The organism is Epilithonimonas sp. JDS (assembly GCF_021261315.1).
Lineage (GTDB): Bacteria > Bacteroidota > Bacteroidia > Flavobacteriales > Weeksellaceae > Epilithonimonas.
This window is the reverse complement of sequence record NZ_JAJSAX010000006.1, coordinates 1-56,977: the sequence shown is the minus strand read 5'-3', so window position 1 is coordinate 56,977 and position 56,977 is coordinate 1. Positions and strand designations below refer to the sequence as shown.

At 37.8% G+C, this 56,977-nt stretch carries 60 protein-coding genes and 1 other RNA gene (1 of these 61 cut by a window edge); 25 read left to right on the top strand and 36 right to left on the bottom strand.

The genetic code is table 11. The features are described 5' to 3' along the window. Positions 1-540: the 5' portion of a UDP-2,3-diacylglucosamine diphosphatase gene (locus tag LUD75_RS15240; protein ID WP_232706693.1), read on the bottom strand. Its footprint begins 285 nt before the window's first position; the window shows 540 of its 825 coding nt (coding positions 1-540); its start codon is at positions 538-540; the stop codon falls past the left edge of the window. 484 nt (positions 541-1,024) lie between these two features. On the opposite strand from LUD75_RS15240, the gene LUD75_RS15235 reads away from it, so the two are divergent. The 5 genes from LUD75_RS15235 (at position 1,025) to LUD75_RS15215 (ending at position 6,394) form a co-directional block, all read left to right on the top strand. Then, positions 1,025-2,260 (top strand): cation:dicarboxylase symporter family transporter, encoded by a 1,236-nt coding sequence (locus LUD75_RS15235; protein WP_232706692.1) that lies wholly within the window; start codon positions 1,025-1,027, stop codon positions 2,258-2,260. Between the two features lie 252 nt (positions 2,261-2,512). Continuing rightward, complete coding sequence (locus LUD75_RS15230) at positions 2,513-2,932, top strand: hypothetical protein (RefSeq protein WP_232706691.1); 420 nt, start codon at positions 2,513-2,515, stop codon at positions 2,930-2,932. A gap of 92 nt (positions 2,933-3,024) precedes the next feature. Further along, positions 3,025-4,476, top strand: a complete 1,452-nt coding sequence (locus LUD75_RS15225) for a serine hydrolase (protein ID WP_232706690.1) — start codon at positions 3,025-3,027, stop codon at positions 4,474-4,476. A gap of 485 nt (positions 4,477-4,961) precedes the next feature. Continuing rightward, a complete protein-coding gene (locus LUD75_RS15220; protein ID WP_232706689.1) occupies positions 4,962-6,068 on the top strand; it encodes an Mrp/NBP35 family ATP-binding protein in 1,107 nt (368 codons plus the stop codon). 74 nt (positions 6,069-6,142) lie between these two features. Then, complete coding sequence (locus LUD75_RS15215; RefSeq protein ID WP_034969612.1) at positions 6,143-6,394, top strand: NifU family protein; 252 nt, start codon at positions 6,143-6,145, stop codon at positions 6,392-6,394. Between the two features lie 38 nt (positions 6,395-6,432). Here the strand turns inward: LUD75_RS15215 and LUD75_RS15210 are convergent, their stop codons facing one another. Further along, complete coding sequence (locus LUD75_RS15210) at positions 6,433-6,774, bottom strand: YkvA family protein (RefSeq protein ID WP_232706688.1); 342 nt, start codon at positions 6,772-6,774, stop codon at positions 6,433-6,435. A gap of 94 nt (positions 6,775-6,868) precedes the next feature. Continuing rightward, complete coding sequence (locus tag LUD75_RS15205; RefSeq protein WP_232706687.1) at positions 6,869-7,885, bottom strand: NAD(P)H-dependent glycerol-3-phosphate dehydrogenase; 1,017 nt, start codon at positions 7,883-7,885, stop codon at positions 6,869-6,871. Between the two features lie 209 nt (positions 7,886-8,094). On the opposite strand from LUD75_RS15205, the gene LUD75_RS15200 reads away from it, so the two are divergent. Both LUD75_RS15200 and LUD75_RS15195 read left to right on the top strand, forming a co-directional pair. Continuing rightward, a complete protein-coding gene (locus LUD75_RS15200; RefSeq protein WP_232706686.1) occupies positions 8,095-8,979 on the top strand; it encodes a M23 family metallopeptidase in 885 nt (294 codons plus the stop codon). Between the two features lie 81 nt (positions 8,980-9,060). Further along, the gene (locus LUD75_RS15195) at positions 9,061-9,582 is read left to right on the top strand and encodes a DUF4269 domain-containing protein (RefSeq protein WP_232706685.1); all 522 of its coding nucleotides are present in this window, start codon (positions 9,061-9,063) and stop codon (positions 9,580-9,582) included. A gap of 48 nt (positions 9,583-9,630) precedes the next feature. Here the strand turns inward: LUD75_RS15195 and LUD75_RS15190 are convergent, their stop codons facing one another. The 7 genes from LUD75_RS15190 to LUD75_RS15160 form a co-directional block, all read right to left on the bottom strand. Further along, positions 9,631-10,965: a trigger factor gene (locus LUD75_RS15190; RefSeq protein WP_232706684.1), complete on the bottom strand. Its 1,335-nt coding sequence runs from the start codon at positions 10,963-10,965 to the stop codon at positions 9,631-9,633. Between the two features lie 107 nt (positions 10,966-11,072). Then, complete coding sequence (locus LUD75_RS15185; RefSeq protein WP_232706683.1) at positions 11,073-11,585, bottom strand: hypothetical protein; 513 nt, start codon at positions 11,583-11,585, stop codon at positions 11,073-11,075. A gap of 25 nt (positions 11,586-11,610) precedes the next feature. Then, the gene (locus tag LUD75_RS15180) at positions 11,611-13,365 is read right to left on the bottom strand and encodes a hypothetical protein (RefSeq protein ID WP_232706682.1); all 1,755 of its coding nucleotides are present in this window, start codon (positions 13,363-13,365) and stop codon (positions 11,611-11,613) included. 223 nt (positions 13,366-13,588) lie between these two features. Next, positions 13,589-14,149, bottom strand: coding sequence for a hypothetical protein (locus LUD75_RS15175; RefSeq protein WP_232706681.1), 561 nt, complete (start codon positions 14,147-14,149; stop codon positions 13,589-13,591). 24 nt (positions 14,150-14,173) lie between these two features. After that, the gene (locus LUD75_RS15170) at positions 14,174-16,558 is read right to left on the bottom strand and encodes a TonB-dependent receptor (protein WP_232706680.1); all 2,385 of its coding nucleotides are present in this window, start codon (positions 16,556-16,558) and stop codon (positions 14,174-14,176) included. A 230-nt stretch (positions 16,559-16,788) separates the two neighbouring features. After that, positions 16,789-17,148 (bottom strand): hypothetical protein, encoded by a 360-nt coding sequence (locus LUD75_RS15165; RefSeq protein WP_232706679.1) that lies wholly within the window; start codon positions 17,146-17,148, stop codon positions 16,789-16,791. A gap of 51 nt (positions 17,149-17,199) precedes the next feature. Beyond that, positions 17,200-18,228, bottom strand: coding sequence for a nucleoid-associated protein (locus tag LUD75_RS15160; protein ID WP_034977733.1), 1,029 nt, complete (start codon positions 18,226-18,228; stop codon positions 17,200-17,202). A gap of 104 nt (positions 18,229-18,332) precedes the next feature. Between LUD75_RS15160 and LUD75_RS15155 the strand changes: the two genes are divergently transcribed. Together LUD75_RS15155 and LUD75_RS15150 are read left to right on the top strand one after the other, a co-directional pair. Beyond that, entirely contained in the window at positions 18,333-18,530 is a 198-nt protein-coding gene (locus LUD75_RS15155; RefSeq protein ID WP_232706678.1) for a hypothetical protein, read from the top strand. Further along, on the top strand, positions 18,518-18,841 hold the full coding sequence (locus tag LUD75_RS15150) for a hypothetical protein (RefSeq protein WP_232706677.1): 324 nt from the start codon (positions 18,518-18,520) through the stop codon (positions 18,839-18,841). The genes LUD75_RS15155 and LUD75_RS15150 overlap by 13 nt, the downstream gene beginning before the upstream one ends. 39 nt (positions 18,842-18,880) lie before the next feature. On the opposite strand, the gene LUD75_RS15145 is transcribed toward LUD75_RS15150, so the two are convergent. Then, positions 18,881-19,360: a cupin domain-containing protein gene (locus LUD75_RS15145; RefSeq protein ID WP_232706676.1), complete on the bottom strand. Its 480-nt coding sequence runs from the start codon at positions 19,358-19,360 to the stop codon at positions 18,881-18,883. 169 nt (positions 19,361-19,529) lie between these two features. On the opposite strand from LUD75_RS15145, the gene LUD75_RS15140 reads away from it, so the two are divergent. Then, positions 19,530-19,799 carry a hypothetical protein gene (locus LUD75_RS15140; RefSeq protein WP_232706675.1) on the top strand — a complete coding sequence of 90 codons (270 nt, stop codon included), beginning with the start codon at positions 19,530-19,532 and terminating at the stop codon, positions 19,797-19,799. 29 nt (positions 19,800-19,828) lie between these two features. On the opposite strand, the gene LUD75_RS15135 is transcribed toward LUD75_RS15140, so the two are convergent. From LUD75_RS15135 to dnaK, 4 genes are all read right to left on the bottom strand, one after another. Beyond that, a complete protein-coding gene (locus LUD75_RS15135; RefSeq protein WP_232706674.1) occupies positions 19,829-20,332 on the bottom strand; it encodes an SgcJ/EcaC family oxidoreductase in 504 nt (167 codons plus the stop codon). A 94-nt stretch (positions 20,333-20,426) separates the two neighbouring features. Continuing rightward, positions 20,427-20,942, bottom strand: a complete 516-nt coding sequence (locus tag LUD75_RS15130) for a thioredoxin family protein (protein ID WP_232706673.1) — start codon at positions 20,940-20,942, stop codon at positions 20,427-20,429. 92 nt (positions 20,943-21,034) lie between these two features. Next, a complete protein-coding gene (locus LUD75_RS15125) occupies positions 21,035-21,577 on the bottom strand; it encodes a hypothetical protein (RefSeq protein ID WP_232706672.1) in 543 nt (180 codons plus the stop codon). Between the two features lie 258 nt (positions 21,578-21,835). Next, on the bottom strand, positions 21,836-23,725 hold the full coding sequence (dnaK, locus tag LUD75_RS15120; protein ID WP_232706671.1) for a molecular chaperone DnaK: 1,890 nt from the start codon (positions 23,723-23,725) through the stop codon (positions 21,836-21,838). Positions 23,726-23,938: 213 nt separating this feature from the next. Here dnaK and ppk1 point away from each other — a divergent pair, with 213 nt between their 5' ends. From ppk1 to LUD75_RS15100, 4 genes are all read left to right on the top strand, one after another. Then, positions 23,939-26,008: a polyphosphate kinase 1 gene (ppk1, locus tag LUD75_RS15115; protein WP_232706844.1), complete on the top strand. Its 2,070-nt coding sequence runs from the start codon at positions 23,939-23,941 to the stop codon at positions 26,006-26,008. 39 nt (positions 26,009-26,047) lie between these two features. After that, positions 26,048-26,932, top strand: a complete 885-nt coding sequence (locus tag LUD75_RS15110; RefSeq protein WP_232706670.1) for an exopolyphosphatase — start codon at positions 26,048-26,050, stop codon at positions 26,930-26,932. 190 nt (positions 26,933-27,122) lie between these two features. Beyond that, the gene (locus LUD75_RS15105) at positions 27,123-30,203 is read left to right on the top strand and encodes a choice-of-anchor I family protein (RefSeq protein ID WP_232706669.1); all 3,081 of its coding nucleotides are present in this window, start codon (positions 27,123-27,125) and stop codon (positions 30,201-30,203) included. 151 nt (positions 30,204-30,354) lie between these two features. After that, entirely contained in the window at positions 30,355-31,374 is a 1,020-nt protein-coding gene (locus tag LUD75_RS15100) for an LLM class flavin-dependent oxidoreductase (protein ID WP_232706668.1), read from the top strand. A 117-nt stretch (positions 31,375-31,491) separates the two neighbouring features. Here the strand turns inward: LUD75_RS15100 and LUD75_RS15095 are convergent, their stop codons facing one another. The 13 genes from LUD75_RS15095 to LUD75_RS15035 all read right to left on the bottom strand — a co-directional run bounded on the left by LUD75_RS15095 (position 31,492) and on the right by LUD75_RS15035 (position 41,931). Beyond that, entirely contained in the window at positions 31,492-32,187 is a 696-nt protein-coding gene (locus LUD75_RS15095; RefSeq protein WP_232706667.1) for a VIT family protein, read from the bottom strand. A 17-nt stretch (positions 32,188-32,204) separates the two neighbouring features. Beyond that, positions 32,205-33,380 carry a DUF3570 domain-containing protein gene (locus LUD75_RS15090; protein WP_232706666.1) on the bottom strand — a complete coding sequence of 392 codons (1,176 nt, stop codon included), beginning with the start codon at positions 33,378-33,380 and terminating at the stop codon, positions 32,205-32,207. A 33-nt stretch (positions 33,381-33,413) separates the two neighbouring features. Beyond that, positions 33,414-33,644 carry a DUF4266 domain-containing protein gene (locus LUD75_RS15085; protein WP_232706665.1) on the bottom strand — a complete coding sequence of 77 codons (231 nt, stop codon included), beginning with the start codon at positions 33,642-33,644 and terminating at the stop codon, positions 33,414-33,416. Between the two features lie 46 nt (positions 33,645-33,690). Then, on the bottom strand, positions 33,691-34,617 hold the full coding sequence (locus tag LUD75_RS15080) for an FAD:protein FMN transferase (RefSeq protein WP_232706664.1): 927 nt from the start codon (positions 34,615-34,617) through the stop codon (positions 33,691-33,693). 4 nt (positions 34,618-34,621) lie between these two features. Beyond that, positions 34,622-35,062, bottom strand: a complete 441-nt coding sequence (locus tag LUD75_RS15075) for a thioredoxin family protein (protein ID WP_232706663.1) — start codon at positions 35,060-35,062, stop codon at positions 34,622-34,624. Between the two features lie 111 nt (positions 35,063-35,173). Further along, positions 35,174-35,554: a hypothetical protein gene (locus LUD75_RS15070; protein WP_232706662.1), complete on the bottom strand. Its 381-nt coding sequence runs from the start codon at positions 35,552-35,554 to the stop codon at positions 35,174-35,176. 181 nt (positions 35,555-35,735) lie between these two features. Continuing rightward, the gene (locus LUD75_RS15065) at positions 35,736-37,289 is read right to left on the bottom strand and encodes a flotillin family protein (protein WP_232706661.1); all 1,554 of its coding nucleotides are present in this window, start codon (positions 37,287-37,289) and stop codon (positions 35,736-35,738) included. 8 nt (positions 37,290-37,297) lie between these two features. Next, complete coding sequence (locus LUD75_RS15060; RefSeq protein WP_232706660.1) at positions 37,298-37,864, bottom strand: NfeD family protein; 567 nt, start codon at positions 37,862-37,864, stop codon at positions 37,298-37,300. A 72-nt stretch (positions 37,865-37,936) separates the two neighbouring features. Continuing rightward, positions 37,937-39,658 (bottom strand): ComEC/Rec2 family competence protein, encoded by a 1,722-nt coding sequence (locus tag LUD75_RS15055; protein WP_232706659.1) that lies wholly within the window; start codon positions 39,656-39,658, stop codon positions 37,937-37,939. Between the two features lie 164 nt (positions 39,659-39,822). After that, a complete protein-coding gene (locus LUD75_RS15050; protein WP_232706658.1) occupies positions 39,823-40,278 on the bottom strand; it encodes a DUF1569 domain-containing protein in 456 nt (151 codons plus the stop codon). After that, complete coding sequence (lpxB, locus tag LUD75_RS15045; protein WP_232706657.1) at positions 40,278-41,384, bottom strand: lipid-A-disaccharide synthase; 1,107 nt, start codon at positions 41,382-41,384, stop codon at positions 40,278-40,280. The genes LUD75_RS15050 and lpxB overlap by 1 nt, the downstream gene beginning before the upstream one ends. 38 nt (positions 41,385-41,422) lie before the next feature. Continuing rightward, the gene (locus LUD75_RS15040; protein ID WP_232706656.1) at positions 41,423-41,725 is read right to left on the bottom strand and encodes a type II toxin-antitoxin system RelE/ParE family toxin; all 303 of its coding nucleotides are present in this window, start codon (positions 41,723-41,725) and stop codon (positions 41,423-41,425) included. Then, a complete protein-coding gene (locus LUD75_RS15035; RefSeq protein ID WP_232706655.1) occupies positions 41,701-41,931 on the bottom strand; it encodes a hypothetical protein in 231 nt (76 codons plus the stop codon). Before LUD75_RS15035 ends, LUD75_RS15040 begins: the two co-directional genes overlap by 25 nt. Positions 41,932-41,985: 54 nt before the next feature. Between LUD75_RS15035 and LUD75_RS15030 the strand changes: the two genes are divergently transcribed. Then, positions 41,986-42,495 (top strand): DUF2480 family protein, encoded by a 510-nt coding sequence (locus tag LUD75_RS15030; RefSeq protein ID WP_232706654.1) that lies wholly within the window; start codon positions 41,986-41,988, stop codon positions 42,493-42,495. Between the two features lie 62 nt (positions 42,496-42,557). Beyond that, positions 42,558-43,211, top strand: a complete 654-nt coding sequence (locus LUD75_RS15025; protein ID WP_232706653.1) for a DUF937 domain-containing protein — start codon at positions 42,558-42,560, stop codon at positions 43,209-43,211. Between the two features lie 54 nt (positions 43,212-43,265). On the opposite strand, the gene LUD75_RS19185 is transcribed toward LUD75_RS15025, so the two are convergent. Continuing rightward, the gene (locus LUD75_RS19185) at positions 43,266-43,451 is read right to left on the bottom strand and encodes a 30S ribosomal protein THX (RefSeq protein WP_317207327.1); all 186 of its coding nucleotides are present in this window, start codon (positions 43,449-43,451) and stop codon (positions 43,266-43,268) included. A gap of 379 nt (positions 43,452-43,830) precedes the next feature. Between LUD75_RS19185 and aspS the strand changes: the two genes are divergently transcribed. The 5 genes from aspS to LUD75_RS14995 all read left to right on the top strand — a co-directional run bounded on the left by aspS (position 43,831) and on the right by LUD75_RS14995 (position 49,163). Further along, positions 43,831-45,585: an aspartate--tRNA ligase gene (gene aspS / locus LUD75_RS15015; protein WP_232706652.1), complete on the top strand. Its 1,755-nt coding sequence runs from the start codon at positions 43,831-43,833 to the stop codon at positions 45,583-45,585. A 126-nt stretch (positions 45,586-45,711) separates the two neighbouring features. Continuing rightward, positions 45,712-45,960 carry a type II toxin-antitoxin system ParD family antitoxin gene (locus LUD75_RS15010; protein WP_232706651.1) on the top strand — a complete coding sequence of 83 codons (249 nt, stop codon included), beginning with the start codon at positions 45,712-45,714 and terminating at the stop codon, positions 45,958-45,960. Next, positions 45,960-46,253, top strand: a complete 294-nt coding sequence (locus LUD75_RS15005) for a type II toxin-antitoxin system RelE/ParE family toxin (RefSeq protein WP_232706649.1) — start codon at positions 45,960-45,962, stop codon at positions 46,251-46,253. Before LUD75_RS15010 ends, LUD75_RS15005 begins: the two co-directional genes overlap by 1 nt. Positions 46,254-46,430: 177 nt before the next feature. Continuing rightward, positions 46,431-48,605, top strand: a complete 2,175-nt coding sequence (gene recQ, locus LUD75_RS15000; RefSeq protein WP_232706647.1) for a DNA helicase RecQ — start codon at positions 46,431-46,433, stop codon at positions 48,603-48,605. 75 nt (positions 48,606-48,680) lie between these two features. After that, the gene (locus LUD75_RS14995; RefSeq protein WP_232706646.1) at positions 48,681-49,163 is read left to right on the top strand and encodes a hypothetical protein; all 483 of its coding nucleotides are present in this window, start codon (positions 48,681-48,683) and stop codon (positions 49,161-49,163) included. Positions 49,164-49,226: 63 nt separating this feature from the next. On the opposite strand, the gene LUD75_RS14990 is transcribed toward LUD75_RS14995, so the two are convergent. Together LUD75_RS14990 and LUD75_RS14985 are read right to left on the bottom strand one after the other, a co-directional pair. After that, a complete protein-coding gene (locus LUD75_RS14990) occupies positions 49,227-50,138 on the bottom strand; it encodes a cupin-like domain-containing protein (RefSeq protein WP_232706645.1) in 912 nt (303 codons plus the stop codon). Between the two features lie 74 nt (positions 50,139-50,212). Then, positions 50,213-50,941 carry an SDR family NAD(P)-dependent oxidoreductase gene (locus LUD75_RS14985; protein ID WP_232706644.1) on the bottom strand — a complete coding sequence of 243 codons (729 nt, stop codon included), beginning with the start codon at positions 50,939-50,941 and terminating at the stop codon, positions 50,213-50,215. Positions 50,942-51,090: 149 nt separating this feature from the next. Here LUD75_RS14985 and aroC point away from each other — a divergent pair, with 149 nt between their 5' ends. From aroC to LUD75_RS14970, 3 genes are all read left to right on the top strand, one after another. After that, positions 51,091-52,152 (top strand): chorismate synthase, encoded by a 1,062-nt coding sequence (gene aroC, locus LUD75_RS14980; protein WP_232706643.1) that lies wholly within the window; start codon positions 51,091-51,093, stop codon positions 52,150-52,152. Next, on the top strand, positions 52,152-52,718 hold the full coding sequence (locus LUD75_RS14975) for a thioredoxin family protein (RefSeq protein WP_232706642.1): 567 nt from the start codon (positions 52,152-52,154) through the stop codon (positions 52,716-52,718). The genes aroC and LUD75_RS14975 overlap by 1 nt, the downstream gene beginning before the upstream one ends. Positions 52,719-52,873: 155 nt before the next feature. Beyond that, the gene (locus tag LUD75_RS14970) at positions 52,874-53,431 is read left to right on the top strand and encodes a TlpA disulfide reductase family protein (protein WP_232706641.1); all 558 of its coding nucleotides are present in this window, start codon (positions 52,874-52,876) and stop codon (positions 53,429-53,431) included. 95 nt (positions 53,432-53,526) lie between these two features. Here LUD75_RS14970 and yajC read toward each other — a convergent pair whose 3' ends face one another. The 5 genes from yajC to LUD75_RS14945 form a co-directional block, all read right to left on the bottom strand. Then, positions 53,527-53,856, bottom strand: a complete 330-nt coding sequence (gene yajC, locus LUD75_RS14965; RefSeq protein WP_232706640.1) for a preprotein translocase subunit YajC — start codon at positions 53,854-53,856, stop codon at positions 53,527-53,529. An 8-nt stretch (positions 53,857-53,864) separates the two neighbouring features. Beyond that, entirely contained in the window at positions 53,865-54,368 is a 504-nt protein-coding gene (locus LUD75_RS14960) for a DUF1573 domain-containing protein (RefSeq protein WP_232706639.1), read from the bottom strand. 23 nt (positions 54,369-54,391) lie between these two features. Next, on the bottom strand, positions 54,392-55,297 hold the full coding sequence (locus tag LUD75_RS14955; RefSeq protein ID WP_232706638.1) for a transcription antitermination protein NusB: 906 nt from the start codon (positions 55,295-55,297) through the stop codon (positions 54,392-54,394). Between the two features lie 83 nt (positions 55,298-55,380). Continuing rightward, entirely contained in the window at positions 55,381-56,064 is a 684-nt protein-coding gene (locus LUD75_RS14950) for a beta-carotene 15,15'-monooxygenase (RefSeq protein ID WP_232706636.1), read from the bottom strand. Next, on the bottom strand, positions 56,057-56,551 hold the full coding sequence (locus tag LUD75_RS14945; protein ID WP_034979829.1) for a sigma-70 family RNA polymerase sigma factor: 495 nt from the start codon (positions 56,549-56,551) through the stop codon (positions 56,057-56,059). Before LUD75_RS14945 ends, LUD75_RS14950 begins: the two co-directional genes overlap by 8 nt. Positions 56,552-56,786: 235 nt before the next feature. Between LUD75_RS14945 and rnpB the strand changes: the two genes are divergently transcribed. Further along, positions 56,787-56,977: RNase P RNA component class A (rnpB, locus tag LUD75_RS14940), an RNA gene on the top strand; the annotation flags it as partial.

Genomic DNA, 56,977 nt, shown 5'->3' with positions numbered 1-56,977 from the left:
AAAATCGCCGATATATTTCACCGCTTTTTTGACATTATTCTTTATCTTTTTTGAGAATGAATATTTCTCCTTTCCCATTTTCTCCAGAAACCAATTCACGAGATTGTTGAACGCAATCAACAAATCATAACCTTGTCCGCCCAATTTCGCAATCCATTTAGAATGCTGAACCGAAGCATCGAAAACATCGCCGTGAAAAATCCACGCCTTTTTGTCTCCAAGTTTCAAAACGTGTTTATTGCACAATTTCAATTTTCCCAATTCAAAATCTGTAAAGTTCCGAAAAGCCTCATCGTGATTGCCTGTGATGTAGAAAACTTCTGATTCTTTGGTTGCAAATGAGATTAATTTCTTGACTACTTTCAAATGAGATTTCGGGAAATAGGATTTCTTGAACTGCCAAATATCAATGATGTCGCCATTCAGAATCAAAGTTTTCGGACGAATGGAATTGAGATAACGCAACAATTCCTTCGCCTTGCAACCGTAAGTTCCAAGATGCACATCAGAAATAATGACAATTTCGACATCTCTTTTCATATTTGGATTAAGGGCGATTTCATTCACAATCAGATTTATACAAAGAACGATTTCTAATTTGAACTGTGCGTGAATCGTATTTTATATTTATTGATACGAAACGGATGAATTTCCTGATTGTCTTAATATTAATTTAAAAAATAAGTGGATATTCTCTCAAAAATATTAGTTTTGTTCAGTTACAATTTACATTGAGTCTTGCGGTGCTGAGATTTGAACACAAAGCACACAAGGATTTTTTGAAATTGAAACTGCTTTAGGGTCACAAAGTCGCTTCGCTTAAGATTGTTTGGTTGAAATCTTGGTGATTTTAAACGCAAAGGTTTTCGATTGCTGAAAAAATTTTTAGGAAGCAAAGATTTTGCTAAAGCAAATAATGAAGCGAGCGCTTAGAAAACGGATTTATTCGGTTCTTTGCTCTCTAAATCTTTAAGTTGAAAAAATAATCTTTGCGTTTAAGAAATTAAAATTTATAATAAAAGTTATGAAAGGTCAGAATAAACTGTTTATCGCAATTATCATCGGATTGGTTTTGGGCGTTATTTTAGGAGGAATTGTCCACACCAGTTACCTCGAATCGAAAGAGGAATTCGCTAAGAATATCAAATTGCTGGGAACGGTTTTTATCCGATTGATTCAGATGATTATTGCGCCATTGGTTTTCTCGACCTTGGTTGTGGGAATTGCAAAAATGGGCGACATCAAAATGGTGGGTCGTGTTGGGACGAAGGCGATGCTTTGGTTTATCTCGGCGTCTTTGGTCTCGTTATCGATTGGTTTGGTTTTGGTGAATTGGCTGGAGCCTGGACACGTGACGCAACTTCCGATTCAGGATGTTTCGTCCGCTTCTGACATTGTGAGCAACAGCAAAGGTTTTTCTATGGAAGACTTTGTGACGCACATCATTCCGAAAAGTTTGTTCGAAGCATTTGCGACCAATGAGGTTCTTCAAATCGTGGTTTTTTCCGTAATGTTCGGGATTGCCCTTTCTGCGATGGGTGAAGAATATACGAAACCCGTCATCAAAGGTCTGGACGTGATTGCCCACGCGATTTTGAAAATGGTAGGTTACATTATGTGGGTGGCGCCTTTGGGTGTTTTCGGAGCGATTTCTGCGGTAGTGGCGACGAATGGTTTTGAGATTTTCAAAGTTTACGCCATCTATTTGCGTGATTTTTTCTTTGCACTCGGCATTCTTTGGTTGGTGCTTTTGTTGGTTGGATATATGATTCTCGGCAACCGACTTTTCGAATTGTTGAGAAGAATCAAAGAACCTTTGTTGATTGCATTTTCCACCACAAGTTCTGAAGCTGTTTTTCCGAAGTTGGTAGAGGAATTGGAAAGATTTGGTTGCAATAGTAGGATTGTTTCGTTCATTTTGCCATTGGGATATTCCTTCAATCTGGACGGAAGTATGATGTATATGACATTTGCCTCGATTTTCATTGCTCAGATTTACGGCATCGATATGCCACTTGGACAACAAATCATAATGCTTTTGGTTTTGATGTTGACAAGTAAAGGAATTGCCGGCGTTCCGAGAGCGAGTCTGGTAATTATTGTCGCCGCGTGTGGAATGTTTGATATTCCGGTGGAAGGCATTGCGTTGATTTTACCAATCGACCACTTCTGCGATATGGGAAGAAGTATGACGAATGTTTTGGGTAATGCTTTGGCGACGTCTGCGGTGAGTAAGTGGGAAGGGCAATTGGAGAGTTAGGAAATATTTTCGATAATTTTTAGTACAATTACATAAACAAATCAATTGAAATTCAATTCATTATATTTTGGAATAACATTAATTATTTTAAGCTTCATTGGAACCTTATATTCTATTTATTATTTTGTTTTTACAATTCCCATATTCATTTTAGGTTGTATAATTATTATATTTTCTAAAATTAAAATAATATACAAGATACTAATTATATTACTGCCACTACTTTTATTTTCCCCTGTTAATTCTTTAAAATTGGAATTATATTCACACTTAACACGTAAAGAATTTATAATTTCTAAAAATTATTCTGGTCCAGTAAGGATTGTTTTTGAAGAAAAGTGTGGACAGAATATTGATAACAAAACGTATCAAATTCCAAATGATGGCGTTTTGATATTATCTGTGAAAGATGATGGAGCAATAAACCATCATTACTTTTACCTTGATAAAGATGGAAAAAAAATAATAATTCCTGAAGCAGAAATTATTAGTAGCAGAAAACCTGTTCCAAGTCTTTTGTCGCTCGGTTATGGTTATACTGAGATGACAGATATAAAATATTACGATTTTTATATCTATAATGGAGATTCCATTAGGTATAATTTCTTTGCAAGTAATCCTAAACTTGATAGCATAACAAGAGAAAGTCTAATTCGTTGTAGAAAAAAATAACAGTTTAGATTCTTTCAGAATGACAAAATTGTGTTTAAACGATGTAACAAATCAAAGCTCAGAATTGTCTTGATGTCGTAAACCGATAACTAATGAAACAAGCCTTCTTAATTTTATTCTTTTTAAATCTTTCATTTTTAGAACTTTGTCAAAAAACAGAGCAGACAAAATCCATCGACAATTACCTGACCGAAGTGATGAAAACTTATGAGATTCCCGGTTTGGCAGTTGGTGTTGTGAAAAATGATAAAATTATTTTTCAAAAATATTACGGCAGAGAAAATTTGGAGTCTGATAAAAAAGTGGATTCAAATTCTCTTTTCAGGGTTTATTCGACGACGAAACTGATTACCAATGTTGCTGTTTTCCAGTTGATTGAAAAAGGGAACCTTTCGCTTGAAGATAAAATATCGAAGTATGTTGACCATCTTCCAAAAGAATGGCAGGATGTGAAAGTCAAAAATCTGTTGTCGCATTCATCTGGCATTCCGGATTTTGCCAGATATGAGGATATTTCTGCCGATGCTTCCAACGCTGAAGTTTTTGCAAGATTGGCAAAGGAAAAAATGGAATTCGAGACTGGAAATCAATTCAGTTACAACCAGACGAATTTTATGCTTTTGGCGATGATTATCGAAAAAATTACGGGACAAAAATTTGAAGATTATGTTTTGAAAAATCAATTTTCTGATGCTAAAAACAAAGTGATATTCTCTTCCAATTCTCTAGAGGAAATCCCGCATCGCGTTCAAAAATATGTGTTTAATGATTCTCTCAAACAGTACAAAAAATCGACGCACGTTGGCGGTGTGAGGGCGCATCCTGGCAACGGATTGGCGATTTCGCTTCCAGATTTTCTGCAATGGAGCCTTCATCTGGCTAAAAACAAATTCCTGAAGAACGAGACGAAAAAGCTGATGTGGCAACCGTTTGATTACACCAACAAGCAAGATGTTTTTGCACACGGCTGGGAAATTACCAAAACTGGAAACGTTACATCTTACGGTTTTTCTGGCGGAAATGTGAGTGCATACAGTCTATTTCCGGAGAATAATTTGTCTATCATTTTTATGTCAAATGGTTACAAATACAATGCTTTTCCGCCTTTATATTTTATAGTCAACCATATTGCAGGATTGATGGATAAACAATTAGCCAATCCGTATTTATCCAGAGAAGAATCTGTTATTTTTGATTTAATTAATAAACCTGATGTCAAAAAGGAAATCTATGGTTATCGGATTGAGAATGATAACGTGATTTTCATTTACAAAATTCCTAAAGACTTAAATGTAAAAGCGATAACGAAGATGGCTGTTGCAGGTTCATTCAATGATTGGAATCCTGGGAATACGGCTTATCAAATGGTTTTAAAGGACAACAATACATTTGAGTTGGCGTTGCCGAAATCTCAATTCGAGAAAGGGAAAACGTATGAGTTCCGATTTGTGATGAACAAAAATGGCTGGCTCTCCACACCTTACAGCACACTCAATACCAATGGGAATCCTAATGATAATAATTTGACTTTGACGGTTGATTAAACATTTCGCCCCTTCAGGGCTTATTAATCGTGGCTTCTAATTGACATCGGGCTTCACCCGATGCTATTGATATTGAGCCACTTCGTGGCTTTTTAAATGAAACTTTTTTTGAGAACAATAGAAAACAGAAATATGTTTTTAATTGACAAAACGTGATTTGGAGACAAAATCCCTAGCCCTGATGGGAACGGCATCCTTTTGTGGCATTGCGGGAAAAAACTTCAATCAAGATGCTGCACGCCAATCGCAATGACAAAAAAGATATAGTGGACAGCAGGTTCCCGGCTCCTAATGAGTTGGAGTGTGGGAGAGTTTGAGAGTTGATGAGTTTTTACGTTACGCTTATCTCTCGAACACTAAAACACTCCAACCCTCCCACCCAACACGTCTGCCAAAAATCATTAACATAGACAAAATCACAAATCGTATTGATTCTAAATTAATTTTAAAATCCGTAAATTTGCAGGATTAAGAATCAAATTTTTATGCTGACGAAATCAAAGGTTCAGGATTTCCTGAAAGAGATAGAAGTGGAAGACCTGGTAAGTAATTTTCAGGTGATGGGAGACGATATTTATATTGATATGACGGCCCACTCTCCGGCAATGCACGAGAAAAAGAAACTGGAAGTGGCTATGAAGCAGGCTTTTGCTTCTGAATTTGGAGAGCACGTGAATCTTAAATTGAAAATCACGTCTCCGGAATTACCAGCAACGCCGGTGACCAACGAAATCAAAGGAAAGCAAATCGCTGGAATTCAAAATATCATTGCCATCGCTTCCGGAAAAGGTGGCGTTGGAAAATCTACGGTTGCGGCGAACCTTGCGGTGACGTTGGCAAAAATGGGCTTCAAAGTTGGATTGCTGGATGCGGATATCTACGGACCATCTGTCCCGACAATGCTTGATACAGAAGGTCAAAAACCAATTTCTGTGGAAGTAAACGGCAGAAACCTGATGAAGCCAATTGAAAATTACGGCGTGAAAATGCTGTCCATCGGATATTTCTCAGGTGCCAACCAAGCGGTTGTCTGGAGAGGACCAATGGCTTCCAAAGCGTTGAATCAAATGATTCGTGATGCGGATTGGGGCGAATTGGATTTCTTGTTGATTGACCTTCCTCCGGGAACTGGCGACATTCATCTATCTATCATTCAGGAAGTTCCGGTGACTGGTGCGGTGATTGTGAGTACGCCTCAACACGTTGCTTTGGCGGATGTGAGAAAGGGAATCGCGATGTTCAATATGGAAAGTATCAACATTCCGGTTTTGGGATTGATAGAAAATATGGCTTATTTCACGCCGGAAGAGTTACCTGAGAATAAATATTATATCTTTGGCAAACAAGGTGCTCAGTTTATGGCCGAGGATTTGGGAATTCCGGTTTTGGGAGAGATTCCATTGATTCAGAGCATCAGAGAAGCGGGTGACGTTGGAAGACCAGCGGCGCTTCAGGAAAATTCTAAGATTTCTGAGATTTACATCAAGACTGCTCAGAATATGGTAGAAAGTCTTGTTGAGAGAAACAAAAATCTACCTGCAACCGAAGCCGTTAAAATTACAACAATGGCGGGTTGTTCTCCGAAAAAATAAAAGTTCCCCTTCTCTGAAGGGGTGGCGAATTTCGCAGAAATTTTGACGGGGTAGTTAATAAGAAAATATATAAAATGGATAATAATACAAATCAAATTCAGGAAGAACTGGTAACCAAGGTGATGGATGCTTTGGAAAGCATTCGTCCGTTTTTGCAGAAAGACGGCGGCGATATTGAATTGGTTGACGTTCAGGAGAAGAAAGTATTCGTAAAACTTTTGGGAAGCTGCTCAAGTTGCGGCATCAGCAGTTCTACGATGAAGCTGGGTGTGGAAAGCACCATCAAGCAACACGCTCCGGAGATTGAAGAAGTCATCAGCGTTTAAAAATAAAAATCCCGACTCAGTTTTGAATCGGGATTTTTTTATTCAACTATTTCAGCATCCTGTATCTGAGAATTTCCACCTTTTCTGAGTTGGCTTTCCCAAAGCAGGAATTTATCCACTTCTTTCATCAGCATCGGAATGGCCAAAGCCAAGATTGCTAAATCATCCAGAGCACCTACAACAGGTACGAAATCGGGAATAATATCTATTGGCGAAATCACATAGATCAAAGCCAAAGCTGGGATTAATACGTCTGTGAATTTCATTTTATATTCGCCTCTATACCAGAGTTTGAACATTCGGTACACAGAAGGAATCTTCTGCAGAAATCCTTTGTGTTTGATGGCTTCCTGAGCCAGTTTTAATTTTGAATATTTCATTTATGTGTTTGTTTTATTTTTTTCGACTTATCAAATTTCGCAAATTCTATTCCAATCAAATCATGGAAAATCGTAATGTTTTGTTAATTAATTATTAAGTCAATTTATCAGTCAATTTTGCAAATTGTTTTTCTGCACTTTTGCCTTCATAAAGAATATCGTAAACAGCGTTGATAATTGGCAATTTCAATTTCTTTTCTTCACATATCGAATAGATTCCTTTTGTGGCATAATATCCTTCCGCAACCATACTCATGGACTGTATTGCAGATTTTACCGTGTAGCCTTTACCAATTAAGTTTCCAAGGTTTCTGTTTCTTGAGAATAAGGAATAAGCGGTTACAATTAAATCGCCAAGATATGCACTGTCATTCACATCTCGTTTCTCCGGATAAATGGATTCTAAGAAAATTTCCATTTCACGGATTGCGTTGGAAACATAAACCGCGATGAAGTTATCTCCATAACCCAAACCACTTGCAATCCCCGCTCCTATTGCGTAGATATTTTTTAGAATTGCTGAATATTCGTTTCCGAGAATATCGCAGCTTGTATTGACCTTGATATAATAAGAAGACAAAATGCTTTTCAAAACATCCGCATCTTCTTGCTGAGCCACAGCAACCGTCAAATAAGAAAGTCTTTCCATCGCTACTTCTTCTGCGTGACAAGGGCCTGCAATCACCGCCTGATTTTTGAATCCTATTTTGAATTGATCTTTTAAATAATGCGCAACAATATCATTGTGTTTCGGAACAATTCCTTTGATGGCAGAACAGAATAATTTGTCCTGATATTCACAGGTCAATTTCTCCATTGATTCTGCTAAATATATGGACGGAACTGCCAGAATAATTACATCTGAATTGGAAACCAACTCATTGATATCGGTAGTAATTTGTAATTTCTTTAAGTTGAAAGAAACTGTTGTAAGATACGTCGGGTTGTGTCCACGTTGCTCAATTGCGCCTTTCACGAACTCGTTTCGGACGCACCAATTCACGGTTTTACAATTTTCTGCAAGCATTTTTACAATGGCTGTTGCAAAACTTCCGCTTCCTAAAACGCCAACGCGCACATTTTTAGATGATTTAGTCGATTTCTTAGTCATTCTTTATCTGCATTTTCAATTATAAATATCTATTACTTTCCAAGATTACAAATCTAATGTAATTTGTGAATTTACATAAATCTATTTTCCTTTTTAAAATAATTTAAGAATAATTAACTTTTATTGAAGTCATTAATATTCAAAACAAGGATTAACATTGATAAAAATAAAAATTTCTTACTTTTGCAGTCCATTTTAAAAATTAATTGATGGTCCAATTTCTGAAATCGAAAAAGAAAAAAAATATCGTTCTCATTTTATTATTAATTGTCTGTTTTGTGCAGGCTCTCATTATCGCCAAATTATATAATGGTGCTGATAATAAGGTTTATCCAGTCAATCTTGTGAAAATTAATAATGAAAAAGATAGCATCGATCACCTTCAGCTGAAAACAGATCTTGCGATTGTAGATCAAAGCATCAGAAGCATCGACGGATTCCTGAAATCAAAAAACGTCTCGGATCTCAGAATTGAAAATCTGGCAAAAGACAGTCTTCAAAACGAAGTTTACCTTGCAAAAGTCAGCAACCGCTACAGCCAATATCTGATTGATCTCGAGCAGAAATTGCAGCAAGTTCCATTGGGAATTCCGACCGACGGCTATATTTCCTCTAACTTCGGCATCAGAAAAAATCCAATTCCTCCGAAGGCTGACCCCAAACTTGCTGCTCAAACTAATGTTGCTGAGGAAAAAGACAGTTTAGGAAATGTAATTAAACGTCAGGCAATCGTAAAAGAAGACAAAAATGCGTCCAGCAATGCACCGGCAGAGAAAGACCAGATGCAGTTTCACAAAGGCCTGGATATCGCTGTTGCCTACGGAAGTCCGGTGAAATGTGCTGCTGCCGGAAAAGTAATTTTCGCTGGTGTGAAAGGCGGTTACGGAAATTGTGTGATCGTAGAACACGGTAATGGTTTAGCTACACTTTATGGTCATCTTTCAGAACTTTTGGTCGAGACTAATGACCGGGTGAAAGTCGGACAAATCATTGCAAAATCAGGAAATACAGGCCGATCTACAGGGCCTCATCTTCATTATGAAGTTCATAAAAATAATCAGCCGATCAATCCGAGGTTGTTTTTGAATTTTTAATTTATATGTCTTTGAGAGCCTCAGACTGACAACTGGGGAAATTTTGGAAACCTCAGACTGGCAAAATAATAATTAGCATCAATGGACTTTCTAACTTTAGAGTATTTGAAAAATGGATCTGAGATTCAGAGAAGAATATTTCAGGTTTTAGAGAATCATCAGATCTTTCAAAAACTTAAGAAATACAATCCGATTCTTGCAGGGACTTTTCCTATTGGAATCAATATCGATGGAAGTGACCTTGATATTATTCTGGAAACTGATGATTTTGAAACTTTAAAGAAATTATTGATCAAGGAATTTCAGAATCAAGAACAATTCAGCATTAACTTAACTGAAATCAATGAAGTCGAATCTCTGATCTGTAAATTCCAAATGGAAGAATTTCCTGTAGAGATATTTGCTCAAGACCAACCGACTGATCGTCAAAATGCTTATCTGCATATGATCAAGGAGTTTGAGATTCTGGAAAAAGAAGGCGATGAATTTCGGAGAAAAATCATCGAACTAAAAAAACAAGGCTTGAAAACCGAACCGGCATTTGCCAAATTGTTAGGATTGACAAGAGATCCGTACATTGAACTTTTAAAATATCAGTCATAAAAAAAGCGACCCAATCTGGATCGCTTTTTATATACAATTGAGAATTAATTATTTCTTCAATTCTTCAAGAAACTCGTCGTGAGAGATTACAGTTTCTGTTTTCTTAGATTTTTCCAAAATCACATCTTTCAATTTTGCCATAGCAACTTCAGAAGAGATTTGTCTTACCTGGTTTTCGTCTTTCAACATTTCTGCTGCATATTTCTGAACCTCATCGTCGCCTAAGTGGTGGATTCCGTAGATCGCCAATTGGTTTCTTACCAACTGCTCAGCTTGTCCAAGAACTTCAGCATAATCCAACTGGATGTCATTATCGTTCATCAATTTTCCTTCAAGGATCTGACCTTTGATAATGTTTTTCTCGTTTTCAAGGATTTCTTTTGCCTGCTCTTCAGAAGTGATGTTTTGGTTTGAGAACAACAACCATTTGATCAAGAAAGCCTCAGGTAATTTGATCTCTTCTTTTTCATTTACTTGCTGAAGGATTTTGTTTACGAAATGAACATCAGCATTTTGCTGGAAATATTCGTCCAATTCAGTTTTAACTCTAGCTTTCAATTCTTCTTCAGTTGTGATTACGTCTTTACCGTAAACTTTGTCGAACAACTCTTGGTCAAGTTCAGCCAATTTCAATCCGTAGATATCTTTTACTGTAACCTCAACTTCGTTGTGGTGAAGGTGTTCTGCATCTTCTTTTGAGAATCCTAACTGAGTTGCCAATTCTTCCTTAGCTTGCAGGTCTTCTTTAGAAACTTTTACAGATTCGTCTTTTTTCAATTTTTTCACCAAATCGTAAGCTTCTTTCTGATCTTTAGAAATCGTTACGTTTTTTGGAGCGTGGTTGTGTTCACCTTCTGCACCTTCTTCTACAACCTGAGCAATTTCCAAAGCTACGTAAGAATCTTTACCAATTTTATCTTCCGGTAATCTCTCTGCGAAACGCTTTTGCATATTCTCAACACTTGTAGAGATTTCTTTTTCAGAAGCTTCTACTTTGTAATGAGGCGCTTCATATTTAGCCAAATCAACTGTGAATTCCGGCTCATAGCCAACTTCGAAAGCTACAGATAAAGATTCTGCATTGTGATCGAAATCGTTTACCGGCTGAGGAACAGGCTGACCTACCAATCTAAGTTTGTTTTCACTTACATAGCCATTCAAAGCTTCAGAAACCTGTTTGTTGATCTCTTCGAAAGCGATGCCTGCTTCATATTGTTTTTTAACCATACTCAATGGCACTTTTCCTTTTCTGAATCCAGGAACCTGCGCATTTTTTGCATAGTTTAGTAGTTGCTTTTCAACTTTTTCTTTATAATCAGATTTTTCCAATGTTACCGTAAGCAATGCACTTACATCGTCATGGTTTGTAGCTGTAACGTTCATTAATTGAAATTTTTAGGTTGCAAAAGTAGTCAAATTCTAAGGAACTTCAAAATTAAATACACCTGCGGTTTTTATAAAAAATCATAAAGTTTTCAGAATTTAAAATTTTAAGAAGCTTTCCAGAAAGTCCAGACCGTTCCGTTGTAAACCAACAACATTTTTTTTGCTGTGTCGTAAACGAGCATTCCGGCTGTGGGCGCAATAATATTAAGATGCGCATTGGCTACTTTTGGGAGAATCATCGCTCGGTTTGTATCCTCTAAAACCAGAATCCCCGGCGTTGAAGTCACTGTTCCCACAGAAATTTTCGCACCTGTCTGCTCCGTCAAACCATCTTGTAAAGAAGTGTCCACAGCTCCATTGGATTCTACAGTAAGATCTTTCCATGTGTTGGCCGTGTAGATTTTTGTTTTTTTTTCATTAATATCAAAAATCAAAGTCCCGTTGACGACATTGACTACACTTGCCGAACTTGTAGTCCACGGAAGAACCAACCCGCGATTTTCTGAACCAAACTCCACAGAGGATGAAGCAGATTCCAATGTTGTTTTCCCAATAGCTACCTGGGCGCAATCAAGACTAAAAGCCATAGCTAAAGTCATTAAATAAAATTTTTTCATTTTGTTTGTGTGTTATTATATATGATTAATCCGGACAGGTCTGCGTATTAAAGCATTTCCAGCCCCCTGCTGTTCCGTCTGTGTTTATCTGTAAACAATTGAGTGTAGTGTTGTAGACTACCATTCCTTCTTTCACATCGGCTGAAGGAATTCCTGAAATCTGCGTCGTCGTCAATCTATTGAGCACCAAACCTTTGGTTTTAGATTCTAAAATCAGCCAGGCACCTTTTCTTACTTCCGGCCAGTTTGCACTTCCCGGATTTGCTCTTGCTAATGAGGTAATTCCAGCATTAGTTGATAAAGCAGTTCCAGCCATGACGCCGGGTTTATAACAAACTGTAAGCGTACTGATTCCGGTTACATTTACAGTCACAACCGCTGTGCTGCAGCTGCTTGGCAGACTCGTGCGGCATATTTGATAATTAATTGTATAAGTTCCGGTAGCTACACCAGAACCAACCTGCACCAAACCTGTTGCCGTATTAAGAGTGACATTTGGACTGGAGGCAGAAACTTGTGTTAGAATAACATTGGAAGTACTTGCCGCTACACCATTATATTGTTCCAAATCATTAGCAAGGACAGATGTTGCGGATGACGCTCCAGCAGTGATCGCAAATGTATCATTATTCGCAACGGGCGGAAAAGACCCATCGGTATTCATACAGATATTCGTAACCGTGACTACAGGCGCGCTGCAGTTACCGCTTCCAGCACAGTCGTAGGTAACACTTGCCAAAGCGGCAGTCGTTGAAGTTCCGGAAGAATTAATGTAAGTTGGCGCAGAATTAAAAATGGCATTTTGCCCCTGAGTTCCTGCTTTTACCATCGTTGCCTCGTATTGAGAATATCTCGTGAGGTCTAGATTGGGTCCTATTTTCGCACCGTTTGGATTGACTGTATTCAGAAAATAAGTATAGCCTTTTTTTGAAGAGCTCGTTGGCCCGTTCATAGTCGCACCATTGGGCTGCCACGTTGTGATTTTCATTAATCCTTCATTATAAATCACGGAAGAACTGGCGCCATTGATCGTACCTTTGGAATAGAAAGTGCCGTAATTTTCCAGCCTGCTCGTTCCGGACATATCAATCGAGCCATTTCCCACATTGAAGGTTCCTGTATTTACGATTTTACCGCCTCCAAGGTTATATCCTATCAAAGAATTGATCGTTCCGCAATTGAGATAGGTGCTCGTGCTGTTGTTGTTATAACTGGCGCCGACATTTATCGTTCCAAAATTTCTGAAAGTGGTAGTTCCAGAGATATTGATGTTTTGTGTGATGGAGAACAGATTGTAATTGTCCACAAGGTTGGTCCCATTTCCACTGAAGCCCAAAACACCAACATCAATCGTTCCATTATTTGAAACAGTGTTATTAGTTCCGGAAAAAGTAAAATTGTTATTTCCGCCCGAGCCTGCCCTCAGAATACCGCCATTTGCAATATTGACAGTCAGACTGGAATTAATGTTCGGACTTTGGTTAAATTGCAAAGTGCCCGCAATCTCAAAAGTAACATTGGTTCCGCTGGTGGAGTTGATATTATTTTGAATAATCAAAGTGGCGCCGGATGCAATGCATATTTTCGAATTATTCTGGAAAACCACATCACTCATCGTGGTCGTTCCGGAAGTAAAACAGGCGACGCTGTTTGTTGCGAAAGTGTAATTGCCGGCAGTGGGATTTGTAACTGTGCAGCCAGCACATTGCGAGTAGCAGTCAAGAGACAGCACAATCAGGAATAATGCAAAAACATTATTCTTAAATAAATAATTAATCATCAGTTTATATTTAATTTAATAAATCAAATAAATATTCATTGAACTGTGTTAATTCCCAATGAATAAGCAACAAATGTAGTAATTATTTATCAATAACAAAATATTTATTATTAATTAATATTAATATTCAAATCCAATTACTAATTATATCTTGTAACTCTCTATAAAAAAATAAAGATGCTCTAAAAAAGAACATCTTTATTATCAATAAAATAATTTAAGATTAATGTGCATCAACCGTAATATCCACATCTGTTTCTCCTCCAGTAGTTTGTCCTAACTGATTAGCAGCTGAAGGATAATTTTGATTGACAGTTGCAGGACCGTGGATCAATTTGATCTGCATTTTTCCGGTTTCCTGAGTAGAGTTTACAGTCCATTCTGTTCTAAGACCCAGCTTTTGTCCGTCTGTTCTCACAATATCATTTGCTGCTCTTAAGACAACAATATCTGCATTGGCAGGACCGAAAGTGATGAAGTGGTGATCTTTCTCCTCCTCGATCTCGTCAGAAGAATGGTAATGATCGTCGTGCTTGATCTGGAAATCCAACACAGCCGAGTAAGTATCACCAGCGTGCAAATGCAAGTGACCGTCTGCTTTCCCTGAGATCACATTTACGGTTTGAACATCCGCTGCATTATTCTTATTAGTCAAGGTTAAAACCACTTTTCCAATTTCGTCGTGTTCGTGAACATCTTCGGGAACTGCGTCGTCGTCATTTCTACAAGAGAAGATGAAAAGTGAAACTAAAAGGACTAATGTAATATTGATGAATTTTTTCATTTTGATTTAAATTTTAAGTTGTTATTAAAAATTGTACTTCAGAGTCACCACGAAATTTCTTCCTGGCTCGAACATATAATATCTAAGTCTATTAAGATATTCCCGGTACTCTGTGTTAAATAGGTTGTTGATCCTGAAATTAAAATTCAGGTTTTTGAATAGGTCTGCTCCAATGGAAGCATTAAATAATGTGTAAGCCGCCGGCGTAGAACTGAAGTCCACGATTTCATTATATTCTACACCGTCTTTAATAAAGGTTACCGGAAGATTTCTTATCGGGAAACGATTTTGTTTGAATGTATTTTCATTCTCAAGACTTACATAGAAATTCTTAGGCTTGTTGAGATTAATTTCGATTGAATTTCTAAGTTTCGCCGGCATCATTAGAATCAATGGTTCATCATTCGAAAGATCGTCACCTCTCAAAATACTGAAACCTGATTTCCATTTCAGATTTTCCAAAATATTAAGCTCTGCATCTGCATCCAAACCATAAATTCTGGCTTTGATCTGCTGATAAGTCCAAACCGGAAAAACCCCTCGATTCGTATTCAGAACACTTGTCGGAATCTGGTTGACGAAATTATCAGACATCATCACATAAGGATTTGCCTCGATGTGAAGACCTTTCAGCACATCGAAATGCCCTGCCAAAGATAAATTCACATTGTAAACTATTTCTTTTTTGATGTTAAGATTTCCCTCTTCCATCACCGCTGCGGAATGGTGCAATCCGTCTGAGAAAAGTTCCGCTGCATTTGGCGTTCTGTCCGCTCTGGAGAGATTTAACTTCACTTCAAAATTCTGAATTGGTTTATAATCCAACCCGACATTTGCTGAGAAATTATGATAATCCAGAATTGGTCTTGTTAAAATTCTGCTTCCGGATTCGCTCACAAAAAACTCAGGGAAAATGTCTGCATAATTGTCATTCCATTTATCCGAATCATAATATTTGTAAGCGTCATAACGGCTGAAATCATATCTCACGGCTGCTTCTGCATTCAGTTTTGAATTGAATCGATATTTGAAAACTGAAAATGCACCTGCATCATATCTGTAATAATCAGGAATCAAACGTCTCGCTTTGGTCGCAGGATTCGGGAAATTATCCTGAAAACTGCCGGAAATTCCACTTTCCAAACTCCAGTCCGAACGTTCAATCAAATGAACCAAACTCGCTGAATGTGTGATCAATCTCAAATCCATTGATGGAACATTGCTCAACTCACCTCGTCTGATGTCATATTCTTTTCTTCGGTTCAACTGGAAGCTGTACTGAAAAGTCAGTTTTCCAAAGTCAGCAAAACGTCTGTAAGCTGAAAGTTTTGCAATATGGTGCGCTACTTCCTGTTTTGGATTGTCTATGTCGTGCGTGAACTGGTCCAGATAATAAGACTGCCCAAAATTGACCGCGTTGTAAAAATCTTCCGGACTCGCCAAGTGTGCACCTCTATAAATCCCAAATTCCTGGTTGGTTCCGCTGTACGAGACATCAAAACCTTGCAAAAAACTATGTTTCCCAAATGAGAAATTGAAGGAATTGAACTCCATTCCCGTATTCTGCAACGTGTGATGCGGAACATATTGGTCGCCCGTTTTCTTGTAACTTCCACCAGCTTTCACAAACCACTGGTTTTCCCAAACTTTTGCGACATTCGCACCAAGTTCACTGCCTCTACCGTTAGAAATTCCGGAAAGTCTTACACTTCCCATCACCGTATCTATCTTTGGTAAAATGGCTGGTTCGAGGACGACAACACCGCCGACGCCTTCATTTCCATACTTCAACGCGGAAGCACCTTTCACGACGTCAACGTGTTCGAAATCATTGACATCCACATTTGGTGCGTGTTCTACACCCCATTCCTGCTCGGCCATTTTCACACCATTATTTAGGATAGAAACTCGGCTTCCATACAATCCATGAATGACTGGTTTCGAAATGTTATTGCCTGTCTTCAAAGCGGTGACACCAGAAATTTTCGATAGAAGATTTCCCAGGTTTTCTGTAGAGTTTCTTTCGATTTCGGTTTTGTCCAGCGTTTTCATAATCACAGAACCTTTTGTCTTGTGACTTCCGTGGAGATTTACCGTTTCGATTTCGCCGATATGATGTTCCAGTGTAATTGCCAAATGCAGATCCTTATCAATTTTTACATTTTCAGTATAATCATCGCAAGCGGGATGTTTGGCAATGAGCTGATAAGTTCCTGCAGGAATTCTGTTGAATGAAAACTTACCCTTTTTATCGGTTTTTGCTGTAAATTCTCCGATTTTGACCACTGAATTTTCCAGCATCGTCTTGTCGTGAAAATCCTGAACAGTTCCTTCAACCGTGTAAGTTTTCTGTGCGTTCGTCATTGCTAATCCACAAAAGATAAGCAGTAAACTATATATCAATTTCATTATAAATAGATAGATTTTGTACTTTCAAAATATTGATATTCAATTAAAAAAACAATTGAAAACTCAAATTCTGAAAAGTACGTTTCGTTAAAAAATTGGATTTTACGATGCAGAATGACATCGCTAAGTATTGAATAATTAAGGTTATCAAACATCATCAAAATGGAATCAATTGTCCATCAAGAATCATTTAAAAATTCAAAGTAAAAATCCGAAAAGAATCTAAAAAATTATGAAATGGCGGGTGGACCGCGAAGTTGAAAAGTGAATTTGGTCGCTGACCATATTTTTTCCTGTACAGAAAAAGTTTGTTGAGTCTCGTGTGTGTGGTTCTCAAAATGGAAGGAAAACTGCTCCGGAACCAAAGAATTGCCCGTTGCAAGGAAATGACAAGCCAAACAATCGCCGGACTGGCCTTTGGAAATATCGGATGAGAAAGTTTTCTCCGTCTTTTTGAAACCAGAATCCCTGAAGAAAGATTCGCCGTCGTGACTATGCAACTGGGAAGAAAACAAAGCCACAAAAAGATACATTCCGGCAAAAAATACCGAAATGAAATTCTTGAAAGTTTTACTTCTCCTGTTCAACATAGCCACAAAGGTAGAACTTTTTGGTATTTTAATTATTATGTTAAATCAAAATTATTTCTCCTCTTCGAAATACAATCTGTAATATTTCCCTTTGTCGTCTTGTCCGGTTTCCAGTTTGTCGCGGTCGCCGTGGATATAGATATGGAAATTTTTATCGAGCTTGATGATGGATTTGAAATGCCTTTGTTGCTTTTTAACCGCCTGATTATTAATTGGAAAATCTTCTGAAATCGAAATTTGCATATCGTTCTCATAATCGGATTTGAAGTTGGAAAAACTTTCTATCACTGTGTCGTCCTGCAACACTTCCTTCACAAAATCATCATATTTAAATTCTTCTTTTTCTTTGAAGAAATTAATAGATTTATTCAAAAAATCCGCTTGGTCAGCTTTTGAAACCTCAAATTCTTCCGGCAATTTCTGCGTGATGAAATCTTTATAAACGGATAAAGTTTCCTGCGTGTGGAAATACTCGTTGTCGCGCTGTTTCACTTTCAGGAAATCCTCGAACCAATAATAGATGTCGCCATTTTTGTTGTTGTCTATGACGGACAGAACGTAGCCACTTTCTTTCTCGCTGTTGTAGATCAAAGCCGCTTTATCGATTTTCGAAAGGCTGATTCCGAAATCTCTTTCGATTTCAAAAGATTCGTCCTGAGGATTGATTTTCAGGAAACCTTCTCTTTTTTCAGTCTTGAAAATTCCGATAGAATCTGTCTTTTCACTTTTCCCATCTGCAGATTCAAAAACTTCGCCTTCAAAATAAACAACGAACAGTTCGCCTGCCTGAACTCTCGGATTTTCCGCTGCTTCGTAAAGGTGTTTGGCGATATTTTCAGACTCCCATTGGAACTTGGCTTTGTCTTCAAAAATCTCTGAAACAGAACTGTAAACCGGATTATTGACCAAATAAGAATCACTGTAAAACTGAAATTGCTCCTCAGATTTGAAAGCATTGATGAAGTAATTTCCCAGCAATTCTGTCATATCCTCATCCAGCTGAAGCTCTTGCTGAGAAAGCGTTAATGATTCTCCATTGATTTTATTCCCGACTCTGTGAACTGTGATTTTTGAAAACATTTTTTTATCTTTTGAGTTTGCAAAGATAGGTTTTGAATTATTTTATTTAGAAAAAAAATAAGGTAAAAAAGAAATAATTATCTTTGTTAGGAAAAGTTTGCACAATGAATTTGTCTGCCGAAAAAAACGAAATCATCAAATGGGTTCAGTCTTTGGAAAATCCTCTTTTGATAGAAGAAATCAATAAAATCAGAAAAAGAAAATCTTTTGATTTTGAAAAGGAATGGAAAGAAGGTATTACAATTTCTGACGGGAGAAAGAAAACTTCTGATTTCATAAAATCTTTAGATTGGAAGAAATAGAAATTATTCTTCTTCAAAACGTTACAGATTATCTGGAAGAACTCATTTTGATTTTATATGAAAATGAATATTTTGGATTCGAAAGTGATGCTCAAATTTATGTTCAAAAAATATATGATTTTATAGAACACAATCTTCCAATTTTCGCTCACAAACATACGCCTGAAAACTTAATAGATTTAGGTTCAAAATATATTTTCTACAAAGCCAATCCCAACACGACTTGGTATATTTTCTTTGAAAGTTCCGACCATCGTTTTCTTGTCACTTACATTACTAATAATTATTCTGAGATTATTCAGTTTTTATAAATGGATGTCCCCAAGTTTGCACTCAGGGATTTTTTATAATTACTTCACTTTATACTCTTCCTCACTCACAGGCTCAAACCACTGTGACGGATTTTTCTCGTGGTCTATGCTCACCGCAATGTGCGTCATCGCTTGGTCTGCAGTTCCGCCGTGCCAGTGTTTTACGTTCTTCCCAATTTTGATGACATCGCCTTTTTTAATTATTTGAACTGGCTTTCCTTCTTCCTGATGATAGCCCACGCCGTCGGTCACCAAAAGCGTTTGTCCGCCAGGATGATTGTGCCAATTCGTGCGACCTTTCGGCTCGAAAGTGACGTTGCTGACGCGAGTTCCTTCATCACTTAAAATCGCTTGATAAACACTGCCTACAAATTTGTCATTCGGAACTTTGTCGCCTTTTTCGAATATCATTTCTGACCTTTTAGAATTTTCAACTTCAGAACTTTCGACTTTGCTTTCCTGACAAGAACATATTAAAACTCCTATTAATCCTAAAATTACTGCCTTTGCTTTCTTCATTTTTTAATTGATTCTGATTGATTTGATTTGATGTTATTGCAATTTAAGGATTTTGATTTAATGTTAAAATTGCGGAATTGCTTCGAAAGAAATAATTATCTTCGTCAAGAAAAGCTTTGAAACTATGATTTTCCCTCTCTCAAAATATTGTGCCTTCTTTTTTTTATTAATGACATCGACGCTTGCAAATGCTCAAACCATCGAAGAAGAAGTTGCCAAAAAATCCTGCGAGTGCATCCAGATGAAAGTTTCAACTTACGGACAAATCTCAAAAGCTGAAACTCAAAAATGCGTCTCCAAAAGTGGCGATGAAGTTCTGAAATCAAAAGACCCGCAAGAAGTGAAAAGACTCACGAAAAATATGGAAGAAGTTGTAGAGCGACTGAAAATCATCTATAAAATGGTGGAAAAATGCTTACCAAAAACCGATTCTAATTAAAAATCCCAAACCTAAGTCTGGGATTTATTTTATTTTTTAGAAGGATTATTATTCGCTGCTCTCGCATCAACCACTGTATTTTGTCCGGAGGCAAGAAGCCATTTTTCATTTTTCTTAACGAAAACCAAAGTCAGAATATCGTCACTCGCGGGCATCTTGTTGTTTCCGTGGTCGATACCGTCTGGTGGGAAGAATTCGCCCACACTGGAAATCAAAGTTGCAACAGCCACATCTTTTGTCAAAAACCGGGTTTTCAAACTTTTCTGAGTAAAAGGAACACCTTTAAACATTCTGTCGAAAATTCCCTGATGCGCCGATTTTACTTCAGCTCTGCCTTTCCACCACATTCCTACGATATTCACCCATTCCACATCTTCCGTTGTGTAAGAATCCATATTTTTGAACTCGTGCGTGTTCCAATCGGAAACCATTTGCGAAACTTGTGCCTGAATTGCTTTCTCATCGGTTTGAGAAAAACCAAGAACGCCTGTCATTAACAATATAAAACTGAATATTACTTTGAAATTTTTCATTTTAATTTTGTTTGATTGATTATTAAAACAAAGCTAATCAATTTATTAGGACATTGTTAAATAAAATATCCCAAGTCAGCGCTCGGGATATTTATTAATTTTTCTTAACGAAAACCTTTTGTATGGTTTGGATTTCTGCCTTATTCAATTTTGACGTTTTCTCCAATTTCACAAGAAACGAAGCGACTTCTTCTGGACTTGCAGGCGAGCCTATATTTTCTCCTTTTGCATCGAAGGAATCGGCTAAAACTTCGCCTTTCGGACTTAGCATCAACCAAAATGGAAGACCTGCTGTTTCGCCCTTGTATTTGTTCATCAATTCTTGACCGCCGGGATTTTCCAGACTTTTCTTTTCGCCGCGTTCCTGAACATCAAGATAAGCGGTGACATAATTTTTATCGAAAAGCAGTTTTGTAGTTGGCAATTCCATATTCTTCTCCATCAGTTTGCACCAGCCACACCACGACGCGTGAAACACCAATAGAACATTTTTATTTTCTGCTTTTGCTTGAGTCAACGCTTTGTTCAAAACAACATCTGCCTTCTCCTGAGCGAATCCAAATTGCACTAACAATAATGCTGCGACTAAAATTATTTTTGAAAATTTCATTGATGATTTGTTTAATTATCAATCTAAATTAGGAATTATTCCTTTCACAAAAAAATCCCCAAGCTTTCACTCGGGGATTTACATTTACGTTCTTATTGTATTATTTTTAGTGTATTTATTTTTATCAAATCTCTACCATTATTTTCGTATTGGTAATACTTTACGATTTGTACACCTTCATTTGTACAAATTCTAATGGATAATTCTTTTTTATCAAAAAGTTTTTTTTCTATTTCTGTTTGGTCATTCTCTATAAAATCAACATAAGCAAAACAATACTTTTTAGTTTCACAGGGCTGTGAATTAGAAAATATTTCATCAAAAACATTTTCGTTACTAAACGTGCCAAAACCCAATCCCTTTTCAAAAATAATATTCTGAGTATTTTGTAATATTCTTTGTTTTGATAGCCCTTTGAGATTTTTTACATTCTCTTTGAAATGAAATGGTATAAATACCATCGTATAACGACTTCCGCTATCAATTTCAAAATAATAAAAAACACCTAAGCCCTTGTAAGAGTTTCTATTTATAATATTATCATTCGTGTTACTGGTATTTTCTGTACATCCAAATAAAAGAATGGCGAACAACAAATAACATATTTTATTTTTTTTCTCTGCTATAATCATCATTAATTATTCTAATAGTATGCCTTTCTTTGTTCGGTTAAAAGTTTTAGCCCATTCGCTGTTTTGACAATCTTTAAAAATAAAATTAATGTTTTTATCTTAAATCACCATAATTTCCTTTCTGCTGAGCGAATACCAATTGTACTAACTATAAATTCTAATTAATCATTAATTTTCAAACTAATATAGGAATTACCCTTATAACAAAAAATCCCCAAGCTTTCACTTGGGGATTTTATAATATTGATTGACTTTAAAGTCTTATTTCACTTCTTCGAAATCTGCATCCTGAACATCTTCTGCTCCGCTTGCATTTCCTTGACCTTGTTGAGCACCTGCATCAGCACCTTGACCTTGTGCGTACATTTCTTCTGAAGCCGCCATCCAAGCTGCGTCTAGAGCTTCGGTTTTAGCTTTCACATCGTCACCGTTTTTAGCTTCGAAAGCAGTTTTCAATTCTGCGTGTGCAGTTTCGATGGCTGCTTTTTTGTCAGCAGACAATTTATCGCCGAATTCTTTCAATTGCTTTTCAGTTTGGAAGATCAATCCGTCAGCTTTGTTGAAAACCTCAACTTCTTCTTTTCTCTTCGCATCTGCTGCAGAGTTTTCCTGAGCTTCTTTTTTCATTCTTTCGATTTCCTCGTCAGAAAGTCCTGAAGATGCCTGGATCTTGATAGATTGCTCTTTTCCAGTTCCTTTATCTTTAGCAGAAACGCTCAAGATACCATTCGCATCGATATCGAAAGTCACTTCGATCTGAGGAACACCTCTTTGTGCTGGTGGAATATCTGTTAGGTCAAATCTACCAATCTCTTTGTTATCGTTGAACATTGGTCTTTCACCCTGTCCTACTCTGATGCTTACAGCTGGCTGATTGTCAGAAGCTGTAGAGAATACTTCAGATTTTTTAGTTGGGATGGTTGTGTTCGCTTCAATCAATTTAGTGAAAACAGAACCCATAGTTTCGATACCTAAAGAAAGTGGCGTAACGTCTAGCAAAAGAACGTCTGTCACATCTCCAGTCAAAACGCCACCTTGGATTGCTGCACCAATTGCTACAACCTCATCCGGGTTAACACCTTTTGAAGGTTTTTTACCGAAGAATTTCTCAACTTCTTCCTGGATAATTGGGATTCTTGTAGAACCACCTACCAAAATTACTTCGTCGATATCGCTGATAGAAAGACCTGCATCAGAAAGCGCTTTTTTACAAGGCTCCATAGATCTTCTTACCAAGTCAGCAGATAATTGCTCGAATTTAGCTTTAGTTAAAGTCTTCACCAAGTGTTTAGGACCTGTAGCTGTAGCTGTGATATATGGAAGGTTGATCTCAGTTTGAGGAGAAGAAGACAACTCGATTTTTGCTTTTTCAGCAGCTTCTTTCAATCTTTGTAATGCGATCGCGTCACCTTTAAGATCTACACCTTCTTCAGCTTTGAATTCGTCTGCCATCCAGTTGATGATCACATCATCAAAGTCATCACCACCTAAGTGCGTGTCACCATTTGTAGACAATACTTCGAAAACACCGTCTCCTAGATCTAGGATAGAAACGTCAAAAGTACCACCACCTAAATCGTAAACCGCGATTTTTTGGTCTTTGTGAGACTTGTCCATTCCGTAAGCCAAAGCTGCTGCTGTAGGCTCGTTGATGATTCTTTCTACTTTAAGTCCAGCGATTTCTCCTGCTTCTTTCGTAGCTTGTCTTTGAGCATCATTAAAGTAAGCCGGAACAGTGATCACCGCTCTTGTTACTTCCTGTCCAAGATAATCTTCAGCAGTTTTCTTCATTTTCTGAAGGATCATTGCAGAAATTTCCTGTGGTGTATATTCTCTGTCGTCGATTTTTACTTTTACAGTATCGTTTGGTCCGCTTACCACTGCGTAAGGCACTCTTGAAACTTCAGAAGCGTCATCTTTGAAATGTGTTCCGATGAATCTTTTGATAGAATATACAGTTTTTGTAGGGTTTGTCACCGCTTGTCTTTTTGCAGGATCTCCTACTTTTCTTTCACCAGCTTCTATGAACGCTACGATAGAAGGCGTCGTTCTTTTTCCTTCTGCATTAGGGATAACTACAGCATCTTTACCTTCCATTACTGCAACGCAAGAGTTGGTTGTACCTAAGTCAATTCCGATTATTTTACTCATTTTTTTATATGTTATTTTTTGTTATTATTAATATTTACAATGAGCAATTCTCAATATTTGTACCACGTCAAAAAATGTGACAAATTGTCATTGATGATATTTAAACTTTAATTGATATTATGTAAACATTCATTAAGTCTATAAGATTGTAGTTTGCGAACCCAAACTTATCCAATGAATTTTATTACTTTTGAGAATATCAAAACTTCAGTAATGCCACAAGAATTTAATCCGCGCGACGTCACCTGGCTCGGCTTCAACGCGAGAGTTCTCCAGGAAGCGATGGACAAAAGTGTTCCTATTCATCTTAGAATCCGATTTTTAGGTATTTTTTCCAATAACCTTGATGAGTTTTTCCGTGTGAGAGTTGCCGGTTTGAAACGGGCGATGGATTTCAAACAAAAGGTTTTGGCAGAGTCTTTTTATGACGCACCTTCCAAAATTTTACAAAAAATAAACAAGCTTGTCATCCAGCAGCAGGAAGATTTTGACAAAACCTGGAAGGATGTTCAGCGCGAAATGGCGAAGGAAAAGGTTTTCATTAAAGATCATAAACACCTTACTGCTGCCCAAAAAGAATTTGTAGTCAAATATTTTGATGAGGAAGTGGAATCCAATGTGATCCCCGTTCTTCTGCACGACAACAAACCAATGCCGTATCTCCGGGAAAAAAGTCTTTTTATCGGCATCGCAATGCGGAGAAAAGAATGGCAGTACGAAAGTCAGTATGCCATTATTGAACTTCCCGTGACAGCCAACGGAAGATTTGTCCTGCTGCCGACAGAAGCTCCGGAACAGAAAGATGTAATGCTTTTGGAAGATGTCATTATCCACAATCTGCCGCACATTTTTTCTTATTTCGGTTATGATGAGTTCACCGCACATTGTTTCAAAGTGACAAAGGATGCAGAATTTGATCTGGATAATGATATTAAAACGACGCTCGCGGACAAAATAGAAAAAGGTATCAAAAGCCGACGGAAAGGGAAACCAACCCGTTTTGTCTTCGATAAGGAAATGGATAAAGCTCTGCTGGAGTTCCTTATTAAAAAACTTAATCTTACGAAAAAGGACAGTATCATCCCGGGACAGAAGATCCACAACTTCAGACATTTTATGGATTTCCCTGATGTTTTCAAGGCGTACCACAAACCTGTGGAGCGTACATCTTTTATGCATCCGGAATTTGCAAACAAACAGCGCGTGACAGATGTGATCATCAAAAAAGATGTGCTTCTGACTTTCCCATATCATTCTTATGACTCTGTAATTGATCTTTTGAGAGAAGCCGCGATGGATCCTGATGTGAAATCAATTCAAATTACAGCTTACAGATTGGCATCCAGCTCAAAAATTGTAAATGCACTGATTAATGCGGTGAGAAACGGAAAAGAAGTGACAGTGATGCTAGAACTCCGCGCAAGATTTGATGAAGAATCCAATCTGATGTGGAAGGACAAACTGGAGATGGAAGGCGTGAAAGTACTACTTGGCATACACAACAGAAAAGTGCACGCCAAATTGTGCGTCATCAAAAAAAGGGTGAACAACAAGACAATTCAATATGGTTTTGTGAGCACCGGAAACTTCAATGAGAAGACTGCCAAAATCTATGGTGATCATCTCGTAATGACTTCCAACAGAGCAATAATGGCAGATATTAATAAAATATTTGCGGCACTCAACAAACCGAAATTTGACCCAACAATTACTCTCAGAAGCTGCAAAAGTCTGATGGTCTGCCCGGAATTTATGAGAGAAAAAATCATTGCCCATATTGACAAAGAAATTGATGAAGCCAAGGCAGGAAGAAAAGCTGAAATGATCATTAAGGTGAATTCTCTGAGTGACAGAACGCTGATCAAAAAACTTTATGAAGCCGCGCAGGCCGGAGTTACAGTCAAAATGATTGTGCGTGGAATCTACTGCGCCATCAATCAAAAAGAATTCAAGAAGAAAATCTACGCCATCAGTATTGTTGACGAATATCTGGAACATGCGAGAGTGATGTATTTCTACAATAAAGGTGCGGAAAATATGTACATCTCTTCCGCCGACTGGATGACCAGAAATCTGGACTACAGAATAGAAGCCGCAACACCAATTCTACAGAAAAATCTGAAGAAAGAACTGAAAACACTTTTGGATCTTCAGCTTTCTGATAACGTGAAATCAAGAATTCTGGATAAAAATATGAGAAACGAATATGTAGAAAGTGACAGTACGATTCCGAAAAGATCACAGATTGAAACTTATAATTACCTCAAAAATCAGAAATACTAAAAATTTAGTTTAAATTTAATCTTTAATTAAGTTCCAGAAATGATAATCGCCGCTATAGACATAGGAAGTAATGCCGCCCGACTGCTCATTAATGAAGTAAAAGAAACCAACGGCAAAGCAGAATTCACAAAACTGAATCTTCTCAGAATCCCGCTCAGATTGGGTTTTGACGTCTTCAGCAAAGGCGAAATTGGTGCAGAAAGAAAACAGATGGTCATCAAAACAATGACTATTTTCCGTGAGCTGATGGAAATCTACAAAGTGGAACATTACCGTGCCTGCGCAACCAGTGCGATGCGAGATGCAAAAAACGGACAGGAAATCATCGACATTGTAAAAGAGCAATCTGACATTAATATCGAAATCATTACCGGCGATGAAGAAGCCACTTTGATCTACGAAAATCACGTTGCGGAAGGCCTTGACAAAGATTTCGCTTACCTGTATGTAGATGTTGGCGGTGGATCTACAGAACTTACTTTCTACGAGAATAACGAGATGCAATATGAGCATTCTTTCAACATCGGAACGATTCGTCTATTGAACGGATTGGTAACGCCAACCATCTGGGACGATATGAAAGACGAAATCAAAGATAAAATCAAAAGTAAAAAAACGATAGTCGCCATTGGATCCGGCGGGAACATCAATAAGATTTTCTCGATGAGCAAAACCAAAGACGGCAAACCAATGCCTGTTTCCATCATCAAAAAATATCTGAAAGAAATGGAAAAACTTTCTGTAGAAGAAAGAATGCACAACTATCAAATCCGGGAAGACCGCGCAGATGTTATCGTTCCTGCTTTGACAATCTTCAACAATGTGATGACCTGGGCAGACATCAAACATATCTATGTTCCAAAGATCTCTGTAGCAGATGGTTTGGTTCACAGCATTTATACAAAAGTAACCGAAGGAAAATAAGGACTTGCAAGATGCATAACTTTTCGCCCGAAGTCAATTATCTTAATGATAACTGTTGATTAAATTTCGCATAAAAACACTCTGAAAACTACCATTATTACAAGCTTTCTTAAATAATAATTAAAGTTCATTTAAAGTTCCGAGCCTGTAATATTTTTCATCTTTACGCCAATCTAAAATAAAAGTAAAAATGAAAAACAAATACCTTTTCAGAGGTCTTTTGCCGATTGCTGCGCTATTTCACGGCTTTGCTTCGGGACAAACTTTAATCCATTACTGGAATTTCAACAATGCTTCTTCTGTTGAGAACATTATCAAACCGTCCGATTTTGCCACATTACAAAACGGAACAATTGCAGCCGTACAAAACGGAACAGCTGACCCAAGCACATTTATCAATATTGCGAGTGCGACAGGAAATGGTTTTAGTACATTAAATTCAAGAAATAACGATGCGGCAGGAACACATTTGAGATACAACAATCCTATTAATGGGAATCTTCAGTTTAATATTCCGACAACAGGCTATAATAATGTCGTAGTTAAATTTACAACCAGAAGATCCGGATCTGGTGCAGGAAAGCAAAAGTGGTATTACTCCTTGGACGGCGCTACTTTTCTGCCTTACGATTACACTGCAGACAATGATGCAGACGGTTTGGTTTTGCCTCCAGACGGAGATCCAAAGCTGGTCACACTGGATTTTTCAGCGATTGCAAATGTTTCCAACAATCCAAATTTCAAGCTTAAAGTCGAGTTTTCTGCCGGCGCAGGCGGAACAGTCGGGAACAACCGATTCGATAATTTCACAGTAGATGCAGACGCTATAGGAAATGCAGATACAACGGCACCAACAGTGACTTACTCTCCGGCCAACAACATCGCAAACGCTTCCACCACATCAAATCCGACCATCACTTTTAATGAAAATGTAAGATTGATAGACAATTCTGCCATTACTGATGCAAATGCTCAGAATTTGGTAGAATTAAGACTAAGTAACGCTACAGGAACTGCAATCCCTTCCACAACAACATTTGCTGATAATAAAATCACGGTAATTCCAACGGCTGGCTTAGTTCCGAATCAAACTTATTATTTAGCCTTAAAACCGAATACCGTTGAAGATGCAAGTGATAATGCAGTGACTTCCGCAACCTCATCCACTTTTACAACTGCCGGAACAAGTATTTCTTTAGATAAAACTTTTATTAAGGTTAATGAGAATGCGGGAACATTAGCATTTAAAATTAATGTAACAAATCCTTCGACTGCAACCGTAAATCTGGTAGTGAAACCAGCGCCTTTCAGTACAGCAAACAGCAGTGATTTTACTTTATCAAATCAGACAATTAATATTACGCCGTCCACTACAAGTGTTACCATCAACATTCCAATTATTGATGATACTTTGGAAGAGCAGCAGGCAGAATATTTTGTTTTGGGTCTTGAAAATCCGGTTGGCGCCACTATTTCCGGCGAAGCTTTGTCCACCATTTATATTGTTGATAATGACAAACAGGCTCCGGTTGCATCAAAACAGATTGAACTGAATTATTTGGGTTTCTTTGATCCTTCAGGAAATAACAACAGTTCTACAGAAATCGTAGTTCACGATCCTGCGACTCAAAGACTTTTTACGATCAGTTCTCTGACAGATGTTTTTGATATTATTGACTTCAGCAATCCCACAAGTCCGAGCATCATCAAAACTGTGAATATGCTGCCTTACGGAGGCATCACAAGTGTGGCTGTGAAAAACGGAATCATTGCGGTAGCTTCGCCAAACGGAACTAATGCGCAACAAAACGGTTCTGTTGTTTTCTTTGATATTGATGGGAATTTCATTAAGCAAGTCACTGTAGGCGTGCTGCCGGATATGATCACGTTCACACCAGACGGAACAAAAGTGATGACTGCCAACGAAGGCGAACCGAATGATGCTTACACCGTAGATCCGGAAGGCTCGATCAGCATTATTGATATCACCGGAGGCGTTTCGAATCTTCTTCAATCTAATGTGACGACACTTTCTTTTACAGGCTTTAACGGTCAGGAAGCAGCATTGGCAGCATCCGGCGTGAGAAAAGTAAAATCTACCAGCACTTTGGCTCAGGATCTTGAACCTGAATATATCGCCATCAGCGCAGACAGCCAGAAAGCCTGGATTTCTTGTCAGGAAAACAATGCCGTAATCGAGGTTAATTTGGCAACGAAAACTTTAGGAAACATTTGGGGATTGGGTCAAAAAGATATGAGCCTTCCAGGAAATGGTTTCGACGCTTCTGATAACAATGGTGAAATATTAATCGCAAACTGGCCGGTAAAAGCTTATTACAATCCTGATGCAATGGCTTATTTTAAAGTCGGAAATACAAATTATATTGTAACTGCAAACGAAGGCGATGAGAAAGACCTTGGAGGTTTCAGCGAGAGAACTACGGTTGGTGCAAACGGCTACGCGTTAGATTCAACAGTTTTCCCAAATGCCTCAGTTTTGAAAGCATCTCATAACTTAGGAAGATTACGGGTAACGAATGTGAACGGAAACACAGACGGGGACGCACAATTTGAAGAAATCCACGCATTGGGCGCAAGATCATTCTCGATCTTCAATGCCGATACAAAAGCAATCGTTTACGACAGCGGCGACCAGTTCGAAAGACACGTTGCTGCCAATCATCCTTTGATCTTCAATGCAGATAATGAAGCAAACGGCGCAAAAGTAAGGAGTCGTGCAAAAGGACCGGAACCTGAAGGTATAACGCTGGGAAATATCAATGGAAATACTTTTGCCTTTATTACTTTAGAAAGAACTGGCGGCGTAATGGTTTATAACGTGACAGACCCGGATAATGTCACGTTCACAGATTACAAACATTCCAGAATGACGACGGCTTACGGTGGCGACAATGGTCCGGAAGGTATCACTTACATTGCTCCTGAAAACTCTGCAACAGGAAAAGGTTACGTGATCGTTGCCAATGAAATCAGCGGAACGTTATCGATGTACGAAGTGGTTCTTTCTCAAACACTTGCGGCAGGCGACGTGAAATCCGAGAAAGCAACATTCAACATCTTCCCAAATCCTGTTAACAAAGGCAATACTCTTTATTTCAATAAAACTAAGGATTACGAATTGTACGATATGTCAGGAAAATTATTGGGCAAAGAAAACAATGCTTTAACCATTGATACTTCAAAACTTTCTACAGGCGTCTATCTTGTAAAAACTTCGGATGGCGATGTGAAAAGAGTGATTGTAAAATAAATCTTTTTTCTTCTTTTAAATTTTTTGGTTAAGCCTCAGATTCTTCTGGGGCTTTTCTTTTAGACTAATAAAAGAGAATCGTAATTATCTTACATCAATGCCAATGAAAAGTTGAAACCGTAAATTTGTTCTATCAAAAAATGAGACTATTATGGAATTAGGAATAGGAATGTTCGGTGATGTTGCATTGGATACAAAAACCGGAAAATATAGAGATGCCAGCGTAAAACTAAACGAAATCCTGGAGCAGGCAAAACTGATGGATCAGGTTGGACTGGACGTTTTTGCAATGGGCGAACACCATCGTGAAGATTATGCCGTTTCGTCACCAGAGATTCTTTTGGCAGCTGCGGCAAGCATTACCAGCAATATCAAACTGGCAAGCGGCGTCACCGTTTTGAGTTCATCAGAACCTGTGAAAGTTTATGAAGATTTTTCAATGATCGATTTGATCTCAAAAGGACGTGCAGAAATCTTTGTTGGAAGAGGAAGCTTCATTGAGTCTTTCCCATTGTACGGCTATGATCTTTCGGATTACAATCAGCTTTTTGAAGAGAAACTTGATTTATTATTAAAAATAAACAATGAGGAAAATGTGAGCTGGAGCGGAAAATTACGCTCGCCTATGCAAAATCAAACCGTTTATCCAAGAGCTTACAACGGAGGCAAATTACCAATTTGGATTGCCGTTGGTGGAACACCGGAATCTGTCTTGAGAGCTGCAAAACTAGGATTACCATTAATTGTTGCCATCATCGGCGGAATGCCAAGACAGTTCAAAAACCTCATCGACTTTTACAAACAGGAATATTTGAGAGCCGGACACGACGAGAGCAAAATGCAGATCGCCATCCATTCCCACACTTTCGTAAGTGATGACCAAAAGGATATCGATCAATATTTTTTCAATTACAAATCTCAGATGGACAGGATTGGAAGAAGCCGCGGATGGGCGCCTTATACAAAAGACCAATACGAAGGCGGCCGAAGCAAAGACGGTGCTCTTTTCATTGGAAGCGCAAATGAAGTCGCAGATAAGATCTCTGAAATGAAAGAATTATTTGGACTAACCAGATTCATCGGACATATGGATGTGGGTGATCCTGCGCACGATGTAATGATGAAATCGATAGAATTATTCGGAGAGAAAGTAGCGCCGATAGTGAAATAAAAAGCAAAATCCTGAATTAGAAATTCAGGATTTTAACTCTTTTGAAGTCCGGCGATGAGATTTATTAATTAAATTAAAATTCAAAGCTTTTAATAATTGACAATTATCCAATTTTTCTTAATTGACTGATCCAAAGAAATGGCCTACCAAAGCTGTGATAACCATTGCGACAGTACCCCAGAAACAGATTCTCAAGACAGAGTTTTTGATACTGGAACCTCCAATTTTTGCAGAGATAGCGCCCAAAATCATCAGGAATATAATTGAAAATCCATATTGATAATACACCATTTCTTTTTCCGGAGCCACTATTGCCAAAATCATCGGCAGCAATGCGCCAGCCAAAAAAGAAAAAAATGATGCTACAGATGCCAGAAACGGTTTTGCCTGAGTGATCTCGTTGATGCCCAGCTCGTCGTGAGCGTGCGCTGCCAAAGCATCGTGCGCAGTGAGTTCTGTTGCAACCTGCAAAGCAGTTTCTTTGCTTACACCTCTTTTTTCATAGATCTTGGCAAGTTCCTGCAGTTCAATTTCCGGTATTTCCGCAAGTTCCCTTTTTTCCCGCTCCAGATCTGAGGTTTCCGTATCAGCCTGTGAGCTGACGGACACGTATTCTCCCGCAGCCATAGACATTGCGCCGGCAATCATCCCGGCAAGTGCTGCCAGAATAATCGCATTGCGGCTTGGGTCTGCAGCCGCTACACCGATTACGATACTGGTGGTGGACAGCAAACCGTCATTAGCTCCCAAAACCGAAGCCCGAAGCCAGCCTACTCGAATGACATAATGTTTTTCTAATTGATCGTTCATCATTTTAAAATTTTAAAAAATTATTTGAACCTTAGATTCAATGATATAATATCTGATTTCATCCCGATAGATTTGGTGTAATGTCCATATCTGAGCTCCAGCATACTGAGTCTTTCTACTCCGAAAATTCCATTTTTAGGGTTGATGCGAATGCCCGCTCCATAAAAGCTGCTGTTGAATTTTGAAAGGTCATAATTGCTCGTATAAAAATCATCGAAACTCGTATGCTGCTGGTAGGGTGAAAAATATTTGGCACCAGTTTGAGAATAATATCTGTAAAAAGGACTTAGCGAAACAAAAGGTGAGATCTTCACGGGCGTTTCTAGACTGACTGTACTGGATCTAAGTCCCCAATCATCGGTATAATAACGGTAATAAGCCCTCACGATGATCTGATCTCCAAAGAAGTAATTGGCTCTCAATCCTAAAGGTATTTTAAATCGCTTATCCGGCAAAGCTTCCTGATGCACAGATCCATCCGTAAAATAAACCCGGTGGAAGGGCAAACTCAAATATCCAGTCTGCTGAACAGCATCGGTCATCAATTCCAATTGAAAATTCTGATTAATGATCTGAGAATAAGCCAGTGAAAGTGCATAGGTATTTCTACCACTCGTCCCACTGTTTTCGCCGCCTGCAGTTCTAAGCTCTACGGGAGCAATTAATTTTACCTGATCCATAAAAGCCTGAAACTTGGCCGTGAATTCTCCCATTTTGTTGGGCGTTTTTTGTGCAATTCCTATATTGGCTCCAATTGATTGATAATCGTATTCAGCGGAAAAGGAAATGCCCGCCATTATTGTACTGCCTTTGGTTTCGTTCTCACGGCTCCATCCTAAGGAAGGATAGATCCTCGTGTCTGCATGGGATGCCGAAGAATTGGCTTTAAGATCAATCATATCCGACGAGGCAGACGTATAATGGTCTATCCCGACATCCAAAGTATATTTATTCTTTCTTAATTTTTTGTCATAGTTCACCAAGACCACATCTATTGCATTGGAAATATCTGTGAGCTTTTCCGAACCGATGCCGCCCGTAACCGCAGAATTGTTTCCGTCCTGTTTGTAGTAGCTTGAGACAAGATTGATCTCATCCAGACTTAATTTTTTAGGTGATGGAACAACGCTGTTTTCCTGAGACTTAGCATTGATGAATCCAAAAAGGGCGATGATGCTTATAATTACTTTTTTCATAATAATTGATTCTATGTTTTAGTAATTATTAATCTAATTGCATCCGCAGCCACCGCCTACTTTGCCCGCATTGGCGCCGGATGAGCCCTCGCGGTAAGACTGGAAACTGAGTTCTGTTTTTTCAATTGGCCGATTGCCTAGCATCATTTCTGAATCGTTCAGTTTGATTTTTTCGTATTCCTTAACGGTAGAGCAGGATTTTGCTGATGAAAGTCCAAGAAAGGCAGAAATGCCAATCAGCACTTTTATTAATATATTTTTCATTTGGATTTTTTTACTTGTTTTTTAATGTCAAAGACTCTCCAGGACATTACTTGAAATTGATGTTTTTGGAAGAATGAATATGATTATCATCATCGATAATAATACATTCCAAATGGTTGATCTGGTTTACGAGACTGATTGCCGTATCAATTCCCATAATGGTGACAGGTGTTGCCATTGCATCCGCAACTTCTGCGTTCGGACAAATTATCGTTACGCTTTTGATTCCTGAAACCGGCATTCCTGTTTTTGGATTGATGGTGTGTGAATATTTCTTCCCGGCTATCATTACAAACTTTTCATAATTGCCGGAAGTGGCAACAGAGGTGTTGGTAATGCTCATATAAGAGAAAGGAAGAGCTGCATTGTCCGGATCCGCAATTCCGATGGTCCAAGGTTTTCCGTCGGCCTGCGATCCCCAGGTTGTGAGATCACCCGAAGCGTTTACAACGCCCGAAACAACACCTCTTTGCTGAAGAATTTTTTTTGCCATCTCTGCAGCGTAGCCCTTCCCAATCCCACCAAAACCGATTCGCATTCCTTTCTGTTTCAAAAAAACGGTTTGATTTTCCGGATCCAAAAGAATGTTTTTGTAATTGATAAGTTTCAGATGTTCTTTTACCAATTCAGGATTGGGAAGCTGCTTCATTTCACGGTCAAAATTCCAAAAAGATTTATCGATTCCGCCGTAGGAAATATCGAAATAACCATCGGTAATATTGCTGATCCTGAGACACCTTTCGATCAGCTGAAATACCTCTGCATCCACCTCTACGGATTGAATTCCCGCATTTTCATTAATCAAATTTGTCTGACTGTTGCCGCTGTAAGTTGTGAGCAGATTTTCGATCCTTCTGATTTCCGAAACTGCGGCTTCAATATTCTCAAGAGCAATTGCTTCATTGTCAGCAACAACCGTGATTTCGAAGATATTCCCCATTAGTTTTTGGGCGTTGCGAAATTCCTTTAGCATCACTTTAGTTTTTTTGATAAAAACTTCTGATCTCATTAGTGAAAGCAACTGCATTCTCCAATGGAAGACCTTCCCAGGTTTTCAGAATTTTGCCACCAGAATCCAGTAAAACCGTGTATGGAAAAATACCTTTCGGATTGTATTGATCAGCCAAAGCTGCATTTTCTTTCTGAACATCTGCGGCAGGTTGATTTTTCTTGCTTCTTGGGAAATCTGCATTGAGATACTCCAAAATATGATCAGTCGATAATTGTTTAAATATATCTGTCTCGATAATATTTCTATGTAGCTTGATACACGGAATACACCAGTCGGAGCCGGAAAAATTGAGCAATATCAATTCATTTTTTTCGGACGCATTTTTCTTTGCTGTTTCAAATCTTGTCTGCGCAGCTGCAAATACGGATAACAGAACCAGGAGTCCTGCTGCGAATATTGTTTTCATTATGTTTAAGTTGAAGTGTAGAACCAGTTAATGCTGAATATTTTAAAAATATTCAGATCTCAAATTATCGATGTTAGTTTCTGAAATTTTGACTAAATCAGACCCCATAAATCAGGCCTTTCTCGGTGGCTGCCAAATGGAATGTAAATACCCTTTGATAAAAAAATCTTCATCAAAAGCAGAAAATGTATGGTTCTTAAAAACTTTGTAATGACTAGCTGTCATCTCAAAATTAAAATTGGAGGCAAGGATAAAAACAAGAGAAATTGTGGAGTGCATGATAAACGGAAGCTTTATGTCCGTTTTGTAATCAGCGTCCTTTGCCGGATGATCGTAATGTAGTTTGAAAAATGTAAGTATCGTCATTTCCGGATTCAGCTTGTGGTGCTCGTTGTAATGCTCAATAAGCACCGGCAGCTTCAAAAACTGGTTGAGCTCAGTTGTTGAAACCAAATATAAAGAAAGCAGCAATATGGAAATCCATTTTTTCACATATCAAAATTAGAATTTTTTATCGTTAGAATGATTATAAATGATGCAAGCCAAGAATTTATTTTACAGCCAATTTTTATTGTTCTAATAAAAAACTCCGCAACCTTTATTAAGAGATGCGGAGTTTTTTTGAAAGCGTAATCATATTGATTTTAAGAAAACGCGATGTTTTTAAATAATATTAAGAATGCCCTGCGCCATCATCCGCTTTCGGTGGCGTTTCGGTTTTCACTTCTTTGACTTCTACCACTTGTTTTTCTTCTTCGCCTTTCAGATAACTCGGAAGATTTAGTCCAGCCATATTGAAAAGATCGTTGAGTGGTGGCACGGTTTTCATCATTCCGGAAACGAAATTCGCAGTGGAATTGTTACCATCTGCATTGTTGCCACTATCCCAAACGGTTACTTTATCAATCTTGATATTCTTCACGGCTTCCACTTGGGTCTTCACCAATTCAGGTAGTTTTTCAATTAATAACAACTGGAATGCGCTGTTCGTATCACCGCCAGCCGCTTGGATGATCCTGTCGTAACCTTCAGCTTGCTTGGTCAAGATCTCATATAGACCTTTTGCTTCCGCTTCCATTTTTGCAAAGATAGCGTCAGCTTCACCTTTGGCCTGAAGTCTAATTTTCTCAGCTTCGGCCTGTGCATCGATGATGGCTTTTTGTTTGGCGATCTCTGCAGGAACCACGATGTTGGCTTGTTGTGTCGAGCGTTCTCTTTCTGCTCTGGCAGTTTCTGCTTTTTGCTCGGCAACGTAGGATTCTTCCAAAGATCTTGCAGATTGCACTTTCTCAGCAGCAGTCGCAATTCTTAAAGCTTCTGCTTCTTTTTCTCTTCTTTCGGCATCAGAATTGGCGATGGTGATTTTCGCCTCATTCTCTCCTTTTACCGCGATCGAGTTGGCCAATGATGTGGCGATCCTCGCTTCTTTTGCCGCTTCCGCTTTTCCGATGGCTTCATCTTTTCCAGCAGCAGCAATACTTACTTCTCTGTCTTTTTGCGTGATGGCGATCTTCACATCACGATCTCTTTGCGTTTCAGCGATCTGTGTATCTTTTTCTCTGTCGGCAATTGCTTTCCCGGTTTCCCCGATTTTGGTTTGCTCAGCTACGGAAATAATCGCTTCGTTGATTGCTTTCGCTGCAGCTTCTTTACCCAAAGCCTCGATGTAGCCTGACTCATCTCTGATATCGGTCACGTTGACGTTGATCAGTTTAAGACCTATTTTCTTAAGTTCTGTATCAACGTTTTTGGAGATATTATCCAAGAATTTATCTCTGTCTGTATTGATCTCTTCAATCGTCATCGTTGCAATGACCAAACGAAGCTGACCAAACAAGATATCTTTGGAAAGTTCCTGGATCTGCTCCTGCGAAAGACCCAACAATCGTTCTGCGGCATTTCCCATCGTATCTGGTTCTGTAGAGATTGCGATTGTAAATCTACAAGGCACATCCACACGAATGTTTTGACGGGAAAGGGCATTGGTCAAATTGGCCTCGATAGAAATCGGCTTCAAATCGAGATAAGCAAAATCCTGGATCACAGGCCAAACAAACGCACCTCCACCGTGGATACATTTGGCAGAGCTGCCGCCGGTTTTACCATAGATCACCAAGATCTTGTCAGACGGACAACGTTTGTAGCGCGAGATCAGCGCCAAGAATGTTACAAATAATACGAATACACCGACCAAAATCAGAATAAATGTTCCATTAATCATTTCCATATATGTTATTAAATTTTTTCTACAATTAGTACTTTTTCTTCCACACGGATAATCCTTACCAAAGATCCAGAAGCGATCTCTCCCGTTTCTGTGATGGCCAACAATTCGTGATTGGTTCCATTAAGAGAAACCTGGATCTTTCCGTTGCCAGATCTAGCCTCGGGAATTCTGAGATAGACTTCGGCAGTCTTGCCAATTAGTTTATTGATATTAAAAGTGTTGTCTTCGGTCAATTTTAAGATTTGCTTAATGACCACAAAGAAGATGACCACAAACAAAATCCCGACAAGCGCTGCCAGAATAATTAAAAACATCTGATTCTGAATGCTATGGAAAAAGGCTACACCAGTCCAGCCAAATCCCATCAGAAAATTGATCAGATTCCGGAAAGAAAATAATTGGAAAGGCCCGTGAACGGCATCCAGATTCCCATCGAAGTCGGCGCCCAAGCCATCGCTGAGGTCGGTCCCGATGATTGTAAAAATAAGTTGAAGCAGAAAAATGAGACTAGCGATAATGGCTACCCACCAGAAGGATTGTTGCAAAGTGCTCATCCCATCAAAGAAATCCATCATAGTTTATTTTGTTTTTTCTAAAAATACATATTTCTTATGAAAACCGCAAAACTTTATTTATAAAAACTATAATCATTCTATATTATATTGCTTTCCTCCGTACACAAAAGCTTCAGAATCTTCAGGATAGTATTTGATATCGTAATCGGAAATGCGCCTGGAAACCAAATAAGGATTGATGACAAAATCTTTAATTTTCTCTTCATTCTTATTTTCCTTAAGCCAGAAAACAATTTGACTTTTCTTTTTAATGCTGATGATTTTTTCTTTATAAAAATGATGAACAAGAACTTCTTCTTTCTCAAAATTACAATAATTAAAACCAATTCTCAATCCGCAAAGTAATAACAGACAAAAGCTGAAGCGTAGCACATATTTCAAATTAAAGAAATCTTTGATTAAGAATTTCAGGAAATAGATTCCCAAAAGTAAAGCTCCAACTTCCAAAATATTTAACGGAATATTATTATTCATCAACGATTCAAAGCTGGAAAACCAGTGAATGGCTTTCAAAACATAAATGATAAACGCATCGAAAATCTGGAATATCAAGAGATATTTCATTCCAAAAGCGATGGCAATTACCCTTAACAAAGATGAGATAATGATAATTTCGGAAAGTGGAATGATGAGCAAATTCGCGAAAATGGACACCAACGAAAATTGATGGAAATAATAAATCGCCAATGGCAAAGTCGCTATCTGCGCAGAAAAAGTCATCGCTGTAATGCTGTAAACGAAATCTTCCAGCCAATATCTTGGTTTCCGAAATAATTTTTTAATCGGTCCAGATAACCACCAAATTCCCAAAACTGCGACATAACTCAATTGAAATCCGACATCGAAAAACTGATTAGAATCGACAATTAAAAGAATGAACGCCGACAACGCCAAAGAATGCAACAAATCGGATTTCCGTTGCAACAAAACCATTACATAATAACAAGAGATCATCAAACAACTCCGCATCACAGAGCTTCCGTAATCGATAAATATAGCAAAAGCCCAAATCAAAGCTAGACTAAGAATTATTGAAAACTTCCGAAACTTGACTGGAATAATTTGATTCAAAACAAACAAAGTCATCCAAAAAATAATTACCATATGCGAACCGGAAATCGCCAACAAATGCACCAAACCAGTTTGATTGAAATCGTTTACCGTTTCTTTGTCCATCTCAGTTCTGTCTGACAAAATAATACCTTTCAAAAATTCCTGAATCTTTGGAGAAAGTGGCGTTTGATTGATTTTATTGAGAATCTCAAGACGCTTTTGTCGAATTTCATCAGAAAAAGAAACTTCGGTTTTTGGAGTTTTTAGAATTTCATTTGGCAGGTAGGCTTGCAGATAAACCTCCTGTCTTGCGAGATATTTTTTATAATCAAATTGAAAATTATTATTAATTTCTTCTGGCTGATGAATGTAAACTTCTGCATTATAAAAATGGTTAAAATCCAATTGTTCCTGTTCTTTTGGAATACTGAGAACCGTTTTGATTGGCGAGAAATCTTTAATTTCGTTTGAAGGAATTGCTAAGATTTCAACGAAATATCTTCTGTTCTTTTCATTGGAATTCAGTTTTTTGCTGAGTTGAAAAACAATATTTTCTTTTTCTTTTAAAGTTGGAATTGCTGGCTTGTGAGAATTTTGAAAATGTAGGAAAATTCCTATTGAGAAAAAGAAAAACCCTAGAAAGAAATATTTTGCCTTCTGGAAAAATGAAGATTTGATGAGGATTGAAATTAATGAAATACTGGAGAAAACCAGCAAAGCAAAAATAGTTAATTTACTCAAAATCAAATACTCTTGGAGAAGAATTCCAAGTATGAGACAGAGTACTAAAATGAGCAAAGGTTGTTTGTTCATCTTTGATTTGTGTTTTTATAAATCTACAAATTAAATTTATAAAAATCTGAATGTCTCGGAAAATTTGCGAAAAATTTTAAAACAAAAAGACTCTATTTCAAAATATCATCCACAATTTTCAAATGGTGATTGCTGTGAAGCCACAAAAAACGAAATGTTGTTTTCCTATCAAAATCGCCTAAAAAAGGATGTGTAATAAATGATTTTTCTGGAAGATTTTCAACAGCTTTCAATCTTTCTTTTGCCCGATTAATCAATTTCAAAATACTTTCCCGAGTTGGAACTTCTAATGGAATGAATTGTTTTGGTGCTCGTATTTTTCCTCTTGGAATCATTCCAAAATTCAGAAAGACAAATTTCTTCAAACTAAATTTCGGATTATAATCTTTAGGATTTGTCATCGTCAAACCTTTCAGACTGCTGTTCAGAATCAACAACAAATGTTCGAGATGCCAACCAACCGAAGCTTTGGAAACTTTCTCATTTGTCACATCAATTTTGGATAAAAGTAATTCTATTTTTTGAAGTTGTATTTCGATTTTATCCATTATTTCAAGTTTACGATGATTTCCGATGCATTATTGCTCGCGCCACTTCCGCCTAATTTTGAACGCAAAATCTCGTAGTCATTCAAAACTTGTTCGCGTTTTTCTGTATTGAGGATTTTATTGAGTTCTTTGACCAAGTTAGTCGTATTCAATTCATTTTGAATCAATTCCGTGACCACTTCTTTGTCCATTATCAAATTGACCAGCGAAATGTATTTGATATTTTTGATGAGACGTTTTCCAATTTCGTAGGAAATTCGGCTTCCTCGATAGCAGACGACTTCTGGGATATTGAGCAAAGCCGTTTCCAAAGTTGCAGTTCCGGACGTTACCAAAGCGCCTTTGGAACATCTCAACAAATCATAAGTTTTGTTGGAAACAAAATGAACATCAGCATCTACAAACTGCTCATAGAAATCTTTCTCCAAGCTCGGCGCACCAGCTATTACGAACTGATAATCAGTAAAATGACTTCTTACAGACAACATCAATTCCAGCATCTTTGTGACTTCCTGCTTCCTCGAACCAGGCAAAAGGGCGATGATTTCTTTTTCGTTAAGATTGTTTTCTGATTTAAATTTTTGAATATCAACAAGTTGCAAGCCTTCAATCGCATCAAGCAACGGATGACCTACGAAATGTGTTTCTATGCCGTGTTTCTTATAAAAATCCTTTTCGAATGGGAGAATGACAAGCATTTCGTCCACATATTTCCGGATGGTTTCCACACGACCTTCTTTCCAAGCCCAAAGTTGTGGCGAAATATAATAAACCACTTTGATTCCCAAATCTTTGGCAAACTTTGCAATCCTCAAATTGAATCCTGGATAATCTACCAAAATCAACATATCTGGTTTGTATTCCTGAATGTCTTTTTTGCAAATTTTGATATTGTTGAGAATGGTCCCAAGATTTTGAACCACTTCCAGAAAACCCATAAACGCGAGGTCGCGGTAATGTTTGACCATAGTTCCGCCTTGCTTCTGCATCAAATCGCCACCCCAAAAACGGAATTCTGCGTTCTGGTCTTTCTGTCTGATGGCCTTCATCAGGTTGGAAGCGTGCAAATCGCCGGAAGCCTCTCCTGCAATAATGTAATATTTCAAGGGTTAGATTTTGGTTTTTAATAAATAGTAAATAATTTTTAAAGACTTAAGCTGTCAGGATTTTGATGAGCTTCCCAGACTCCGGAAACTAAGATGACATCATCGAAAATTTCATAAATCAACAAACAATTGCGAACGATAACCGTTCTTACATTTTCGACAGATGTTCTTCTTCCAAGGAAAGGATTAATAGAAATCTGCTTCATTTTCTCATTGAAAAAATTATTTAATTTTCGACTGTAAATTGTTGATTTATTTCGAAGATTCCAATATTTGAAGATTTCCCTTTTATCTTTTTTTGCCCGAAAAGACCATATTACTTCTCTTGCTCCCGAAACCATTCTTCCATCTCTTTAGCTTCTAGTTCCTGTGAAGTGAATTTTCCTTTATTATATTCGGCTTTTGCTTCTTTTAGTCTAAGAAGCTGCTCGTCAGAAAGAATATAAATATCTTCTTCAAGGATTTTTTCTATTTTTTCCAGAACAGATTCATCCGAAATATCGATTTTTTCTTTAATTAATTTTTTGCGTTCAAGTGTAGTCATCATTTTTAAGTTTTAAAAATTTTTAAACTAAATTTGTTTATTCAAAGTTATAAAAAAATGACAGAAGATTTCGAGATTAAAAATAAAGTAGCAGGAAGCGGATTGGTGAATTTTGATATTACCGACCTATATCCGAAGGGGAAAAGGTTGGGAATCGACATCAAGGATTTCCTTTGGGAAGGGATGATTTTGAAGGAAAAAGACTTCCGCGAAAAAATTGCGAACATCGATGCAGAGGTTTATAGAGACGCTTATGTTTACATCTATTGCTCTGAGGATGTGATTATTCCGTTGTGGGCTTATTTTCTAATTACGTCCAAAGTTACAGACCCTGCGAAAAAAGTGGTTTTTGGAAACCGTGAGGATTTGGAAGTTTTGCTAATGCATAATGCGATTCAAACCTACGATTTCTCTGAACTGCGAGACAAACGTGTGCTGGTAAAGGGTTGTAGCGATGAATCGATTCCGAACAATGCTTACGTGGAATTGGTGGAACAACTGAAACCGCTTGTGAAATCTTTGATGTTTGGGGAAGCGTGTAGCAATGTTCCGATTTTTAAAAATTAATCGCATTTAATTTAGAAGATCTAATCAAAATTTTTATCTTTGATTTCAAACAAAAACATATTATGAGTTTATTAGACCTTATCACAGGAAGTACAGGCAACCAGGTTGCAGAACAAGCTGAGAACAAATTCGGAATCAGCAAAAATCAAATCATCGCACTTTTGATAGTTGCTGCGCCTTTGGTCATCAGCTATTTGAAGAAAAAATCAGAAAACACTGACGAAGCAGACAAACTAAATGCAACGCTTGACAAACACCACGACGGAAGCATCTTAAACAATCCTGCGCAAGCACTAGACAGAGAGCAAGAAGGCGACTCTATCCTAAGCCACATCTTCGGAGGCGAGAAAGCTACTGTGGAAAACCAACTTTCACAAAATACCGGAATTTCTATGGACAAAATTGGACCAATCTTGGCAATGTTGGCGCCCGTAATTATGGGTTACATTGGTCAGCAAAAGCAAGCCAACAACGTGACTTCTGGCGGTGGATTGGGAGATTTGCTTGGCGGAATCCTTGGCGGTTCTGCTCAAGAAGCACAGGCATCCAACAATCCTTTGAGTGATATTTTAGGAAGCGTACTTGGCGGTGCAACGCAATCTTCCGGAGGCGGATTGGGCGACATTCTTGGAAGTGTTCTAGGCGGAGGAAATCAGCAACAACAATCTCAGCAAGGGGGACTTGGTGGATTACTAGGCGGACTTTTCGGAAAATAAAAGATTACACTACAAATACAAATCGGGCTCGTAAAATTTACGAGCCCGATTTTTTTATTTTTCTTCAGTTTCCTTTGGTTTTTCAGCCTTGGCTTTCGTCGCCTTCAGCTTTGGTTCTGCTTTTTCTTTTGCTGGCTTTTCCGCCACTACTACAGTTTTCGAGGCTTTTCTAAGTCTGGATTTTCCATAACTTCCTCGCGCGATTTTTCCTTTGGTAGATTTTTGGTCTCCTCTTCCCATAATAATTAAATATTTGATTTCCACTAAATTACAACAATTTTCCGAGACCACCAAGAATTCGGGCGTGTCCCTCGCATTGGCGTGTCATCCTGAGGTTCTCGAAGGGCAACCACTCGGGCCGGGCTATCCGTTAATATCTTTTTTCCCATCCGCCAATTCCATCCGCCACAAAAAAGGATATCCACTACACCCGAGGCGCTAGCCGAACTGTACGAAGTAAATCCCTCACGCGCTTCGCCCCGATTGAAATTATTTACGTCAAAAATGGACAATTATGTACATATTTGCCGTATTCTCTATTCATATTATTATCTTTGCACTCGGAAATTAGACGACTAAATGTCTAATCTCTAAAGTCTAACATCTAACATCTAAAAAAATGTTCCGTACACACACAAACGGCGAACTGACGCTGAAAAATCTGAATGAAAAAGTAACACTTTCCGGCTGGGTACAAACCATCCGCGACAAAGGTTTTATGATTTGGATAGATTTGCGAGACCGTTACGGCATCACACAATTGGTTTTGGACGAGGACAGAACTTCCAAAGAACTTTTAGAAACCGCTAAGAAACTCGGCCGTGAGTTCGTCATCAAAGTAGAAGGAACCGTTATCGAACGTACTTCCAAAAACCCAAAGATTGCAACGGGCGACGTAGAAATCTTAGTTGAAAATCTAATCATATTAAATGAATCTCAATTGCCACCCTTCACCATCGAAGACGAAACCGACGGTGGCGAAGAATTGAGAATGAAATACAGATACCTCGACATCCGAAGAAATCCGGTAAAAGACAAACTGATTTTCCGTCACAAAATGGCGCAGAAAGTAAGAAATTATCTTTCCGAAGAGGGCTTCATCGAGGTTGAAACGCCGGTTTTAATTAAATCTACTCCGGAAGGCGCGAGAGATTTTGTTGTGCCAAGCAGAATGAATCCGGGACAATTTTACGCATTACCACAATCGCCACAAACTTTCAAACAGTTATTGATGGTCGGTGGAATGGACCGATATTTCCAAATCGTAAAATGCTTCCGTGATGAGGATTTGCGTGCTGACAGACAGCCGGAATTCACCCAAATCGATTGCGAAATGGCGTTTGTAGAGCAGGAAGATATTATGAATGTTTTCGAAGGAATGACGAAAGTTCTTTTGAAAGACATTACAGGAAACGAATTCGGAGATTTCCCAAGAATGACCTTCGCAGATGCGATGCAGAAATATGGAAACGACAAACCGGACATCCGTTTCGGAATGGAATTTCACGAATTGAATGACTTAACAAAAGGAAAAGATTTCAAAATATTCGACGAGGCAGAATTGGTAGTCGGAATCAATGTTGAAGGCATTGCAGATTACACCAGAAAACAAATCGACGAATTGGTGGATTGGGTAAAACGCCCTCAAATTGGCGCAACAGGATTGGTTTGGATTAAATTCCAAAATGATGGTGTTGTGACTTCGTCTGTCAATAAATTCTATTCTGAAGAAGATTTAAAGAAAATCACAGAAGAATTCGGAGCAAAAGCTGGAGATTTAATGTTCGTAATGTCCGGAAACGCAGACAAAGTGAGAACGCAACTTTCCGCTCTTAGAATGGAACTCGGAAACCGTCTTGGACTCAGAAAAGGAAACGAATTTGCACCACTTTGGGTTGTAGATTTCCCGTTGTTGGAATTTGATGAAGAAAGCGGACGTTACCACGCAATGCACCACCCTTTCACGTCTCCAAAAACAGAAGATTTCCACCTGTTGGAAACCGACCCAGGAAAAGCAAGAGCCAACGCATACGATTTGGTTTTAAACGGAAACGAAATTGGTGGCGGCTCTATCAGGATTTTTGATAAAGATTTGCAGTCGAAAATGTTTGACCTTTTAGGATTCTCAAAAGAAGAAGCAGAAGCGCAATTCGGATTCCTGATGAACGCCTTCAAATATGGTGCTCCGCCTCACGGAGGTTTGGCGTTCGGATTTGACCGTTTGGTAGCGATTTTGGATGGAAACGAGGTGATTAGAGATTACATCGCTTTCCCGAAAAATAATTCTGGGCGAGATGTGATGATTGATGCGCCGGCGCCGATTCATCAGGAACAGCTGACAGAACTGGAACTTAAATTAGATTTAAAATCATAAATTAGAAGCGGGAATTTTTTTCTCGCTTTTTTAATATCAACAATATTCAAAAATTTCTACGCAATTAAATTTGGAAAAAATACCAAAACTTGGTACATTAGGTTTTAGAAATTAAATGATAAAGTTATGGCTAAAAATACTTCGATTTTACTGGGCGATTATTTCGACAATTTTATCAATTCACAAATAAAAACGGGAAAGTATTCTTCCACAAGTGAAGTTGTAAGAGCCGCTTTGCGATTGTTTGAATACGAAGAAATCAAGAAATCTGAATTAATTAAAGAACTTAAAAAAGGTGAAAAATCCGGGTTTTCTGTAAATTTTAATCGTGAAGATTTCAAAGAAAATATACGTCAAAAATATGCTGCTGAATAATGAATTATAAAATCAGTAAACAGGCTGAGATTGATTTAGAAAATATTTGGCTCTATACTTTTGAAGAATGGTCTATGGAGCAAGCTGATTATTATTTTGATTTACTGATGGACGAGATTGAATATATTTCCGAAAATCCGAAATCAGGAACGGATTATAGCAACGTAAGAAAAGGATATTTCCGTACTAGAATAAAATCTCATTTTATATTTTACAAAATCAATTTACAAGAAGAAAAAATAGAAATTATAAGAATTCTTCATCAACAAATGGATGTTGTTTCGCATTTTTAATCATATTTAACTGTAATTTTGGTTCTAAATATCAGTGGTTTGGTAAAAAGCATTTACGCTCAAATGAAAAAATTTAATTCAGGACTTTATAATTGACCTCATAGTTTTAAAAAATTATGAGGTTTTTAATTTACTTAAACAACAGATTTTCATTATTTTTACTAAAACACAAATTCTATGAAATCTCCACTAGAAATACTCCAACAATATTTCGGCTACGACAATTTCCGTCTCGAACAAGCAAACGCAGTTCAAAATGTAATTGAAAAAAAAGATACGTTTGTTTTGATGCCAACTGGCGGTGGTAAATCACTTTGCTACCAAGTTCCAGCGTTGGTTTTGGATGGAACTGCGATTGTGATTTCGCCTTTGATTGCTTTGATGAAAGACCAAGTTGATGCGTTGCGCGTGAACGGAATTTCGGCTTCGTACATCAATTCTTCGATGAGTGTTTATGAGCAAAATGAAACTTTAAACCAATTAAAAAACGGTAAGCTCAAACTTTTATATGTAGCGCCGGAAAAATTGAGTGCTGATAATGGTGCGTTTTTAAAATTGCTGAATGAGGTCAATATTTCCCTGTTTGCGATAGATGAGGCGCATTGTGTTTCACATTGGGGTCACGATTTTCGTCCGGATTATTTGTTTTTAAATGGAATTAAAAAGCAATTTCCAGAAGTCCCAATCATCGCATTGACGGCAAGTGCAGACGAAATCACAAGGAAAGACATCATCAAACAACTGAATCTTCAAAATCCGCTGGTTTTAATTTCTTCTTTCGACAGAGCGAATATCAAATATTTTGTTCAGCCGAAACAATCGGTCTTCCAAAACATCATTCAATACCTCAATGAACATCCGAACGATTCGGGAATCATCTACTGTTTATCGAGAAAAGGAACGGAAGAAATGTCGAATAATTTGCGAGAAAATGGCATCAACTCGGCTTTTTATCACGCCGGACTTTCTTCTATGGAAAGAGCGAAAGTTCAGGAAGATTTTTTAAAGGATAAAACTCGGGTGATGGTTGCGACGATTGCCTTTGGAATGGGAATCGACAAGAGCAATGTCCGTTTTGTAATGCACGCAGATTTGCCCAAAAATATTGAAAGTTACTATCAAGAAACGGGAAGAGCTGGACGAGACGGTTTGCCGAGTGAAGCGATTTTGTTTTATTCATTTGCCGATGTGATAAAATTGAGAAGATTTGCAATGATAGAAGGCAACGAAGAGCAATCTGAATTGATGTTGCAAAAGCTGAAACAAATGTCCGACTTTGCCGAAATGCAAAAATGCCGACGACAATACTTGATGGAATATTTTGGCGAAAAACACGATGGAAACTGCAATTCCTGCGATTTTTGCTTGAGCGAATTTGAAACTTGGGACGCAACAACTGATGCTCAAAAATTATTGAGTGCGATTTTTAGGTTGAAGGAACGATACGGAAAAAACTTAATCATTGATTTTCTGCGAGGTTCAAAAAGTGTGAAAATTACAGATTCGATGCGCAGTTTGCCAACTTATGGCATTGGAAATAATCAGGATAAAAATTATTGGCAAAACTTGATAAGACAATTATTGATTAATGGTTTTTTGAATGAATCGAATGAAGAATTTTCTGTTTTAAAGCTGAATGAAGAGAGCAAATTGGTTTTATTTAAAGATAAAAAAGTCACTTTCCGAAAAGTAAAAGAACAAGCCAAAGCCGTCGTTGTTGCTGAAGTTGAGAACGATTATTCAGCTCCAGACTTTGATGCAAATGAAGATTTGTTTGCGGAACTAAGAACTTTAAGACGAGAAATTGCCGAACGAGAAAATGTTCCACCGTATGTCATTTTCTCTGATGCAACTTTGCTGGAATTGTCAACTTATCTTCCAAATTCCAAAGAGGAATTAAGTCAAATTAGCGGTTTCGGAGCTTTTAAAATTGAAAAATATGGTGAGATATTTTTGACTCCGATTACAGATTATTGCAACATTCATAGTTTGACTAGTAAAGTCATCGAGAAAAAACCGAAGAAAAAACGAGACCCCCAAAAGACGAATCCCAAGACATCTGGAACTTTTGCGACAACTTTTGAGATGTACAAAGACGGAAAAACTATCGAAGAAATCGCTAAAATCAGAAATCTGTCTATCAACACTATTCAAAATCATTTAGCAAATTTTGTAGCAACTGGAAAAATAGAAGCCGACGAATTAATGGATATGAGCAAAATAGAACCGATTCTCGAAATTGCAAAATCCCAAACCATTCCATCTTTAAAAGCCATCAAAGAGGAATTAGGCGAAGGTTTTTCTTATTTTGACATTCATATTGCGATGGCTTATCATCAATCTCAGCAATAAAGAAGCGCAAAATATTTTTATCTCTTTTTATACTTTGAATATAAAATTTTGCTAATTTTATAAAAAAGACAAACTATGAAAAAAGCAGCGATTTTTTTGATACCAATTCTTCTTTTGGTAGGTTGTAAAAAGGGCGACGAATTTGCGCTCAATGAAAAAGTAGCAAATGAATTTCTCAAGGAAATGAGTGCGCTCGACGAATTCGAATCGAAATATTTTTCAGATTCCAGCGCATTAGCAAAAGCACCTTCTGCAGAAACTGCCGTCGAGGTCAAAGATGCAATCAAGCTTTCGGAAGACGCAAGTGCAGGTTTGAAGAATATTGCAGGCACTTCGGTGAGCCCGGAAGCGATGCCTTTTTATAAGGGAGCTTTGGAATATATCGATGCAGTAAATGCACAAGGTCAGGCTGCCAAAGACTTTTTCACCGAATCTGATCCGAGAATGAGAGAAGGCTCTTACGAACTTATAATAGAAAATTTCAAAAAATTAAAGTCAAAACCAGACAGCATTCTCGCCATCCAAAAAGTTTATCTTGATAAAGTTGGGATTAAATAAATTAAAACAAAAAGCCAAAGATTCGGAAATCTTTGGCTTTTCTATTATGTTAATGTTAGTGATTCAAAAGTGAATTGGAATATCCGGAATATCTTCCAAAACATGTCTTCCCTCAATTCTATCAATAGCATTTTGAGCTCTTTTTTTAGCAACGGAAACTTTGTAATCGAACCATTGTTCTTTGAAAAGTTTTCGCATCAGATTATCAAAATGTTGTGTAATTACCAGATTTTTGAAACCTCTCCATTTTTCTATCAATTGAAAAGGCAAAGCTCTGACAGAGATTGAATAACCTTCTGTTTCATATTGGATAAAATGCCACCAGCCAGACGGCATATAAAGTGTTTGCCCAGGTTTCAGAACTGCTTCGTATCCATCAAGATATTTCAGACCAGGAAATTCTTTCTGAGAAGACGTTTTCAAATTAGCGATGCTGTGAAAATTATAGGGTAATTTATAAATCAAATCTGATTGACTTAACGGAAACAACCAAACTTTTTTAATGCCTTGATATTGAGTCAAGAAAACGTGTGACATATCGATATCAACGTGGTTTCTAGTATTGGAACCTTGTCCACCGAAGAACATAAAAGGCAGCCAAGACAAGACTTTGCCTTTCGTAATATCTTTATAAATGACATCTTTCTTGAGTTCTGGTTTGATGGTCAAAAGATTGAACAGGAACAATCTGTATTTTGTTTTTTCTCGGCTTATCAAATCCAGATATTCAGAAAATTTCATTCTGGCCAATGGTTTACTCGCCGCTCTGTCAAGAGAATGGATTTCTTCACCATAGACATCTACTTCATTATTCCCTGCAATTTCTTTGAAATAATCATAATTCCAGTTTTTGAGAGCCGGACTTTCCGCGTCGATAAAGTCTTCTATAATGACCGGAATATTGGGTTTCATAAACTTCGAAGTAAATTCTTCGGAATTATAATTTCGAATTCTGCCTATCTCTTTTAACTTCATAATCGATGATTAAAGGGACAAAAGTAGAAATAAATTCAATTCATACCAAAAAAGTATGAGTTAAAGTTTGATTTCTAAGGCAACTTTGCTACGAGAAACTCCGGAGACAATTTCAAAATCCAATAGATGATTTTCCATTTCCAATTGGGAACGATGGTAAAAGAATTGCCAGCATTCACGATATGTTTCGCCACATAGTCAGGTTCCATTAATAACGATTTGTTCAAATCCAAACCAGCATTGATTTTTGTATTAATGTAACCGCTTACCAGAACATTCACCGTAATTTTCCTTGAATTCAATTCTTGTCGAAGGCCAGCTAAATATTGTGTAAAGGCAGATTTTGTGCTTCCATAAACAAAGTTGCTTTTCCGACCACGAACACCGGAAAGCGAGGAAAGTCCAATGATTCTTTCAATATTTTTATTATTAATATCAGTCGCAATAATATTTAAAATTGAAACTGCGCCAACATAATTCGTCTTCATCATTTCAAAAGTGCCTTCGAAGTTTCTTAAAGCTTCCTGATTTTCAACTAAAAACCCTGCTGCATAAACCACGATATTTGGTTTGATAGATAATTCATCATAAAATTTTTGGTGAGAAGAAAAATCTGTTGCGTCAAAATATTTGATTTCAATTTTTGATTTATCTAATTGATTTTCATTGATGAAATTTTCCAAGGAACCTAAATTTCTGGAAGATGCAATGATGGAAATGCCTTTCGACAAATATTGCAAAATACATTGTTTCGCCACATCAGAATTGGCACCGAGAATCAGAACAGTTTTATTGGAATTCATATGGTAAAAATAGAGATTAGAAGTCAGATTTTAGATATCAGTACATTTTAAAATCCGTAAATTTGTACTTATTAAAGAAATCGGAGCAATTAGAAAATATATTTAGTTTAAAAATCTAGCCTCTAATTTCTCACATCTAACTTCTATTTATGTTTAATGTTTTAGGAAACTTTTTGACGCTTTCTTCGTTCGGCGAAAGTCACGGAGAAGCTTACGGCGGAATTATCACCAATTTTCCGGCTGGTCTGGAAATCGATATTGAGAAAGTTCAGCTCGAGCTTGACCGCAGAAAACCAGGACAATCCGCAATTGTAACACAAAGAAAGGAAGGCGATAAAGTTCGATTTTTATCCGGGATTTTTGATGGAAAATCCACAGGAACGCCAATTGGATTCATTGTTGAAAATGAAAACCAACGTTCCAAAGATTACGACCATATTGCTCAAGCATATCGCCCGAGTCACGCCGATTATACTTATGACCAGAAATATGGCATCCGAGATTATCGTGGTGGCGGAAAATCTTCTGCTCGTGAAACTTTGAATTGGGTGGTTGCAGGCGCATTAGCAAAACAACTTTTACCCGAGATTGAAATCAACGCTTACGTTTCTTCTGTTGGCGAAATATTCTGTGAAAAACCTTATCAGGATTTAGATTTTTCTAAAACCGAAAACAACATCGTCCGTTGTCCAGATGAGGAAACGGCCGAGAAAATGATTGAAAGAATCAAAGAAATCAAAAAAGAAGGCAATACGATTGGCGGAACTGTAACTTGCATTATCAAAAATGTTCCCGTTGGATTGGGCGAACCGATTTTCAATAAACTTCACGCCGAATTAGGCAAAGCAATGCTAAATATCAACGCTTGCAAAGGTTTTGAATATGGAAGCGGATTTTGTGGCGCGAAGATGACAGGAAAGCAACACAACGACCTTTTCAACCAAGATGGAACAACACAATCCAATCTTTCCGGCGGAATCCAAGGTGGAATTTCGAATGGCATGGACATCTATTTTCGTGCGGCTTTCAAACCCGTTGCTACGATTCTTCGTCCGCAGGAAAGCATCAATAAAAATGGCGAATCTGTGACTGTGGAAGGCAAAGGAAGACACGACCCTTGTGTGGTTCCAAGAGCTGTCCCGATTGTGGAAAGTCTCGCTGCATTTGTTTTGGCAGATATGTATTTAATTAATAAAACCAGAAAAATATAATGGATATCAAATCATTTTGGGACGATGCTGTTTCTTACACAGAATATCTAAGGGAAGCTGGAGAAAGGCTGGGAAATCCAAAGAATTCGCAGGAATCTGATTACGCAGAATATTACCGATTGGGAATCCAGAGGATGAACAGAATGTGGGAAAAATATCTTCCAAATTCTGAGCAGGTGGCGACTTTGGCTAATAAGAATTTCAATGGTAAAATATTGATCATTTCTGAAGCTTGGTGCGGCGACGCGAGTCAGGTGATTCCGGTTGTGGTCAAGTTTTTTGAGCAGTTTGAGATCAGGATCTCTTACCGTGACCAGGAACCAAGTTTGATTGATGACTATTTGGTAAACGGCGGAAAGTCGATTCCGATCGTGATTTTCCTTGATGAAAACTTCAATGAGATCGCACATTGGGGACCGAGACCAAAACACGGCACTGAACTTCTGAATAAACATAAAGCGAATCCGGAAGCATTCACGAAAGACCAATTCTATGTGGAATTGCAAACGTATTATGCTAAAAACAGAGGTTTCGATACGGTAGAGGAACTTCTGGAATTGTTGTAAATTTCAATCGGGAGACGAATCCTGCGTAAGGGATAGTAACGGATATCCTTCTGCTTGCCTTGCCAGGCAAGTAGAAGATAGTAGTGGATAGCCCGACCCGAGCGGCTGGCCCTAGTGTTGGCGAGGGATACGCCCCAATTTTTAATATTATTGTTATGAATTTTCTAAGAAAAAATATTGTTTACTTCATTTTACTGATCGTCTTGCTGGCTTTTATGACCATCAAGCCACTTAGGGATTTTGTGTCGGAACAAATTGCGATGAGTCCGACGGTTTCCAAGATCAATAATGAAACTTTGCTTGCAGACGAGGTTTTGGACATCGATTTGAAAGGCATCAACACGAGCAGTACGAATCTGAAAAATCTGCGTGGAAAGGTTTTGTTCCTTAATTTTTGGGGAACTTGGTGTCCGCCGTGCAGAACGGAATGGCCCACGATACAGAAACTATACGACCTGAAAAAAGATAAACTGGAATTCGCCCTGATCGCGATGCAGGACCAAGAGGAAGATGTGAAAAAATTCCTGAAGGAAAATAATTATACTGTTCCGGTTTATATTGCTGAAAGTCCTTTGGACCCGAAAATTTTGCCGGTTGCTTTTCCCACAACTTATTTAATTGGAAAAGATGGCAGGATTTTGAAAAAGGAAGACAGCTCGATGGATTGGAGCAAGGATTCTATCTTGGAATTCATTGAAAATGTGACGAAATAGCAATTGGCTTTTGGCTATTAGCTTTTTAAAATATAAGTCAAAAAAAGGGCACATAATTTAATAATTACGTGCCTTTTTATATTTAGAAAAATTTCTTATTTCTTCACTTCTCCGAAAGTTTCCGGGAATCTTGCTGCTGTGAAATCTTTTGAGATTGCAGCTTTTTCGAACTTTAATTTTCCACTTAGAGTTTCGATAACCACACCGTCATCTGCAATGCTGAAGATCTTGCCGTGCATTCCGGAAGTAGTCACTACTCTTGCACCTGGTTTCAAAGCTTCCTGGAAATTCTTTTCCTGCTTTTGTTTTTTCATCTGAGGACGAATCATCAGAAAATAAAATCCAACAACCATCAAACCGATCATAATTAATGTCGGAGTCATAGATTGTGCTGGTGCTGCTGCTTGTAAAAATACTGTTAGCATAATTTTTATTATTGAGTAATGTTAGCCGAGAAAGTCAATCTTACCGGTGCTTTTTCTACGTTTACGAAAACGTCTGCCACTTTGTTAACTGCTCCATCAAAATTTGTTGAGTCGAAATGCAAAGTGATTTTTCCTTTTTTACCTGGCAAAATTGGTTCCTTTGTAAAATCCGGAACTGTACATCCACAACCTGGTTTTACGTTTGAGATGATTAGTGGATTGGTTCCTGTATTGGTTACTTCGTAGATATGTTCTACTTTTTCTCCTTTTTTGATATCGCCAAAATTATGATCAGTTTCGCTGAAAGCAATTGTTGTCAATGGTTTGCTTTGCGCTTCTTTTACCAGTGCGGCATCTTCCGGATTTACTGATTCCTGAGACATTGCTTCTACCACAGTACTTGCCTGAGCAGAATCTACGCCTGGAATATGGTCTAAAGTTTTTTCCTCTTTTTTACAAGAAAAAGTCAATGTGCAAAGTGCTGCGATAGCTAATATTTTGATTGATTTCATAAGTAAATATTATTTATTTGAAATTATACTCGGTTTGTATCCTTTGTGTATTTGTCCAAAACACCGTTGATAAAGATATTGGATTTTTCGGTTCCGTAGACTTTGGAAATATCGATATATTCATTGATGATAATTCTGGAAGCAGTCAATGGGAAATTGTCAAGCTCTGTAATCGCTGCGATCAGGACGATTCTGTCTAGTAGAGAAATTCTGTCCAATTCCCAGTTCACAAGACGTTCCTGCAGTTTTTTCTCAGATTCTTCCCAATTGTTAAGCGAAGATCTCAAAAGCTTTCTAGCGAATTCTTCGTCTTCATCATCTTTGAGCATTTTGATAAGGGTGTGAGAAGGTTCGTTTTCTTTCATAAAACCAATGGTTTTCTGAATCATAGAATTGGAAATGTGAAGATCATCTGCCCAGGACATTTCTTTTTCCTCAAATCTATCGTGCAAATCACTATTTTCTGCAACATATCTCAGGAAAAGTTTTCCAATGAATTTCTGATCGTCCTCGAAAGAGATTTCTCCGTCTTCCATATAATCCTGATAACGTTTTCCTGCTTTGATGCGTTGGAATGTTTTTACCAGAATCGGATCATTAGAATCCCAGATGAGGTCTTTATGTCTGCTGGAGAAACTTCTTCTCTCCTCATTGTCTTCCAACTGAATCAGAACTTGATTTCTTACCAATTTCTGATTTGGATTTTCATTCTCCGTGGTTTTGATGTATTTGTTTTTCCCGATTTCTATCTGATCCTCTGTCAAACTCTTGAGACCAACCATAAAGTTGAGCGTGTAGATGTACAGATTGTAGATTTTGTTGATTTCTGAGAACATATTTTTCTCAACGACTTCAAACCTGATCGGGTTTTGATAGTAAGCATAGAGCGATTCTACAACTTTTTCACGGATTTGTCTTCTTCCCAGCATTTCAAAGATCTTTTATTGGGTGCAAAGATAAGGAAAATGTCTCAAATCTTAGTCTAATGATAATCAATAATGTATGACAATTATCAAAACTTTTCAGAATCGATTTGTTCTAGCTGGGTGAGGTTTTTGGAAAGTCTTTTCAATAAAATACCATAAGCCAGCTTGTAATAAAGCAGAATCAGAATAATACAAATCAACAAACTGAAAATGACGCCCGTAATCAATCCCCAGAACGTTGGATTATCGATATGAATATTCTGTTTCTTGATTGTAAAAACAATAAAGCTTGTAAAACTTCCGATGAAAAGTATCAGCAAAAATATATTACTGAATATAAACAGATTGACAGTCTTCTTGAAATGGATAATGTGCGTGATAAATTTTTTCAGGTTGGATTCTACATTAATCTTTTTATAATTAAGATAAAAAATTACAACGAAAACGCCGGTTATGATTAAACTGAAAATCTTCATTAAATAATAAATCCTGTCCAAAGAAAATTCAACTTCATTTTGATTTCTGATCTGAAGTTTGTTGAGAATACTTGTAAAATCTGTCTGGAAATCGTTAGAAAATAAAGCAATAAAATTAATCAATCCAAAGATTACAAATTCTGCAATACTGATCCAAAGAATATACTTGACGTAATTCCTTGATTTTTTATTAAGCATAGATTCGATTTCATTCTGATCATAGCCGTCAGCAATCTCCTGGTCTTGCCAGGTTTTCTTTAGCGAATCGATATCAAAATCTTCTTGGTTAGGCATGCTTTATCATTAATTCTTTTAATACTTTCTTCAATCTGTTCATTTTTACGCGTGCATTTACTTCTGTGATTCCCAATGTTTCAGCAATTTCTTTGTAAGGCTCATCGTCCAGGTACATCATTACGATGGCTCTTTCGACATCCGGCAGAAGTTTGATAACCTTGTACAAAAGCGAAATCTGCTGCTGTTTTTCATCATTATCTTCAAGGAAATCTTTGCTGTGGAAATCCTGAAGTTCGTCCGTCTGTGGCTGTCTGGTCTTCTTTCGGAATAAGGTGATGGCCGTATTCAAAGCCACACGGTACATCCACGTCGAAATTTTAGAATTACCTTGGAATGAGTCGTACGATTTCCAAAGTTGTAACACGATTTCCTGAAAAAGATCTTCCTGATCTTCCAGAGAATGGGTATAAAGGCGCGAGACTTTGATGATAAGTCCCTGGTTATCCTTTATTAATTTAGAAAAAGCTTTCTGTTTGTTCTCCATTCCGCGAACGAAGATAAGGATTTTACGAAAAATAATAGAAGATAATATCAATATGATAAATATTTGGGCATCTTAACCGGCTCTCACTACTCGCTATCCTAAAAAGCCAAAGCTAATATCCGAAGCTATTTTCAGGATGAGCTCAAACATGCCGTTCCATCCGGGATGCGCTTCGCAAGGAAGAACATTCGCATTCTATTAGAAACTCAAACAATATTTTGTACTTTTGCACCTCAGAGAAGCGTGGCTTGTTGATCCAGATTCAATCTGGGTAGGAAAGTCCGGACACCATAGGGCAGCATAGCGGATAACGTCCGTCATTCGTGAGAGTAGGACAAGTGCAACAGAAAGCAAGTACAGTTCGGCTGTAGTGAAACCAGGTAAACTCTATGCGGTGCAATGCTAAGTATATCATCAGTTAAGTTC

What these genes read in the sequence shown, in the direction of transcription:
- LUD75_RS15195 (WP_232706685.1), top strand. Translation starts at nt 9,061, where the DNA reads ATGGACTTTCTAACTTTAGAGTATTTGAAAAATGGATCTGAGATTCAG.
- LUD75_RS15085 (WP_232706665.1), bottom strand. Translation starts at nt 33,644, where the DNA reads ATGAAAAATATATTAATAAAAGTGCTGATTGGCATTTCTGCCTTTCTT.
- LUD75_RS15125 (WP_232706672.1), bottom strand. Translation starts at nt 21,577, where the DNA reads ATGATGATTATAGCAGAGAAAAAAAATAAAATATGTTATTTGTTGTTC.
- LUD75_RS14960 (WP_232706639.1), bottom strand. Translation starts at nt 54,368, where the DNA reads ATGAAATCAATCAAAATATTAGCTATCGCAGCACTTTGCACATTGACT.
- LUD75_RS15080 (WP_232706664.1), bottom strand. Translation starts at nt 34,617, where the DNA reads ATGCTAAAGGAATTTCGCAACGCCCAAAAACTAATGGGGAATATCTTC.
- LUD75_RS14985 (WP_232706644.1), bottom strand. Translation starts at nt 50,941, where the DNA reads ATGAATTCCAATAAAACTGTTCTGATTCTCGGTGCCAATTCTGATGTG.
- LUD75_RS14990 (WP_232706645.1), bottom strand. Translation starts at nt 50,138, where the DNA reads ATGAAGTTAAAAGAGATAGGCAGAATTCGAAATTATAATTCCGAAGAA.
- LUD75_RS15050 (WP_232706658.1), bottom strand. Translation starts at nt 40,278, where the DNA reads ATGGATAAAATCGAAATACAACTTCAAAAAATAGAATTACTTTTATCC.
- LUD75_RS14975 (WP_232706642.1), top strand. Translation starts at nt 52,152, where the DNA reads ATGGATATCAAATCATTTTGGGACGATGCTGTTTCTTACACAGAATAT.
- LUD75_RS15165 (WP_232706679.1), bottom strand. Translation starts at nt 17,148, where the DNA reads ATGTTGAACAGGAGAAGTAAAACTTTCAAGAATTTCATTTCGGTATTT.
- LUD75_RS15235 (WP_232706692.1), top strand. Translation starts at nt 1,025, where the DNA reads ATGAAAGGTCAGAATAAACTGTTTATCGCAATTATCATCGGATTGGTT.
- LUD75_RS15110 (WP_232706670.1), top strand. Translation starts at nt 26,048, where the DNA reads ATGATAATCGCCGCTATAGACATAGGAAGTAATGCCGCCCGACTGCTC.
- ppk1 (WP_232706844.1), top strand. Translation starts at nt 23,939, where the DNA reads ATGCCACAAGAATTTAATCCGCGCGACGTCACCTGGCTCGGCTTCAAC.
- LUD75_RS15190 (WP_232706684.1), bottom strand. Translation starts at nt 10,965, where the DNA reads ATGAACGTTACAGCTACAAACCATGACGATGTAAGTGCATTGCTTACG.
- LUD75_RS15075 (WP_232706663.1), bottom strand. Translation starts at nt 35,062, where the DNA reads ATGAAAACAATATTCGCAGCAGGACTCCTGGTTCTGTTATCCGTATTT.
- yajC (WP_232706640.1), bottom strand. Translation starts at nt 53,856, where the DNA reads ATGCTAACAGTATTTTTACAAGCAGCAGCACCAGCACAATCTATGACT.
- aroC (WP_232706643.1), top strand. Translation starts at nt 51,091, where the DNA reads ATGTTTAATGTTTTAGGAAACTTTTTGACGCTTTCTTCGTTCGGCGAA.
- LUD75_RS15025 (WP_232706653.1), top strand. Translation starts at nt 42,558, where the DNA reads ATGAGTTTATTAGACCTTATCACAGGAAGTACAGGCAACCAGGTTGCA.
- LUD75_RS15155 (WP_232706678.1), top strand. Translation starts at nt 18,333, where the DNA reads ATGAATTTGTCTGCCGAAAAAAACGAAATCATCAAATGGGTTCAGTCT.
- LUD75_RS14950 (WP_232706636.1), bottom strand. Translation starts at nt 56,064, where the DNA reads ATGCCTAACCAAGAAGATTTTGATATCGATTCGCTAAAGAAAACCTGG.
- LUD75_RS15185 (WP_232706683.1), bottom strand. Translation starts at nt 11,585, where the DNA reads ATGAAAAAATTTTATTTAATGACTTTAGCTATGGCTTTTAGTCTTGAT.
- LUD75_RS15145 (WP_232706676.1), bottom strand. Translation starts at nt 19,360, where the DNA reads ATGAAGAAAGCAAAGGCAGTAATTTTAGGATTAATAGGAGTTTTAATA.
- LUD75_RS15140 (WP_232706675.1), top strand. Translation starts at nt 19,530, where the DNA reads ATGACATCGACGCTTGCAAATGCTCAAACCATCGAAGAAGAAGTTGCC.
- LUD75_RS15060 (WP_232706660.1), bottom strand. Translation starts at nt 37,864, where the DNA reads ATGATGGATTTCTTTGATGGGATGAGCACTTTGCAACAATCCTTCTGG.
- LUD75_RS15090 (WP_232706666.1), bottom strand. Translation starts at nt 33,380, where the DNA reads ATGAAAAAAGTAATTATAAGCATCATCGCCCTTTTTGGATTCATCAAT.
- recQ (WP_232706647.1), top strand. Translation starts at nt 46,431, where the DNA reads ATGAAATCTCCACTAGAAATACTCCAACAATATTTCGGCTACGACAAT.
- LUD75_RS14945 (WP_034979829.1), bottom strand. Translation starts at nt 56,551, where the DNA reads ATGGAGAACAAACAGAAAGCTTTTTCTAAATTAATAAAGGATAACCAG.
- LUD75_RS15040 (WP_232706656.1), bottom strand. Translation starts at nt 41,725, where the DNA reads ATGGTTTCGGGAGCAAGAGAAGTAATATGGTCTTTTCGGGCAAAAAAA.
- LUD75_RS15175 (WP_232706681.1), bottom strand. Translation starts at nt 14,149, where the DNA reads ATGAAAAAATTCATCAATATTACATTAGTCCTTTTAGTTTCACTTTTC.
- LUD75_RS19185 (WP_317207327.1), bottom strand. Translation starts at nt 43,451, where the DNA reads ATGGGAAGAGGAGACCAAAAATCTACCAAAGGAAAAATCGCGCGAGGA.
- dnaK (WP_232706671.1), bottom strand. Translation starts at nt 23,725, where the DNA reads ATGAGTAAAATAATCGGAATTGACTTAGGTACAACCAACTCTTGCGTT.
- LUD75_RS15030 (WP_232706654.1), top strand. Translation starts at nt 41,986, where the DNA reads ATGACAGAAGATTTCGAGATTAAAAATAAAGTAGCAGGAAGCGGATTG.
- LUD75_RS15210 (WP_232706688.1), bottom strand. Translation starts at nt 6,774, where the DNA reads ATGAAATATTCAAAATTAAAACTGGCTCAGGAAGCCATCAAACACAAA.
- LUD75_RS15100 (WP_232706668.1), top strand. Translation starts at nt 30,355, where the DNA reads ATGGAATTAGGAATAGGAATGTTCGGTGATGTTGCATTGGATACAAAA.
- LUD75_RS15005 (WP_232706649.1), top strand. Translation starts at nt 45,960, where the DNA reads ATGAATTATAAAATCAGTAAACAGGCTGAGATTGATTTAGAAAATATT.
- LUD75_RS15135 (WP_232706674.1), bottom strand. Translation starts at nt 20,332, where the DNA reads ATGAAAAATTTCAAAGTAATATTCAGTTTTATATTGTTAATGACAGGC.
- LUD75_RS15035 (WP_232706655.1), bottom strand. Translation starts at nt 41,931, where the DNA reads ATGATGACTACACTTGAACGCAAAAAATTAATTAAAGAAAAAATCGAT.
- LUD75_RS14970 (WP_232706641.1), top strand. Translation starts at nt 52,874, where the DNA reads ATGAATTTTCTAAGAAAAAATATTGTTTACTTCATTTTACTGATCGTC.
- LUD75_RS15160 (WP_034977733.1), bottom strand. Translation starts at nt 18,228, where the DNA reads ATGTTTTCAAAAATCACAGTTCACAGAGTCGGGAATAAAATCAATGGA.
- LUD75_RS15220 (WP_232706689.1), top strand. Translation starts at nt 4,962, where the DNA reads ATGCTGACGAAATCAAAGGTTCAGGATTTCCTGAAAGAGATAGAAGTG.
- LUD75_RS15105 (WP_232706669.1), top strand. Translation starts at nt 27,123, where the DNA reads ATGAAAAACAAATACCTTTTCAGAGGTCTTTTGCCGATTGCTGCGCTA.
- LUD75_RS15065 (WP_232706661.1), bottom strand. Translation starts at nt 37,289, where the DNA reads ATGGAAATGATTAATGGAACATTTATTCTGATTTTGGTCGGTGTATTC.
- aspS (WP_232706652.1), top strand. Translation starts at nt 43,831, where the DNA reads ATGTTCCGTACACACACAAACGGCGAACTGACGCTGAAAAATCTGAAT.
- LUD75_RS15200 (WP_232706686.1), top strand. Translation starts at nt 8,095, where the DNA reads ATGGTCCAATTTCTGAAATCGAAAAAGAAAAAAAATATCGTTCTCATT.
- LUD75_RS14995 (WP_232706646.1), top strand. Translation starts at nt 48,681, where the DNA reads ATGAAAAAAGCAGCGATTTTTTTGATACCAATTCTTCTTTTGGTAGGT.
- LUD75_RS14955 (WP_232706638.1), bottom strand. Translation starts at nt 55,297, where the DNA reads ATGCTGGGAAGAAGACAAATCCGTGAAAAAGTTGTAGAATCGCTCTAT.
- LUD75_RS15170 (WP_232706680.1), bottom strand. Translation starts at nt 16,558, where the DNA reads ATGAAATTGATATATAGTTTACTGCTTATCTTTTGTGGATTAGCAATG.
- LUD75_RS15130 (WP_232706673.1), bottom strand. Translation starts at nt 20,942, where the DNA reads ATGAAATTTTCAAAAATAATTTTAGTCGCAGCATTATTGTTAGTGCAA.
- LUD75_RS15010 (WP_232706651.1), top strand. Translation starts at nt 45,712, where the DNA reads ATGGCTAAAAATACTTCGATTTTACTGGGCGATTATTTCGACAATTTT.
- LUD75_RS15205 (WP_232706687.1), bottom strand. Translation starts at nt 7,885, where the DNA reads ATGACTAAGAAATCGACTAAATCATCTAAAAATGTGCGCGTTGGCGTT.
- LUD75_RS15180 (WP_232706682.1), bottom strand. Translation starts at nt 13,365, where the DNA reads ATGATTAATTATTTATTTAAGAATAATGTTTTTGCATTATTCCTGATT.
- LUD75_RS15225 (WP_232706690.1), top strand. Translation starts at nt 3,025, where the DNA reads ATGAAACAAGCCTTCTTAATTTTATTCTTTTTAAATCTTTCATTTTTA.
- LUD75_RS15095 (WP_232706667.1), bottom strand. Translation starts at nt 32,187, where the DNA reads ATGATGAACGATCAATTAGAAAAACATTATGTCATTCGAGTAGGCTGG.
- LUD75_RS15215 (WP_034969612.1), top strand. Translation starts at nt 6,143, where the DNA reads ATGGATAATAATACAAATCAAATTCAGGAAGAACTGGTAACCAAGGTG.